Annotated in this window: 53 protein-coding genes, 2 tRNA genes, 1 pseudogene and 1 riboswitch (2 of these 57 running past the window's edge); of the genes and pseudogenes, 31 read left to right on the top strand and 25 right to left on the bottom strand. The window is 71.3% G+C overall.

Annotated elements, in window-relative coordinates:
- A protein-coding gene (locus tag HHX40_RS20620) for a hypothetical protein (RefSeq protein WP_182881896.1) crosses the window boundary here: on the top strand, positions 1–918 show its 3' portion. 252 nt of this gene lie to the left of the window's left edge; only the last 918 of its 1170 coding nucleotides appear in the window; its start codon lies beyond the left edge, outside the window; its stop codon occupies positions 916–918.
- A 66-nt stretch (positions 919–984) separates the two neighbouring features.
- On the opposite strand, the gene cphA is transcribed toward HHX40_RS20620, so the two are convergent.
- Positions 985–3750: a cyanophycin synthetase gene (cphA, locus tag HHX40_RS20615; protein WP_182881895.1), complete on the bottom strand. Its 2766-nt coding sequence runs from the start codon at positions 3748–3750 to the stop codon at positions 985–987.
- Between the two features lie 44 nt (positions 3751–3794).
- Positions 3795–4622 (bottom strand): cyanophycinase, encoded by an 828-nt coding sequence (locus HHX40_RS20610; RefSeq protein WP_182881894.1) that lies wholly within the window; start codon positions 4620–4622, stop codon positions 3795–3797.
- An 810-nt stretch (positions 4623–5432) separates the two neighbouring features.
- Between HHX40_RS20610 and HHX40_RS20605 the strand changes: the two genes are divergently transcribed.
- Both HHX40_RS20605 and HHX40_RS20600 read left to right on the top strand, forming a co-directional pair.
- Positions 5433–6158, top strand: a complete 726-nt coding sequence (locus HHX40_RS20605) for an SDR family NAD(P)-dependent oxidoreductase (RefSeq protein ID WP_220499357.1) — start codon at positions 5433–5435, stop codon at positions 6156–6158.
- A 153-nt stretch (positions 6159–6311) separates the two neighbouring features.
- On the top strand, positions 6312–7190 hold the full coding sequence (locus HHX40_RS20600) for an ABC transporter substrate-binding protein (RefSeq protein ID WP_182881892.1): 879 nt from the start codon (positions 6312–6314) through the stop codon (positions 7188–7190).
- A gap of 398 nt (positions 7191–7588) precedes the next feature.
- Here the strand turns inward: HHX40_RS20600 and HHX40_RS20595 are convergent.
- Positions 7589–7677 (bottom strand) — tRNA-Ser (locus HHX40_RS20595).
- 93 nt (positions 7678–7770) lie between these two features.
- The gene (locus tag HHX40_RS35825) at positions 7771–10281 is read right to left on the bottom strand and encodes an AAA family ATPase (protein WP_396788113.1); all 2511 of its coding nucleotides are present in this window, start codon (positions 10279–10281) and stop codon (positions 7771–7773) included.
- A gap of 115 nt (positions 10282–10396) precedes the next feature.
- On the opposite strand from HHX40_RS35825, the gene HHX40_RS20585 reads away from it, so the two are divergent.
- The gene (locus HHX40_RS20585) at positions 10397–11359 is read left to right on the top strand and encodes an NAD(P)H-quinone oxidoreductase (protein WP_182881891.1); all 963 of its coding nucleotides are present in this window, start codon (positions 10397–10399) and stop codon (positions 11357–11359) included.
- A gap of 65 nt (positions 11360–11424) precedes the next feature.
- Positions 11425–11949, top strand: a complete 525-nt coding sequence (locus tag HHX40_RS20580; protein WP_117409853.1) for a bacterial proteasome activator family protein — start codon at positions 11425–11427, stop codon at positions 11947–11949.
- Here HHX40_RS20580 and HHX40_RS20575 read toward each other — a convergent pair.
- Positions 11940–12758 (bottom strand): HAD family hydrolase, encoded by an 819-nt coding sequence (locus HHX40_RS20575; RefSeq protein ID WP_182881890.1) that lies wholly within the window; start codon positions 12756–12758, stop codon positions 11940–11942. The two genes, HHX40_RS20580 and HHX40_RS20575, sit on opposite strands and share 10 nt — an antisense overlap.
- 239 nt (positions 12759–12997) lie before the next feature.
- Here HHX40_RS20575 and HHX40_RS20570 point away from each other — a divergent pair, with 239 nt between their 5' ends.
- Positions 12998–13201 (top strand): cold-shock protein, encoded by a 204-nt coding sequence (locus HHX40_RS20570; RefSeq protein WP_041952879.1) that lies wholly within the window; start codon positions 12998–13000, stop codon positions 13199–13201.
- A 260-nt stretch (positions 13202–13461) separates the two neighbouring features.
- Here HHX40_RS20570 and serS read toward each other — a convergent pair whose 3' ends face one another.
- The 3 genes from serS to HHX40_RS20555 form a co-directional block, all read right to left on the bottom strand.
- Entirely contained in the window at positions 13462–14727 is a 1266-nt protein-coding gene (gene serS / locus HHX40_RS20565) for a serine--tRNA ligase (protein ID WP_182881889.1), read from the bottom strand.
- Positions 14728–14765: 38 nt separating this feature from the next.
- Positions 14766–15686 (bottom strand): prephenate dehydratase, encoded by a 921-nt coding sequence (pheA, locus tag HHX40_RS20560; RefSeq protein ID WP_117409856.1) that lies wholly within the window; start codon positions 15684–15686, stop codon positions 14766–14768.
- 135 nt (positions 15687–15821) lie between these two features.
- Entirely contained in the window at positions 15822–17180 is a 1359-nt protein-coding gene (locus tag HHX40_RS20555; RefSeq protein WP_310738208.1) for a glycosyltransferase 87 family protein, read from the bottom strand.
- Positions 17181–17341: 161 nt separating this feature from the next.
- Between HHX40_RS20555 and HHX40_RS36885 the strand changes: the two genes are divergently transcribed.
- Positions 17342–19705: a hypothetical protein gene (locus HHX40_RS36885; protein ID WP_259403759.1), complete on the top strand. Its 2364-nt coding sequence runs from the start codon at positions 17342–17344 to the stop codon at positions 19703–19705.
- A gap of 562 nt (positions 19706–20267) precedes the next feature.
- Here the strand turns inward: HHX40_RS36885 and mptB are convergent.
- From mptB to HHX40_RS20540, 3 genes and pseudogenes are all read right to left on the bottom strand, one after another.
- Positions 20268–20861 (bottom strand): annotated as a pseudogene (gene mptB / locus HHX40_RS36880) (polyprenol phosphomannose-dependent alpha 1,6 mannosyltransferase MptB); the annotation flags it as partial.
- A 242-nt stretch (positions 20862–21103) separates the two neighbouring features.
- Positions 21104–21841 carry a glycosyltransferase family 2 protein gene (locus tag HHX40_RS20545; RefSeq protein ID WP_182881887.1) on the bottom strand — a complete coding sequence of 246 codons (738 nt, stop codon included), beginning with the start codon at positions 21839–21841 and terminating at the stop codon, positions 21104–21106.
- 13 nt (positions 21842–21854) lie between these two features.
- On the bottom strand, positions 21855–22205 hold the full coding sequence (locus HHX40_RS20540; RefSeq protein ID WP_117409882.1) for an STAS domain-containing protein: 351 nt from the start codon (positions 22203–22205) through the stop codon (positions 21855–21857).
- A 277-nt stretch (positions 22206–22482) separates the two neighbouring features.
- Here HHX40_RS20540 and HHX40_RS20535 point away from each other — a divergent pair, with 277 nt between their 5' ends.
- The 4 genes from HHX40_RS20535 (at position 22483) to HHX40_RS20520 (ending at position 24205) form a co-directional block, all read left to right on the top strand.
- The gene (locus HHX40_RS20535) at positions 22483–22929 is read left to right on the top strand and encodes a hypothetical protein (protein ID WP_259403758.1); all 447 of its coding nucleotides are present in this window, start codon (positions 22483–22485) and stop codon (positions 22927–22929) included.
- A 129-nt stretch (positions 22930–23058) separates the two neighbouring features.
- The gene (locus HHX40_RS20530) at positions 23059–23550 is read left to right on the top strand and encodes a DUF2975 domain-containing protein (protein ID WP_182881886.1); all 492 of its coding nucleotides are present in this window, start codon (positions 23059–23061) and stop codon (positions 23548–23550) included.
- Positions 23550–23774 carry a helix-turn-helix domain-containing protein gene (locus HHX40_RS20525; protein WP_138459643.1) on the top strand — a complete coding sequence of 75 codons (225 nt, stop codon included), beginning with the start codon at positions 23550–23552 and terminating at the stop codon, positions 23772–23774. Before HHX40_RS20530 ends, HHX40_RS20525 begins: the two co-directional genes overlap by 1 nt.
- Positions 23775–24046: 272 nt before the next feature.
- On the top strand, positions 24047–24205 hold the full coding sequence (locus HHX40_RS20520) for a hypothetical protein (protein WP_165900884.1): 159 nt from the start codon (positions 24047–24049) through the stop codon (positions 24203–24205).
- Positions 24206–24334: 129 nt separating this feature from the next.
- Here HHX40_RS20520 and HHX40_RS20515 read toward each other — a convergent pair whose 3' ends face one another.
- On the bottom strand, positions 24335–25456 hold the full coding sequence (locus HHX40_RS20515; RefSeq protein ID WP_208758804.1) for a sensor histidine kinase: 1122 nt from the start codon (positions 25454–25456) through the stop codon (positions 24335–24337).
- Positions 25453–26154 (bottom strand): response regulator transcription factor, encoded by a 702-nt coding sequence (locus tag HHX40_RS20510; RefSeq protein WP_138459644.1) that lies wholly within the window; start codon positions 26152–26154, stop codon positions 25453–25455. The genes HHX40_RS20515 and HHX40_RS20510 overlap by 4 nt, the downstream gene beginning before the upstream one ends.
- Positions 26155–26402: 248 nt before the next feature.
- On the opposite strand from HHX40_RS20510, the gene HHX40_RS20505 reads away from it, so the two are divergent.
- From HHX40_RS20505 to HHX40_RS20490, 4 genes are read left to right on the top strand one after another with little or no spacing between them, the layout of a single operon-like run.
- Positions 26403–26570 (top strand): hypothetical protein, encoded by a 168-nt coding sequence (locus HHX40_RS20505; RefSeq protein WP_182873082.1) that lies wholly within the window; start codon positions 26403–26405, stop codon positions 26568–26570.
- Position 26571: 1 nt separating this feature from the next.
- Positions 26572–26865, top strand: coding sequence for a DUF6412 domain-containing protein (locus tag HHX40_RS20500; protein WP_182881885.1), 294 nt, complete (start codon positions 26572–26574; stop codon positions 26863–26865).
- 59 nt (positions 26866–26924) lie between these two features.
- On the top strand, positions 26925–27587 hold the full coding sequence (locus tag HHX40_RS20495; protein WP_182881884.1) for a YidC/Oxa1 family membrane protein insertase: 663 nt from the start codon (positions 26925–26927) through the stop codon (positions 27585–27587).
- Positions 27588–27641: 54 nt separating this feature from the next.
- Positions 27642–28139: a GNAT family N-acetyltransferase gene (locus HHX40_RS20490; protein WP_310738207.1), complete on the top strand. Its 498-nt coding sequence runs from the start codon at positions 27642–27644 to the stop codon at positions 28137–28139.
- 8 nt (positions 28140–28147) lie between these two features.
- Here HHX40_RS20490 and HHX40_RS20485 read toward each other — a convergent pair whose 3' ends face one another.
- The gene (locus tag HHX40_RS20485; RefSeq protein WP_310738206.1) at positions 28148–28600 is read right to left on the bottom strand and encodes an ATP-binding protein; all 453 of its coding nucleotides are present in this window, start codon (positions 28598–28600) and stop codon (positions 28148–28150) included.
- A gap of 300 nt (positions 28601–28900) precedes the next feature.
- On the opposite strand from HHX40_RS20485, the gene HHX40_RS20480 reads away from it, so the two are divergent.
- Positions 28901–29464 carry a methylated-DNA--[protein]-cysteine S-methyltransferase gene (locus tag HHX40_RS20480; protein ID WP_117409866.1) on the top strand — a complete coding sequence of 188 codons (564 nt, stop codon included), beginning with the start codon at positions 28901–28903 and terminating at the stop codon, positions 29462–29464.
- 45 nt (positions 29465–29509) lie between these two features.
- On the opposite strand, the gene HHX40_RS20475 is transcribed toward HHX40_RS20480, so the two are convergent.
- Positions 29510–30847 (bottom strand): purine-cytosine permease family protein, encoded by a 1338-nt coding sequence (locus HHX40_RS20475; RefSeq protein ID WP_182881883.1) that lies wholly within the window; start codon positions 30845–30847, stop codon positions 29510–29512.
- A riboswitch (TPP riboswitch) is annotated at positions 30838–30948 on the bottom strand. It overlaps the preceding gene by 10 nt.
- Before the next feature lie 701 nt (positions 30949–31649).
- On the opposite strand from HHX40_RS20475, the gene HHX40_RS20470 reads away from it, so the two are divergent.
- Both HHX40_RS20470 and HHX40_RS20465 read left to right on the top strand, forming a co-directional pair.
- Positions 31650–32276, top strand: coding sequence for a DUF6461 domain-containing protein (locus HHX40_RS20470; protein WP_182881882.1), 627 nt, complete (start codon positions 31650–31652; stop codon positions 32274–32276).
- A 200-nt stretch (positions 32277–32476) separates the two neighbouring features.
- Positions 32477–32665, top strand: a complete 189-nt coding sequence (locus HHX40_RS20465) for a hypothetical protein (protein ID WP_182881881.1) — start codon at positions 32477–32479, stop codon at positions 32663–32665.
- A 937-nt stretch (positions 32666–33602) separates the two neighbouring features.
- On the opposite strand, the gene HHX40_RS35820 is transcribed toward HHX40_RS20465, so the two are convergent.
- On the bottom strand, positions 33603–33971 hold the full coding sequence (locus tag HHX40_RS35820) for a hypothetical protein (protein ID WP_220499356.1): 369 nt from the start codon (positions 33969–33971) through the stop codon (positions 33603–33605).
- A gap of 992 nt (positions 33972–34963) precedes the next feature.
- Entirely contained in the window at positions 34964–35287 is a 324-nt protein-coding gene (locus HHX40_RS20460) for a rhodanese-like domain-containing protein (RefSeq protein ID WP_117409868.1), read from the bottom strand.
- A 144-nt stretch (positions 35288–35431) separates the two neighbouring features.
- On the opposite strand from HHX40_RS20460, the gene HHX40_RS20455 reads away from it, so the two are divergent.
- Positions 35432–36265: an alpha/beta fold hydrolase gene (locus HHX40_RS20455; protein ID WP_182881880.1), complete on the top strand. Its 834-nt coding sequence runs from the start codon at positions 35432–35434 to the stop codon at positions 36263–36265.
- 49 nt (positions 36266–36314) lie between these two features.
- On the opposite strand, the gene HHX40_RS20450 is transcribed toward HHX40_RS20455, so the two are convergent.
- Together HHX40_RS20450 and HHX40_RS20445 are read right to left on the bottom strand one after the other, a co-directional pair.
- Complete coding sequence (locus HHX40_RS20450; protein ID WP_182881879.1) at positions 36315–37193, bottom strand: Fpg/Nei family DNA glycosylase; 879 nt, start codon at positions 37191–37193, stop codon at positions 36315–36317.
- A 22-nt stretch (positions 37194–37215) separates the two neighbouring features.
- Positions 37216–37821 carry a TenA family protein gene (locus HHX40_RS20445; protein WP_182881878.1) on the bottom strand — a complete coding sequence of 202 codons (606 nt, stop codon included), beginning with the start codon at positions 37819–37821 and terminating at the stop codon, positions 37216–37218.
- Positions 37822–37864: 43 nt separating this feature from the next.
- On the opposite strand from HHX40_RS20445, the gene HHX40_RS20440 reads away from it, so the two are divergent.
- A complete protein-coding gene (locus tag HHX40_RS20440) occupies positions 37865–38521 on the top strand; it encodes a GOLPH3/VPS74 family protein (RefSeq protein WP_182873092.1) in 657 nt (218 codons plus the stop codon).
- Positions 38522–38591: 70 nt separating this feature from the next.
- On the opposite strand, the gene HHX40_RS37775 is transcribed toward HHX40_RS20440, so the two are convergent.
- On the bottom strand, positions 38592–39875 hold the full coding sequence (locus HHX40_RS37775; RefSeq protein ID WP_310738205.1) for an LCP family protein: 1284 nt from the start codon (positions 39873–39875) through the stop codon (positions 38592–38594).
- A 257-nt stretch (positions 39876–40132) separates the two neighbouring features.
- Between HHX40_RS37775 and HHX40_RS20430 the strand changes: the two genes are divergently transcribed.
- Together HHX40_RS20430 and HHX40_RS20425 are read left to right on the top strand one after the other, a co-directional pair.
- Positions 40133–41578, top strand: coding sequence for a hemolysin family protein (locus HHX40_RS20430; RefSeq protein WP_182881877.1), 1446 nt, complete (start codon positions 40133–40135; stop codon positions 41576–41578).
- Positions 41575–42579: a hemolysin family protein gene (locus tag HHX40_RS20425; protein ID WP_182881876.1), complete on the top strand. Its 1005-nt coding sequence runs from the start codon at positions 41575–41577 to the stop codon at positions 42577–42579. Before HHX40_RS20430 ends, HHX40_RS20425 begins: the two co-directional genes overlap by 4 nt.
- Positions 42580–43031: 452 nt before the next feature.
- Here the strand turns inward: HHX40_RS20425 and HHX40_RS20420 are convergent.
- A tRNA-Leu gene (locus tag HHX40_RS20420) sits at positions 43032–43114 on the bottom strand.
- Between the two features lie 158 nt (positions 43115–43272).
- On the opposite strand from HHX40_RS20420, the gene HHX40_RS20415 reads away from it, so the two are divergent.
- The 7 genes from HHX40_RS20415 to pknB all read left to right on the top strand — a co-directional run bounded on the left by HHX40_RS20415 (position 43273) and on the right by pknB (position 52057).
- A complete protein-coding gene (locus tag HHX40_RS20415; protein ID WP_117409875.1) occupies positions 43273–44013 on the top strand; it encodes an FhaA domain-containing protein in 741 nt (246 codons plus the stop codon).
- Positions 44014–44029: 16 nt separating this feature from the next.
- Positions 44030–44494, top strand: a complete 465-nt coding sequence (locus HHX40_RS20410; RefSeq protein WP_150933738.1) for an FHA domain-containing protein FhaB — start codon at positions 44030–44032, stop codon at positions 44492–44494.
- Positions 44491–45768 carry a Stp1/IreP family PP2C-type Ser/Thr phosphatase gene (locus tag HHX40_RS20405; protein WP_182881875.1) on the top strand — a complete coding sequence of 426 codons (1278 nt, stop codon included), beginning with the start codon at positions 44491–44493 and terminating at the stop codon, positions 45766–45768. The genes HHX40_RS20410 and HHX40_RS20405 overlap by 4 nt, the downstream gene beginning before the upstream one ends.
- 26 nt (positions 45769–45794) lie before the next feature.
- Positions 45795–47138 (top strand): FtsW/RodA/SpoVE family cell cycle protein, encoded by a 1344-nt coding sequence (locus HHX40_RS20400; protein ID WP_182882026.1) that lies wholly within the window; start codon positions 45795–45797, stop codon positions 47136–47138.
- Positions 47135–48592 (top strand): peptidoglycan D,D-transpeptidase FtsI family protein, encoded by a 1458-nt coding sequence (locus HHX40_RS20395; RefSeq protein ID WP_182881874.1) that lies wholly within the window; start codon positions 47135–47137, stop codon positions 48590–48592. The genes HHX40_RS20400 and HHX40_RS20395 overlap by 4 nt, the downstream gene beginning before the upstream one ends.
- Positions 48589–50136, top strand: a complete 1548-nt coding sequence (locus HHX40_RS20390; RefSeq protein WP_310738204.1) for a serine/threonine-protein kinase — start codon at positions 48589–48591, stop codon at positions 50134–50136. Before HHX40_RS20395 ends, HHX40_RS20390 begins: the two co-directional genes overlap by 4 nt.
- Positions 50137–50203: 67 nt before the next feature.
- Positions 50204–52057 (top strand): Stk1 family PASTA domain-containing Ser/Thr kinase, encoded by a 1854-nt coding sequence (gene pknB / locus HHX40_RS20385; RefSeq protein ID WP_182881873.1) that lies wholly within the window; start codon positions 50204–50206, stop codon positions 52055–52057.
- Positions 52058–52319: 262 nt separating this feature from the next.
- Here the strand turns inward: pknB and HHX40_RS20380 are convergent, their stop codons facing one another.
- Entirely contained in the window at positions 52320–52946 is a 627-nt protein-coding gene (locus tag HHX40_RS20380) for an anthranilate synthase component II (protein ID WP_182881872.1), read from the bottom strand.
- A gap of 180 nt (positions 52947–53126) precedes the next feature.
- On the opposite strand from HHX40_RS20380, the gene HHX40_RS20375 reads away from it, so the two are divergent.
- Positions 53127–53372, top strand: a complete 246-nt coding sequence (locus HHX40_RS20375; protein ID WP_111697511.1) for a cell division protein CrgA — start codon at positions 53127–53129, stop codon at positions 53370–53372.
- Positions 53373–53496: 124 nt separating this feature from the next.
- Here the strand turns inward: HHX40_RS20375 and HHX40_RS20370 are convergent, their stop codons facing one another.
- Together HHX40_RS20370 and HHX40_RS20365 are read right to left on the bottom strand one after the other, a co-directional pair.
- Positions 53497–54363, bottom strand: coding sequence for a rhomboid family intramembrane serine protease (locus HHX40_RS20370; RefSeq protein WP_182873098.1), 867 nt, complete (start codon positions 54361–54363; stop codon positions 53497–53499).
- Between the two features lie 140 nt (positions 54364–54503).
- On the bottom strand, positions 54504–55034 hold the full coding sequence (locus tag HHX40_RS20365; protein ID WP_111697509.1) for a peptidylprolyl isomerase: 531 nt from the start codon (positions 55032–55034) through the stop codon (positions 54504–54506).
- 153 nt (positions 55035–55187) lie between these two features.
- Here HHX40_RS20365 and HHX40_RS20360 point away from each other — a divergent pair, with 153 nt between their 5' ends.
- Entirely contained in the window at positions 55188–55679 is a 492-nt protein-coding gene (locus HHX40_RS20360; RefSeq protein ID WP_182881871.1) for a hypothetical protein, read from the top strand.
- A gap of 110 nt (positions 55680–55789) precedes the next feature.
- Here HHX40_RS20360 and HHX40_RS20355 read toward each other — a convergent pair whose 3' ends face one another.
- Positions 55790–55926, bottom strand: partial view of a HelD family protein gene (locus HHX40_RS20355; protein WP_182881870.1) — the 3' portion only. The gene runs 2191 nt beyond the window's last position; 137 of the gene's 2328 nt are visible here — the last part of the coding sequence; the start codon falls outside the window, past its right edge; its stop codon occupies positions 55790–55792.

The raw sequence follows: 55926 nt of genomic DNA, 5'->3' as shown, positions 1-55926 counted from the left end.
TATCCCGCCGCCCGGCTCGAGCTGACCGGCTTGTTGTCGGTCGTGGTGCTGCTGGCCTGGCGGGGAGCCAGGCCCGGGCTGCTGGGTCCGGTGCGGCCTTCGAGGACCGCCCGGGTGGTGCGGACGACGGGGTTCGCGGTCGCGTGCGCGTACCTGCTGATCGCCTTTCTGGACCATCGCGGTCCCCAACCGCTGGGACCCGGCGACGGCCTCCTGCCGGCCATGATCACGCTCGTCCTGTACCTCGTGGTCACGCTGGCGCTGACCGCGCGTGCATCCACGGCGAGTTCCGTGACCCTTGTCTCCGGCATCGTCGCCGGTCTGGTCGCGGGACCGGCGTGCTTCACGCTCCTGCCCTTCGAGCGTGCTCTGCCGCCGCTCGCGGAGCACCTGCCGGGCCACGGGATGTGGCTGTTCGCGGCGGTCGTGGCGGCGCCTGCGGCCGCGATGATCGTGGTCGCCCGGTGCACCCGGGACACCCTCCAGAGCGTCGTCGCCCTGATGTGTGCGGGAGCCGTCTGCGCCGGAGTGGTCGCCGTACTGGGTTATGGCGCCTTCCTGCTCTTCCCCGACCAGATGCCGAACCTGGTTCCGCTCAACGCGGGGCCCCCCGACGTCCGCAGGGCGTTGTCCAGGCTGGAAGCAGGGGACGAGTACGTGGCCGCCCTGATCTGGGGCTGCCTGCTCGTGGGCGTGCTCAGCTCGTTGATCCGCCCGGCCGTCCGGCGGTGGACCCGCGTCCTGCGCATCGTGACGCTCACCGGCGCGTGCCTGGTCCTCGTGGCCGCGCCGACCGGACACGTGGACGCGGCCGTCGCCGCCGTCCTCGCCGCCACGACGACAGGGATGCTCACCCTGATCAGTACGAGGCATGATCTCCGTCGCAGCGGTACCACGGCCCGCATCACATTCAGGTGACCGATTCCTGAGTTCCCGGCACACAGAGAAGCCGGCATCTCTACACGGACGGATTGACGAGGCAGCTCACCCCTTCGCCTTCATCCACCGGAGGGGGCTTCCAGTCATCCGGGATTGCGGCGGCTCGACAGAAGGAGCAGGCGGGACCAGGTCGGCGGGTGCGGGCGGGACCGCGGCGGCGGGCCAGGGCCGGGCGTTCAGGGCCTCAAGGGCCTGGCGGGCCATGGCCAGCTTCTCGTAGACGAACAGGACTGGTTGGCCGGCGGCCATCGTGACCGCGATGCGCAGGGCGGCCTGCGGTCCTTCGGCGGTGGCGAGGCCGATGCCGGGCCGGGCCCGGCGCATGGCCGCGGTGATCAGGCCGGTCATCTCACCGGGCCGGCGGCCGCGCTTGTCGGCGTCCTCGTAGACGACGACCCGGCCGAACCACGCGGCGACGGCCTCGGCCGAGCGGGCCACCAGGTCGTCGCGGCGGTCGCCGGGCAGCGTGATCGCGGCCACGGGCTCGCCGCCCCAGACGTCGTTGATCATGCGGCCGGTCGCGTCGAGCGCGGCGGCGTTGTGGCCGTAGTCCACGATCACCGGGCCGCCGCCGGCCAGGTAGACGTGGCCGCGCCCCGGGTTCGACTCGCCCGGCGTGAACGTGCCCAACGCGCGCCGGATGTCCTTGGCGCTGACCCCGAGCCCGCGGCAGGCCGCCACCGCGGCCAGCGCGTTCGCGATCACGTGCGGGGCGAGCCCGCCGAACGCGCCGGGCAGCTCGGCCACGCTGAGCAGCGCCAGCTCCCGGTCCTCATCGAACTCGACCAGCTCGCCGTCGCGAAGCTCGTAGGCCAGGCCGCCCGCCTGCCGGTGCCGTTCGGTGACCGGGTTGCCGTTCACCAGGCTGAAATACCTGATCACGGACGCGTGCCTGCGCACCCGCGGCCGGTCGGCGAGCGCGGCGACCAGCGGGTCGTCGGCGTTCAGCACCACGGTCCCGCCATCGCGAACCTCCTCGGCGACCAGCGCCTTCACCTCGACCAGCTCGTCGAGATCTTCCACGCCGTCCGCACCCAGATGGTCGGCGGTGATGTTGGTGACCACGGCCACGTCGGCCTGGTCGTAGCCGAGCCCACTGCGGATGATCCCGCCACGCGCCGTCTCCAGCACCGCGGCATCGATGCTGGTGTCGTCGAGCACCATGTCCGCGGACCGCGGGCCCGAGCCGTCGGCGTCGTAGACCAGCCGGCCGCCGGAGTAGACCCCGTCCGTGGTGGACATCCCCACCCGCATCCCGGCCTTGCTCAGGATGTGGCCGATCATGCGGACCGTCGTGGTCTTCCCGTTGGTCCCGGTGACCGCGACGATCGGGACCCGAGATGGGGCGCCGGGCGGGTACAGGCTGTCGATCACCGCGCCGGCCACGTCCCGCGGCGCCCCCTCGGCCGGGGACAGGTGCATCCGCAGCCCCGGGCACGCGTTGATCTCGATCACGGCCCCGGGCTCGGCCCCGCCGTGACCGGCCGCGCCGCACCGCATCGGTGCCGCGATGTCGGCCAGCCGCACGTCGATGCCGCAGACGTCCAGGCCGACCACGGCCGCGGCCCGGCGGCACATGTCGGCCACATCCTCGTGCACCAGGTCGGTCACGTCGCGGCTGGTTCCGCCGGTGGACAGGTTCGCGTTCCGGCGCAGGGTCACGAGCCGGCCGCGGGCCGGGACCGACGCCGGGCCCAGGCCCTGGGCCTCCAGGTTCGCGAGCGCGCAATCGTCCAGTTCGATCTTGGTCAACTCTCGGGAGTGGCCCTCGCCCCGGCGCGGATCGGCATTCACCACATCGACGAGTCGGGTGATGTCGGAGGCACCATCGCCGGTCACCGAGGCCGGCCGCAGCTCGGCCGCCGCCACCACCTGGCCGTCGACCACCAGCACCCGGTAGTCGGTGCCGGGCACGAACTTCTCCACGATCGCTCCCTCACCATCGGCCGCCGCCTGGGCGTAGGCCACCGCCGCGGCCGCGGCGGTGGTCACGCCGACGGTCACGTTGGCACCGTGGCTGCCGTGGAGCGGCTTGATCACGACCGGCCCGCCGAGCCGGCCCACCGCCCCGGCGGCGTCGGCCGCGCTCCAGGCCACCACCCCATCGGGCACCGGGATGCCCGCCTCTGTCAGCAGCTGCTTGGCCAGCATCTTGTCGGCCGCGATGTCCACACCGATCACCGACGTCTGCTCGGTCAGCGCGGCGTACACCAGTCGGCGATAGCGCCCGTAGCCGAGCCGCAGCATGCTCAGCCGGCCGACCCGGCGGACCGGTATCCCCCGGCGGCGGGCCGCGCCCGCGAGCGCGGCCGTGCTCACGCCGAGGCGCTCCCGCTCCACGACCCGAGCGATCCTGGCCAGTTCGAGCGACAGGTCGGGGATGTGCTCAAGAAGAATGTGCTTGACCGTGGTGATGGCCAGTTCCAGCAGCTCGGCCGGCACCGAGGACTGCGCGGGCTCGTCCTGCGGGCACTCGGTCATCACGTCGTAGCGGCCGTCGGCGCCGGCCCACATGGTCCGGCCCAGGTACACGTCGCGGCCCACCAGGCTGGACAGCTCCAGCGTCACGTGCTCGGTGACGTGGCCGAAGTAGGTGCCCCGGGCCATCGCCTCCAGGAACCCGCCCGGACGCCCGGCCGCGCAGTGGTGCTCGGCCAGCCCGGGCAGGGCCGCGGTCAGCCGTCCGGCGAAGCCCGGGTACTCGGTGGTGTTCCGGCCGGTCAGCTCCTCGAGCTCGAGCCGCGCGACGGTGACCGGCCGGGTGCTGAATGCGTTGGGTCCGCTCAGGTGACGCAGGTCTTCGAGACGCACGTGACGCTCCCCAAGGGTTGGGCAGATGGGCGGGCTGGCGGTGATCAGTACCGGTCGTGCGCGGGCCCGATGGTGGCCTCGCGGGTCGCGATGTCGAAGACGCACCCGGCGGGCAGCAGGTGCAGCCGGACGCCGAACAGGGTGATCGGGTCTTCGTCCCCGGCGGCGTGGATGACCGTGGCGTTCCGTCCGTCAGCCACCGTGGCCACGCCGGCGCCGAGCACCTCGAAGCGGGTGCCGTCGACCAGGATCCCGGTGTTCTCGCCGATGCCGACGCCCAGGTACTCCAGGTCCAGCGCCAGAGCGCTGAGCAGCCGGGGGAGCCGGCCGCGCTCGCTGAAGTGCATGTCGATGATGAGCGCCTTCGGGAGCAGGCCGAGCCCCGGGCCGGTGCGGACCGTGGCGGCGGACACGCCGGGGCCCTCGCCGCCGAGGATCATCGTGCGGCCCATGGCGGTAGCGCCGGCGCTGGTCCCGGCGATGACCGCGCCACCTGCGCGCAGCCGGTCGCGCAGGATCTCGTTGGCCCGCGAGCCGACCAAGGCGCGCAGCCGCGACTGGTCGCCGCCGGAGAAGAACACGCCCGTGGCGTCGTCGAGGAGCTTGGCCGCGTTGTCGCCGTCCGCGTCGGAGCGCCCGCGCAGCCGCAGTTCACTAGTGTGGTCCACGCCGAGCTTGCGGAACACCCGCTCGTAGTCGGCGTGCACCTCCTCGGGCGCCCCGGTGGCCGTAGTGACCAGCACGATCCGGGCCGCCTCGCCGCCAGACAGCTCCACGAACCGCTCGAGCAGCCCGGAACCGCGGCACTCGGCGCCTCCGATGACAAGCAGGCGGCCCGGATCGCCAGGTTCATCCCCTTCGTCCGTGTCCATGCTGCCTCCTCGACCAGTTGTTACCCTTAGGCGTCGGATATCATCCGAGAGCAACCAGTTCGGCCCGCATGGACCGATTTGGGAGCGCAGGCGCTCGCGTTACTCGGACGCAGGGCGCCGCAGACGTGCCGGCCGTACCCCGGGCCCGGAGCGCTGCCTGGACAGCTCATCGGGCAGCTACAGCGCACCCCGTCCGCACCATCACCGGCCCCAGCCTCCATACGCGCTTGCCGGTAGCGGACGAAGGCGGCCCCGCCGAGGTTCAGCGACAGAGCGGAGCGCTGCAGCACGGCGGGTTCGGCGACGTCGCCCCAGCGGCCGGTCGTGACCCGCCTGTCGATCGCCCGCACACCCGCGACGATCTCCGCGGTGGTGAAGGCGCAGTGGCCCTGGCGCGCGACGTACGCCTGCCGGAGCAGCCGATCATGGCAGCTCTTTTACCCCGTCAAGACCATGCCGAATGTTCGCCACCTCTCAGGAGCGGACCGGACGAGCGTCGATCAGGAGTCGGGACCATGGACGGCGACGGCATGCGACGACGTCCCGCGCACGCTACGCGAACTCGCGCAGGCCGTCGTCATCGGATCCGGTGTTCGACAAGCAGGTCAAGCCCGGGGGCCGGTCGTCGCGGAGGGTGGGCGAACACCGTCCGGGTAAGCAACCGAGCTACGGCGATTCGACGCGCCCCGAGTGCGCCGGGCCGGGTCGCCCCGGCATCGACGATGAACAACTCCGGGCGGTCATACCGACGGCCCACGAGGATGAGCAGGAGGTGAACCCGTGAGTGGGGCAACCGGCAGGGTGGCATTGGTGACAGGGGCCAGCAGCGGAATCGGTGCGGCCACCGCGCGTCTTCTGGCCGCGCGAGGAATGCGGGTGGTGGTCAACTACCTCCGCAGCAGCATGGCAGCCGAGGAGGTCCTGGTCGGCATCGAGGCCGCAGGAGGCCAGGCCATGACCGTGCAGGCCGACGTGCGGGAGGCGGCGGCGGTCCAGAGCATGATCGAGCAGGTCCAGGCGGCATGGGGCGGCATCGACGTGCTCGTGCACAACGCGCTCACCCCGTACGTGATCAAACCGTTCCAGGACATGACGTGGGAAGAACTCGGCGGCAAGCTCGACGGCGAGATGCGTGCGGCGTTCGCGGTCACCAAAGCCGTCCTGCCCGCCATGACCGAACAGGGCTGGGGACGCATCATCTATCTCGGTACTGGCCTCAGCCACCGGCCCCGGGAGGGCATGCTCGCACTGGGTACGGCCAAGGCCGCACTGGCGCAGTTTGCCCGGTACCTCGCCCAGGAACTGGGCCCGCGGGGCATCACGGTCAACATCGTCGAGCCCGGCCCGGTGGAAGGCACCCGCATGGCGGATGCGTTGGACGAGGACGACAAGCAGCGGCAGGTGGCCGCTACCCCCCTGGGCCGCCTGGCACACCCTGGCGACGTCGCCCAAGCGGTCGCCTTCTACGCCAGCGAGGACAACGCCTTCATGACCGGCACCACGGCTGCGGTCAACGGCGGGATGTCCATGTACTGACGCCCCGCTGTCCTGCGCACACGGGGCCGTACCGTCCCGGTCCGGCCGACGGCCGGACCCCATCCGCACACCGTCACCTCGGCACCATGGGCCGCACGGCCGGCCCGCGGCACGTGCGGGCGCATGGCGGTGACACGATCAAGGACAACGGTCATGTACACGATCGATCTCGCCTACGTCGGGCGGGGCCTGCACGAGGAACTGGTCGCCTACATCGCCGACCAGCAGGGCTACTACGTCGACGAGGGCGTCCACGTCGCGCTGCACGACGGATGCTCCTGGGACGAGGAGCGACTCCGCCACGGCGCCACCATCGGGCTCGGCCGGGCTCTGCTGTCCCGACTGGCCGCCGGCATCCCGTGGGTCGCACTCAATGTCAACACCCACCGCCCGCTGTTCTGGTTCCTCGCCCGGCCCGGCCTGACCTCCCTGGCCGACCTGGCTGGCCGGAGGCTGGCGGTACACGCCCCCCACACCGCACCCGGGTGCTTCTCCCGGATCGTGCTGCGCCAGGCCGGCCTCGACCCGGACCGCGACATCCACACCATTGTTCGACCGCCCGGCGACTACGGTATGGACCTGCGCTGGCTGCACGACGGCAGGATCGACGCCGCCCTGGTCGGCAGCACCATGGCACCGGAGGCGATAGCCGCCGAGCACGGCTGGCAGGTGCCGGCCTGGGTCGGCGACCACTTCCAGATCCCCACCGTGGGCGTGGCCGTCGACCCCACCTACATCCACCCGGACGACCCTGCGGTCCAGGCCGTCGTACGAGCCCACCGGCGCGCCCTGCAGGTGATCCACAACGACCCCGACACCACGGTGCGGCACATCCAGACGTTCCTTGGCCGACACACCGCAGACGAAGCCCGAGCCCACCACGAGACGTTCATCGCACCGTATTTCGCCACCGACGGCCAAGCCGATCTCACTGTCGGCGCCACCGCGATCACCGCGGTCGCCGCCGAACTCGGCGTTCCCGCCACCGTCACCGCAGCCGACTTCTACCGCACCGCGACCATCACACCCTGAGCCCGGCGACGCCGGCGCTGCCGAAGCGCAGGCAGTACCTCAAGACCGCCCACGCGGAGACGCCGTGCCCTGCAAGCACTCACCGACCAAGCGTTCGACCACCTCGCCGCGTCCTCTCCGTCCGCTCTGGGTGCCGACAAGCTACTTGTGTGACCTGCAGTGATGCGGATCTGTTCACCGAGGATGGGCGTCTGCCCACAGTGCCGCATGTGCCTGCGCGCGGTTTCCTCTGCTGGCAGTCGCACGTCCGGGCCTACCAGGGGACATACCTCGAGATCCATTCCGCGGACAGCGGCCGAGGGCTGCTCAGGGTGGCGTACGGCTGCGCATGGCTGAAACGATCAACGGCGTCTGAACCGAGCGAAACCGCTGGTCAGACGCCGTTTTGGCTGGTTGTGCGGAGAGCGTGGGATTCGAACCCACGAGACCGGTCACCCGGCCTAGCGGTTTTCAAGACCGCCGCCATCGTCCACTAGGCGAGCTCTCCCTGGCGGCGCCTCGTTCGAGGCGCCACGCCGCAGACTAGTCTCTCACCGCCCCGGACGTGACCGCGACCGGTGAAAAAGATCAGTCGATGCCCCTACAGGTGGTCCGGGATCTCGGAGAACTTGCGCTCGACCAGTGCCTGCGGGCCGGCGAAGCCGTCGCCGACGGAGGCGGCCAGGCGGAGGTAGGCGTCCCGGGTGGCCTGCTGCAGCCGGTCCAGGTCGATCTCCGCTCCCTCCTCCAGGTGCGGGTCGTACGGCACGCGGACGACCGTACGGCAGCGGGCGGCGAAGTGGGCCTCCAGCTTGTCGAGGTCGACCGTCGACTTCGACCGTGGCCGTACGCTGCAGAGCACCACGGTGGCGGACCGGACGAGGTCGCCGTAGTGGTGCGCCTCCAGCCAGTCCAGCGTGGCCGAGGCCGCGCGGGCGCCGTCCACCGAGGGCGAGCTGACCAGCACGATCTGGTCGGCCATACCCAGCACGCCCGACATGGCCGAGTGCAGGAGCCCCGTACCGCAGTCGGTGATGCAGATGGAGTAGAAGTTCTCCAGCACCTGCGCCACCGAGTGGTAGTCCTTGGCGCTGAACGCCTCCGACACCGACGGGTCGCGGTCGGACGCCAGGATCTCCAGCCGCGAGGGCGTCTGCGAGGTGAAGGCCCGGATGTCCACGTACCGCTTGATCTGGGCGCGTTCGTTCAGCAGGTCGCGTACGGTCGCCGACGTCTCCAGCTCCACCTTGTCGGAGAGCGTTCCACGGTCCGGGTTGGCGTCGACGGCGATGACGCGGTCACCGCGCACCTGCGCGAGCGTGGCGCCCAGGCCGACGGTCGTCGTGGTCTTGCCCACCCCGCCCTTGAGGCTGAGCACCGCGACCCGGTGATGCCCCGTGGCCACCGGCGTACGGGCGCGCTGGACGAGTTCGCGGCGGCGCCGCACCTCCGGGGCCTCACCCGGCTTGATCAGCCCGGCGGAGGCCTTGTAGACCAGGCGCCGCCAGCCTGTCGCGGGAGCGTTCCTGCGGCCGCGCAGGAGGACGACCGGGTCGAGACTGTCGGCGTTCGGCTTGGACCCCGCCGTCTTGGGACCTGTGGCGCGCGCCGGTGAGTTGAACGCGGAGACGGGCGGAGCGGGCCGCCGCGGCGACTGGTACGCCTCCCGCTCCGCGAACGCGTCCCGCTCCGGGACAGCCGGAGCATCCGGGATGACCGGAGCGGCCTCGGCGGTGGAGCGAGGCGGGACGGCGGAACGAGCGGGAGCGGTGGGGTACGCGGAGGCGGCAGGGCGTTCCGGAGCCGGTTCGGGAGCCACAACGGGCTCCGGCGCCACGGCCTGTTCGGGCGCGGGGGTCGCCGCCGGGCCCGGCTCGTACGGCTTGCGCTCCTCGGCCGCCAGGTCGTCCCGCAGCGAGCCGGTGAAGCGGTCATCCGCACGCTCGTGCCGCAGCGAGCCGGTGAAGCGATCGTCGGTGCGCTCGGACCGCAGGGAGCCGGTGAAGCGATCGTCGGTGTGCTCAGACCGCAGCGAGCCGGTGAAGCGATCGTCCGTACGCTCGGGCCGCGGGGGCGCGAACGACGACGAGGCCTCCGAGGGGGCCGGAGGCTCCTCCGGCTCGGCGTCGGTGGCGTCCTCCTGCCTGACGGCCTCGACCGGCACCGCCGGCTCCAGCCAGCCTCGCAGCGGCTCCTTCGACTCGGACGGAGGGTCCGGCGTGTGACGCTTACGCGTCTCGGTGTCCGAGAACGCCCCGATGTTGTAGGAGTCGGTGTCCACGGGCGACGAGAACGCGCCACGCCCGAAGGCCCCTCCAGGCGACGGGGTGGAGTGGTCGTCGCCGTCCTCCTCCTCGTCCCGGCTCGCGGCCGGAGACTCCGGCGCCGGCGCGTCCGCCGCATCGCCGAGCTGCGGAGCGCTGACGGGCCCGGTCGACGTCCCCAGAGGCGTGCCGAAGGACGCGGTCGGCGTCCCGAAGGAACTGTACGATTCCCCGCTCTCCGACTCTGTCTCCGTACTTCTGAACGAGGGGAACCGCACGGGACCGGTGGAGGACTCCACCGACCGGCCCTCTTCCCGCTCCTCACTTACGGCCGAGGATTCGTCGGAGCGTTCCGGCCTGACGGGTTCCGGCGGGGTGACGAAGGCCGTTTCGCCATATCCCGTGTCGTTCCCGTATCCCGAGTCGGTTCCATATCCCGAATCGGTGCCGTATCCGTAGTCGTACGCCGAGGTCGCGGCGCTGTCGCCGCTCTGATCACCCGAGCCGTACGCGGCGGAACCGCCGAAACCGGACTCGCGGATCGGGCCGGTGGACGACGCCTCCCGGGCCTCGGCGTCCTCCTGGACCGGTGCGCCGTACGCGGACTCGGTCGTGGCGCGGAACAGCCCGCCGGACGCGGGCTCGGCCGGGACGAGGCTCCAGGGGTCGGCGGGGTACGGCGAGGCGGCCTCGGGCTCGGCGGCGGGCGAGGGCGGTGGAGAGGCGAGGGTCGCGGACGTGACCGCGCTCACCGCTATCTCGACCTCGTCGGGCATCTCCTTGATCGCGTCCAGCCACGCGAGCTGGTCCTCCAGAGAATGGGGATCCTCACGATCATGTCTCGCCACCGAGTACCCCCTCGGGATGGGCTTATGGGGTAGCAATCACATTGAAGATTAGCGCCACGTAATCCGGTGAATGCGGGCAACCGCCCTAGTTCTCCGTCACGCTACTTTAGGTCACATGCGCGCGATGGTGATTTCCGAACCCGGCGGACCCGAGGTTCTGGACTGGCGGGAAGTGCCCGATCCACGTCCCGCCCCAGGTGAGGTGGTCATCGACGTCGCCGCCTCGGCCGTCAACCGGGCCGACCTCCTCCAGCGGCGCGGCCTCTACCCGCCGCCGCCCGGCGCCTCGGAGATCCCCGGTCTCGAGTGCTCCGGAGTGGTCGCCGAAGTCGGGGGGAACGTTCCCGGTATCGCCCCCGGCGACCGGGTCTGCGCCCTGCTCGCGGGCGGCGGGTACGCCGAGCGGGTGGCCGTCCCGTGGCAGCAGGTCATGCCGGTGCCCGAGGGGCTCGCGCTCGACGAGTCGGCCGCGCTGCCCGAGGTCGCCTGCACGGTCTGGTCGAACGTCTTCATGACCGCCCGCCTGCGGAAGGGCGAGACGCTGCTCGTCCACGGCGGCGCGAGCGGCATCGGCACGATGGCGATCCAGCTCGCCAAGGCGTACGGCTCCCGGGTGCTGGTGACGGCGGGCTCGGCCGAGAAGATCGAACGCTGCCGGGCCCTCGGCGCGGACGAGGCGGTGAACTACCACGAGGAGGACTTCGCCGAGCGGTTCGAGAGCCGGGCCGACGTCATCCTCGACATCATCGGCGCGAAGTACCTGGCCGGGAACCTCCGGGCCCTCGCCACCGGCGGCAGGCTGGTGGTCATCGGCATGCAGGGCGGCGCCAAGGGCGAGCTCGACCTCGGGGCGCTGCTCGCCAAGCGGGCGGCGATCCACGCGACCGGCCTGCGCCACCGCCCGGTGGACGACAAGGGCGTGATCTGCCGGGGCGTCGTGGAGAGCGTCTGGCCGCTGGTCACCGCCGGGGCCGTACGGCCCGTGGTGCACGAGCGGATTCCGCTCGACCAGGCCGGACGGGCGCACCGCATGCTCGAGGAGGGGGCCCACGTCGGAAAGCTGCTGCTGGTCAGGTGAGCTAGGTTGGGTCGGGTGAGCACCGGTGTGCCCCAGCGGAGTGAGTCAGGAGTTGTAAGCGATCGATGAACGCAGACGAGAGCACGCCGCAGATCGTGGTCGTGGGCCCGCAGGGCCTGTCGGTCTCCGGCGACGGTAAGGGCGGCGAGCACGAGGAGCGATCCGTCGCCGACCTGGTGGAGCAGCCCGCCAAGGTGATGCGGATCGGCAGCATGATCCGCCAGCTTCTGGAGGAGGTGCGCGCCGCTCCCCTCGACGACGCCAGCCGCAAGCGGCTCAAGGACATCCACCAGAGCTCGATCAAGGAGCTGGAGGAGGGTCTGGCCCCCGAGCTCGTGGAGGAGCTGGAACGGCTGTCGCTGCCGTTCAGCGACGAGAGCCCCACCCCGCCCAGCGACGCCGAGCTGAGGGTCGCGCACGCCCAGCTCGTCGGCTGGCTGGAGGGCCTGTTCCACGGCATCCAGACCACGTTGTTCGCCCAGCAGATGGCCGCGCGGGCCCAGCTCGAACAGATGCGCCGCGCCCTCCCCGGCGGCCTGAGCCAGGCCGCGGACGAGCAGGGCCACCGCGCCGGCGGCCCCTACCTGTAAGGGCCGCGAGGCCGGAAGAGGTTCTCCAGCACCACCGCGACACCGTCGTCGTTGTTGGCCGCCGTCACGTGGTCGACGGCGGCCAGCACGTCCGGGTGGGCGTTCGCCACCGCGTACGACGTGCCGGCCCAGGTCAGCATCGGCAGGTCGTTCGGCATGTCGCCGAAGGCGACCACCTCCGCCGGCTTGATCCCCCGCTCCTCCGCCAGCGTGGCCAGCGCCGTCGCCTTCGTCACCCCGTACGCGCTCATCTCCAGCAGCGCCCGGCCGCTGGAGTGCGTCGGGGTCACGATGTCGCCCACGATCTCCAGGGCCACGCGGACCAGTTCGTCGGGGTCCATCGCGGGATGCTGGGCGAGCAGCTTGGCGCATGGCAGGGAGGTCAGCGCGGCGGCCCCCACCTCACGTCCGCACGACACCTCCCGGGAGTCCCAGCCGCCGAGGGCGTACGCCGCCTCGTGGGCGAAGTCACCCTCGTACTCGACCGAGAACGTCAGGCCCGGCACGTCCCGCCGGAGGCGGGCGACGCACTCCTCCAGGATGTCCGGGGCGATCAGATGCGACTCGACGATCCGCTCGGTGTGCAGGTCGTACACGAGTGCGCCGTTCGCGCAGATCGCGAGCCCGCAGTGCCCCACGGTTCCGGCGACGCTGTGCATCCACCGGGGTGGACGCCCGGTGACGAAGACGAGGGTGCCGCCGGACTTCTCCACCCGGGCGAAGGCGGCGGCCGTACGCGATGAGATCGTTCCGTCGGTACGCAGCGCGGTGCCGTCGAGATCCGTGGCGATGAGGCGGGGGCAGGTCATAGCAGGTTCCAGTCTGCACCGTGACCCGGCACGGCCACCCCTCGACCACCCCTGGTGCGAGAAATCTGCCCCAGACGTGGAACACCAACGGGCTACATAGTGTTAGATGTGAAGGCGTTGTATTAGCTGTTCCCGTAGCGAAAACCAGTTTGACTGTATGAGCCACCCGGGGAGCTGTGCGACACACCGGGGGCCACGAGGTGTGGTCCCCAAGATTCACTTCCTTAGGGAGAGCAGTAATGGCTCAGGGAACCGTCAAGTGGTTCAACGCTGAGAAGGGCTTCGGCTTCATCGCACCGGACGGCGGCGAGCCCGACGTGTTCGTGCACTTCTCCGCGATCACTGGCAGCGGCTACCGCAACCTCGAGGACGGCCAGCGGGTCGAGTTCGAGGTCATCGCCGGTCCGAAGGGTCCGCAGGCGTCGAACGTCCGTGGTCTCTGACCTGACGTGACGAAGGCGGGGCTCGCGCCTGCGAGCCCCGCCTTTCGTATATCCGGGCCCAATCGCCGGCCCGGCCGCCAGGTCTGGTACCGCTCACATGAGGAGGCCTCCGTGCGTGAAAGTTTCACGCACGGAGGCCTCTTCGGGTCCGATCGCCGATCCGGCGAAGAGATTTACATCACTCCTGACGCCCACCCTCACTCGGCCAATCACCCGGCCCCTTCACCAGGCGCCGAAGAGGGCCGCCCGGCGGCGCGTCCCTAACGCGACACCGGCTCCAGAACGTCGAGTCCGACGTACGGCCGCAGCGCCTTGGGCACCACGACGGAGCCGTCCGCCTGCTGGTGGTTCTCCAGGATCGCCACGATCCACCGGGTGGTGGCGAGCGTGCCGTTGAGCGTGGCCACGTGCTGCGGCTTGCCGTCCTCGTCGCGGTAGCGCACCTTGAGGCGGCGGGCCTGGAAGTCGGTGCAGTTCGAGGTCGAGGTCAGCTCGCGGTAGCGGCCCTGGGTGGGCACCCAGCCCTCGCAGTCGTACTTGCGGGCCGCCGACGAGCCGAGGTCGCCGCCCGCCACGTCGATCACCCGGTAGGGGATCTCGACCTTCTCCAGCATCTCCTTCTCCCACGCGAGGAGCCGCAGGTGCTCCTCGTGCGCGTCCTCGGGACGGCAGTAGGAGAACATCTCCACCTTGTCGAACTGGTGGACGCGGATGATCCCCCGGGTGTCCTTGCCGTACGACCCCGCCTCGCGCCGGAAGCAGGACGACCACCCGGCGTACCGCATCGGCAGCGCCGCCCGGTCGAGGATCTCGTCGGAGTGGTACGCCGCCAGCGGCACCTCACTGGTGCCGACCAGGTAGAGGTCGTCGGCCTCCAGCCGGTAGACCTCGCTGGCGTGGGCGCCGAGGAAGCCGGTGCCCTGCATCGACTCCGGCTTCACCAGCACAGGGGTGATCATCGGCGTGAAGCCCGCCTCGACCGCCTGCTGGATCGCCATGTTCAGCAGCCCGAGCTGGAGCCGCGCGCCGGCGCCCTTCAGGAAGAAGAACCGCGCGCCGGACACCTTGGCCCCGCGCTCGGTGTCGATCGCGCCGAGCAGCTCGCCCAGCTCGACGTGGTCGCGCGGCTCGAAGTCGAAGACCGGCTTCTCGCCGACCTCCTCGATGACCACGTAGTCGTCCTCGCCGCCGGGGGGCGCGCCCTCCTCGACGATGTTCGGGACGGTCATGAGCAGCTCGTCGAGCTCGCCCGCCAGCGCGGCGGCCTCGGCCTCGGCCGTCTTCACCTGCGCGGCCAGCTCCTTCGCGCGGTCGAGCAGCGCCTGGCGCTCGTCTCCGGACGCGCGGGACACCGACTTGCCGATGCTCTTCTGCTCGGCGCGCAGCGACTCGAAGTTGTTGAGCGCGGCACGGCGGCGCTCGTCGAGCGACAGCAGGGTCTCCACGACCGAGTCGTCCTCGCCGCGGACGCGCTGCGACGCCCGGAGCCGGTCTGGGTCCTCACGAAGGGTTCGCAGGTCAATCACGGCTCACAGGCTACCGGAGCCGGTGCGGCTCCCGTGTGTCAAGCGAGACCGGCGCGGATCTTTCCGAGCCACTGCGCGGCCTCGTCGAAGTCGCCGTCCGCCGTACCCGGCTTGACCTGCGTGGCGACCCGGTCGGCGCGGGGATAGCTGCCGAGGAAGCGCAGGTCGCCGCAGAGCCGGTGGAGCCCGGAGACGGCCTCGCCGACCCTGGCGTCCGCGATGTGACCCTCCAGGTCGAAGTGGAAGAAGTAACGCCCGATGCCGTCGCCGGTGGGGCGCGACTCGATCCGGGTCAGGTTCACCCCGCGCACGGCGAACTCGCTCAGCATCTCCAGCAGGGCGCCCGGGTGGTCGTCGCGCAGGAAGGCGACGAGCGAGGTGCGGTCGGCGCCGGTCGGCTCGGGCAGCGGCCCCGGCCGGCTCACCTGGATGAACCGCGTCACGGTGTCGGAGCGGTCGCCGATGTCCGAGGCGACGGCGTCGAGCCCGTAGTACTCCCCGGCGATGGCCGGGCTGATGGCCGCGTCGTACGGCGAGCCGGGGAGAGAGACCTCCTGCGCGGCGGCGGCCGTGGAGGATCCGGCGATCACCACGGCTCCGGGCAGCTCGCGCTCGATGAACCCCCGGCACTGCGTGTGCGCGGCGGGATGCGTGATGATCCGCTTGATCTGGGCCAGCTCGGTGCCGGGCCGGACCAGCAGGGCGAACTCGACCGGGAGCAGCACCTCGCCGGTGATGTGCAGCGACCTGCCCTTGGCCAGCTCGTCGAGGGTCTGGGTGATCGCCCCCTCCACCGAGTTCTCCAGCGGGACGACCGCGCCGTCGGCCGCGCCGTCGCGGGCGGCGTCGAGCGCGGCTCCGACGTTGGCGCAGGGCAGGCGCTCGGCGTCGGGCGCCAGGAGTCGCAGTGCCGCTTCACAGAAGGTGCCCTGCGGCCCCAGGTACGCGAGCTTCGACATGCCGTCCAGAGTATCCGCAGGTATCGGCCGTGAGCGCGCCGAATCACCTTCTGTGGAAAACCTGAGGCGATCGCGCTGCCCACCCGGCTGCCGCGCACACCCTCCACGCGGCCCGTCGGCCGCGCGTTCCCGGGGTCAGGCCTTCGCGGCGGGGACCGCGGCAGCGGTGGTGACGGCGGCCCGCCGTCGCGGCAGCCAGGACCCGAGCAGCCAGACCAGGCCGATCGCCCCGAGCCCGAAGGCGTTCTGCACGATCTTCCCGGCGACCGGGCTGAGGATCGGGATCTCCAGCGCCTTGATCGACACTCCCCACCAGGGGATGGGCAGCACGTAGTACAGCCACACGCCGGCCGCGACCAGCAGCCGGACCGGGTCGCGCCCGGACCCGGCCACGGCCGCGACCACCACCACGATCCAGGCGATGTGATGGATCCACGCCACCGGCGACAGCAGCACCGCCATCAGCCCGGTGAGCGCGACCGCCGTCATCGCGTCGCCGTCCAGGTGCGCCCGCCGGGCCTGACGGAAGCCGTACCAGCCGACGGCCGCGACGGCGGCCAGCCAGACGGCCGAGGTCAGCGCGTCGGGCAGGTAGAGCCTCAGCAGCATGCCCCGCAGCGACTGGTTGGTGGTGGCGGCGTTGGCGCCCAGCCGCTCGGAGTCGAGCAGCGCCCCGAACCAGAAGTCCCGCGCGTCGTCGGTGATCACTACGAACGGCAGCAGCGTGAGCACCGCCGCCGTGAACACCGCCATGAACAGAGCCCGCCGCTGCGCGGTGTCCCCATGGCGCTGCGCCGCGTCCCCATGGCGCTGCGCGGTGCTCCCGTGGCGCTGCCTCGGGCCGCTGGGGGCGGTGCCGCTGCGGCCTGGGCCTGCGTCGCGAGGGGCGAACGCGGTGACGGCGAGGTAGACGAGGAACACACCGGGGGTCAGCTTCACCGCCGTCGCCAGCCCGATGAGCATCCCGCGCGGCCACCACGGGCGGCGCACCACGCAGTCGAGCAGGCACAGCGCGAGGAGGAACAGGTCCACCTGGCCGAACCTGACCTGGTCCCTGATCGGCATGAGGTACATGCACGCGGCGCACAGCACGGCGAACAGCGCGGGCGCGGCCAGGGCGCCGCGCACGCCGTCCAGGAAGGCCCGGAACGCGTGCCGGACCGTCACCGCGAGAACGGCGACGACCGCGATCGTCCACACCCACTGCGCGACCGGCCAGGACATCGCGGCGAGCGGCACCGCCAGCATCGCGGCGACCGGCGGGTACGTGAACGGCAGCAACTGGGGCGCCGGCGTGATCACGTCGTAGACGGGCAGGCCCCGCAGGAGTGCCCAGCCGCCCGTACGGTAGACGTCGAGGTCGACGAGGCGCTGGTCGTCCGGATTGGTGAGCCAGTAGGCGATCAGCGGGGACGCGGCGGCGGCCACCGCCACCAGGGCCAGCGCCCATGCCCAGGCGGGCCGGCGGGCCCCGGCGATGCGGCCAGTCGTCACAACCAGGCAGGTTACCGTGGACCGTGGCCGCACCATCGTCGATCATGAGGGAGCCTGGAACAGTGCCATCCGCACCAGCACCGGCGCCGGGCCGGGGACGTTCCGCCGCCCCGCCGGGCCGCGGCGGCGTGCCCGTGAGCCCAGGCCCCCGCTCGGTGCCGATGCTCACCCCTGGCGGCCCCAGCCCTCGCACGGTGCGGGTGCTCCTCGCGGCTCTCCTCACGCTCCTCGTCGCGGCCCTCATCGTGCCCGCCTCTTCCGGCCCGGCCTCCGCCGGAACCACGCCGGCGGGGGGAACCCTGCCGGTGGCTGGAGCCGCGCCGACGGGGCGGGTGGTGGTGATCGGGGTGCCCGGGCTGCGCTGGGCGGACCTCGATCCGGAGCGGACACCCACCTTGTGGGCCCTGGCGGACCGGGGCTCCACCGCGTCGCTGTCCACGCGGGCGGTGCCCCCGGAAGGCCTGCCCGTCACCTGCCCGGCCGCCGGATGGCTGACCGTCTCGGCGGGCCAGCGGGCGGCCTCCCCCGGCCCGGGTTGCGGCGCGATCCCCGCACCCGTGGCCGCCGGCGACGGTACGGCGTCGGTGCCCGGCTGGCCCGCGCTGGTCGCCGCGCAGCAGTCGAGTCCGTTCAAGGCACGGCTCGGGCTCCTCTCCGACGCCGTCACCGCCGCCGGAGGGAAGGTCGCGGCGATCGGCCCGGGGGCCGCCCTCGCCGCCGCCGACGGATCCGGCCGGGTCGCGGCGTACGCCGCCACGCCCGCCGCGCTGCCCGACCTCGCGCCGTACGCACTGGTCGTCGCCGAGGCCGGGGAGATCACCCGAGCCTGGACCGGTGGCCGGGAGGCGAGCCCCCCGGCCACGCGATCCACACCGTCCACAACCCAGGCCACTCCGCCGGCCGCGCCGTCCACAACCCAGCCCGCGCGGTCCACAGCATCGGCCCCGGAATCCACCGCGTTCCCAACCCAGGCCGCGTCGTCCACAACTACGGCCGAGCGGGAGCCGGCCGACCTGGACGGGGAGGCGCGGCGGGAGGCCGTGAGCGCGGCCGACCGGACCGTGGGCGAGGTGCTGTCGAAGGTCCCCCAGGGCGCCACCGTCCTGGTGGCCGGGATCTCCGACTCCGGCTCCGTCGCTCATCTCCACGTGGCGATCGCCTCGGGCGGGCCGTACGGGCGTGGATGGCTGACCGCCGCCTCGACCCGGCAGCGGGCACTGGTCACGATCACCGACATCACGGCCACGGTCACCCACCTGCTCGGCATCCCCACGCCCGAGGGCGTGGTCGGCAGGGCGTGGTCGGGGGGCGGCGCGGCTCCGCCCGCGGCCGAGGCGGCCCGCGGGCTGGCCGACGCCGACCTGGCGAGCCAGGTGCTCAGAGAGGTCAGGGAGCCGTTCTTCATCGCGCTGGTCAGCGCGCAACTCCTGTTCTACGCCCTCGCCGCGATCGTGGTCAGGCGTCACCGGCGCATGCTCACCGCCACCCGCGTGGTCGCCACGGTCAGCGCCGCGCTCCCGGTGTCGATCTTCCTGGCCCAGCTCGTGCCGTGGTGGAGCCTCCGGCACCCGATGCCCGCCCTGCTCGGCACGATCGTGGCCTTCGCCGCCCTCGTGGCGGGGCTCGCGTACGCGGGGCCGTGGCGCGGCCGGGTGCTCGGGCCGCCCGCCGTGGTCGCCGGGGTCAGTTCGCTCGCGCTCCTCGCCGACGTGGTCACCGGCTCCCGGCTGCAGGTGAACGCCGTGGCCGGGTACGAGCCCGTGACCGGCGGCCGGTTCTACGGCTTCGGCAACATGGCCTTCGCCGTCTACTCGACCGGCACCATCCTGCTGCTGGCCGCCGTCGCCCACGCGCTGCGCCGCCGGCCGGGGCTCGCCGTGGCCGTGTGCGTGGCGTACGGCCTGCTCGCGATCGCCGGGGACGGCTGGCCGACCTGGGGCGCGGACTTCGGCGGCGTGCCGTCGTTCGTCCTCGGCGTGGCGGTGTGCGTGCTGATGACCGCGGGCAGGCGGGTGTCGGTCCTCCGGCTCGGCGTGATCGGGCTGGCGGGCGCGGCGCTCATCTCGCTGATCGCGGTGGCCGACTGGCTGCGCCCGGCCGATCAGCGCACCCATCTCGGGGCGTTCGTCCAGCAGATCATCGGCGGCGACGGCGGCTCGGTCGTCGGCCGCAAGCTGGGGGCGATGCTCCACACCCTGGGCAACCTGCCGCTGACGCTGCTGTCGGTGGTCGCGCTGGCGTTCCTGTTCCTCGTGCTGGCCAGGCCCTCGCGGTGGGGCGCGGCGGCGCTCAGCCTGGCCTACGCCCAGGCCCCCGAACTGCGGGCGGGGCTGATCGGCGCGCTGACCGCGGCCTTCGCCGGATTCCTGATCAACGACTCGGGGATCGCGATTCCGGCGATGGCCCTGACGGTCGCGGTGCCGCTGGCGCTGGCGGCGTCCGTACACGCCCTCCAGCTCGCGCCGCCCACCACAGCAGCACGATCGTCAGCGCCAGCAGAAGCGACGGCGCCACCCACTGCCTGACCACGTCGACGCGCCACGACAGGTCGTCCGGCTGGTGCGCCTGGCGCGCGGGGAGATAGGCCAGCGAGAGCACGGTGAGCCGGGCGACCAGGAACGCTTCCAGGCCCGGCCAGGCGACCAGGGCGAGCAGCGCGAAGCCCAGCCCGTCGTACCACGGCAGCGCGTACGGCGTGGCGAACAGCCAGGCCACCGCGACGGCGAGGGCGACGACCGGCCCCTCGCGCTCCGCCACCGGGCGGCCGCGCAGCATCAGGACGGCGAGCGCGGCCAGCAGGAGCAGCGACCCCGTCTGGATCCACGCGTGGTACGCCCCGGACCCGAACACCGCCTGCAGGGCCTTCTTCCCGAGCGCCCACGGGGTGGCGAGCGAGACCGACCTGCTGGCGTTCAGCAGCTGGTCGAGCGAGTGGGGCCCGGCGAGCAGGTACGCCACGACGACGGTGAGCGTGGCGAGCCCGGCCACCAGGGCGAGCCGCCGCGGGTTGCCGCGCAGCTCCCACGCCGTGCCCAGCGCGACCACGCCCACGGTGGCCTTTACGGCGACGCTCAGGCCGAGCGGCACGCCCCGGCGGGCGACGAGCCCGGCCACGACGAGCGCGACCGCGAGGGTGTCGAGGTGCATCCCGGCCACGAGCTGGTAGACGACCAGCGGGTTCGCCGTCCAGAGCAGGGCCGCGCGGCGCTGCCGTACGGAGTCGCCGGCCGTGACACCCCCGGTGCCACGAGCAGCAGCACGAGCAGCAACACGGTGCAGCAGCAGGCCGGTGGCGGCGAACGCGGCGGCGTTGACCAGGGCCATCACGAAGACCGTCAGGCGGACCGAGTCGCCGCCCACGTGGCTCGCCAGAGCCTGTACGGCCGTCGCGACCGGGCCGTACACGCTGGGGGTCCTCGTCCACTCCTCCACGTGGCCGATCACCGGATCGCCGGGCAGGTCGGCGGGCACGGTCAGATAGGGGTCGTACCCGAGGGCCGCCATCCGGCCGTACGCCGCGTAGTTGAGATGGTCGGCCGACCCAGAGGGCGGCAGGAACGCGAGCACCCCGGCGGCGGCGCATCCCGTGAGGACGAGCGTGCGCGCCGTCGGCAGCCGGTCGACACACGACAGCCCGGCGGCCAGGCCGATCGCCCCGAGCACGACCGCCGCGGCGGCCATGGCGACGACGAGACGCCCGTCGGGGGCGAGGCCCAGGGACCAGGGGGGCTGCCACGACTCGGCCTGCCCGGGTGACCCGGGCAGCGCGGGCACCATCGCGGACGGCCCGAGGACGCCGATCGCGATCGTGAGGAGGATCGACAGGCCGCCCGCCGCCACGGCCACGGCCGGCCCGGCGACGGTCCGCGCTTCCACCCGAGAATTCCACCACACGGCCGGGCCGGTCACGCCCGTACGGGCGGCTACCCGCGCGGCGACCTGATCGTGGACAGGGTCTGCCGCACCACGGGCTCGCGGGCGGCGAGGGCCAGGCCGACGTCGCGAAGCTGCCGCGCCCGGTGCACCTGGGAACGCCAGTCGGTGCCGGTGGCCCGGTGCGACATCTCGACCTCGACCTCGACCACCCGGAAGCCCTTCCTGAGGAGGTCGACGGTCATCCCGGTCTCGACGCCGAAGCCGTGCGCGAGCGGGCGGGCCGCCTCGAAGGCGTCCCGGGTGAGGCACCGCTGCCCGTTGAGCGGCTGGGTCGCCTCCCAGCCGGTCAGCCGTTTGATCCCGTCGCGCGCCACCCGTACGACGATGCCGTGGCCGCCGAGCTTGACCCTGGTCGCGAACGTCGCGATGGTCATGTCGGCCTCGCCCGCCCGCACGGGCGCGATCAGCGGGAGGGCCGCCGCCGCCGTCTCACCCAGATCGGCGTCGAGGAACAGCAGGTGACGTGCGTGGTCCGCGTCCAGGAGGCCCGCGGCCTCCGCCCCGCTCTCCATCGCCGCGGCCTTGCCCCTGTTGCGGCTGTGCCGTACGACCCGGGCGCCGGCCGCCCTGGCCACCCGGCCGGTCTCGTCGGACGAGCCGTCGTCGACCACGACCACGAGATCCACGCCGGGCAGCTTCAGGGCGGCGCTCACGGTGGCGCCGATCCGTTCGGCCTCGTCCTTCGCCGGGATCACCACCGCGGTGTCCGGCTCGGGCACTGCCATGTCCCTCATACGCCTAGCCCTGGTGCTCGGCGGTGAGCAGATCGGCGGGCACCGCGTCGTACACGGTGAACACCGAGTCCAGGCCGGTGACCTGGAGAATCTTCCGTACCGCCGGTCTCGGCGCGGCCACCTCCAGCGTGCCGCCGCGCTCCCGCAGCCGCTTGAGCGCGGAGAGCAGCACGTTCATGCCCGTGGAGTCGCAGAACTCCACTCCGGACATGTCGATGACCACCCGGTCCGGCCCGGTGTCCAGCAGGCGGGTGAACTCCGTCTGCAACCGAGGCGCGGTATAGAGGTCGATTTCGCCGAATACGGCCATGACGGCCTGACCGGCGTGGGATTGCGTCGCGACTTTCAGCTCCACGACGCGCACACTAGCGTCGTCCCGGCCCCGGGTCACGTTCCACGGGTTTCGTCGAAGAGTCGTCCGCCCTTTGTCCCCGATTCCGGCCGCATGTAAACGCGGAGTGCGCGAAGCTTGACGCTGAGCGACACCGGCGTCGCCGGATGGAGGGCCCCGGAACCTCCGCGTCCTGGTCGTCACTTCGCGGAAGGAGGGCGGGCGCCTGGGAATGCCACCTGGATCTTCACCACTTGGGAGATCCACGGCCAGAACCCGGAACAGTGGGCCCGACAGCATTATGAACAGTGACATTCCCGAAGATTTCCAGCGTCGCGTGCTGCGGGAGCATCTGGAGACGATCCAGGCGCACACCGAGAAGGCCTCGTCGTGGCGCGCCTCCGCCGAGCCGCTGCGCGGCCTGCTGAACCGCGAGGGGTACGTCCGGGTCAGCGCCCGCCTGGTCGGCGAGGACCTCGACTTCCTCGCCGAGGCCCGCGAGGAGCTGCTGTGCTTCTCCGAGCTCGGCATCCGGCTGCTCGACCTGCACCAGCCCAGGGACGCGGGCGGCATCTCCAGCGACCCGGCGAACCCGATCCTGCGGTGCAGGAGCTGCATGTGGCGCTGGCCCTGCCCCACGTTCCGCGCGATGGCGGAGGCGTTCACGCCGCGCCGCCGGGAGGCCGCACCGGGCCTGCCCTCCTGGCGGGGACAGCTCGAACCGCAGAGAGCCCCCGACCCCGGCTAGCGCATCGCCGCAGAAGGGGGCGGCAGTGTCCCGCGATGATGCGGAACCGCCGCCCATTCTCCGTCCCAGCCTTGATTCATCTATCGATTTTCGATAGATTTCCATCGTATCTCGATGGAAGGGTGAGCCATGGGAAAGCTGACGGTGCTTGCGCTGCGTGCCGTGCTCGTGGTGGTGCTCGCCGGCACCGCGTTCGTACAGGCATTGATGGTGTGGGCATTGGTCAGCGGGAGCGACCCGGAGGACGGGTCGCTCCCGCTGACCCCGCTGCGCGTGATCACGATCCCGGGCATGGTGTCGGTCCAGGTCGCCCTGGTCTGCGTATGGCGGCTGGTGACGATGGTGCGACGCGGAACCGTGTTCTCCCACGCCGCCTTCCGGTACGTGGACGGCGTGATCGGCGCGATCGTGGCGGCTGCCCTCGTGTGGTTCGCGGTCACGGTTCTCAACGCGCCGGGCCAGCGGGACGACCCGGGCGTCACCGTCATCATGGGCGGGGTCGGCGTGGCCATCCTGGGGGTCGCGCTCATCGTGCTCGTGCTGCGGATGCTGCTCGCCCAGGCCGTCGCGCGCGACGTCGAAGCGGCGCAGATGCAGGCCGAGTTGGACGAGGTGATCTGATGCCGATCGCCGTCGACATCGACGTGATGCTGGCCAGGCGGAAGATGTCCGTGGGCGAACTCGCGGACCGCGTCGGGATCACGCCCGCCAACCTGGCGGTACTCAAGAACGGCCGCGCCAAGGCGGTGCGCTTCACGACGCTCGCCGCCCTCTGCGAGGTGCTCCAGTGCCAGCCGGGCGACCTCCTGCGCTGGGAGGCCGACGAGGACGCCGCGGGCGCATGACGCCCCGGGCCGGGCGTGGAAACGCCCGACCCACCGGCCCCCAAGACACGCCGCCGTTCGGGCGCGCCCGCTCAGGGCGTGAACTTTTCACCGCGGCCGCAGTCACGCGCGCCGGATCCCCGGTCGTGGCCGGGGGTGGTCCGCAGGTCACCACCGTGGTTTCCGGGCAGCGGGGCGACGGGGCGACATCGCCGCGTCCCACCGGTTGACCTGCGCCGTCGCGATGAGAACGTGAGGGTGATCGCGCGCAATCAACCGAGGGAAGGAGCCCGATGTTCCACACGATCCAGTCCCTGGGCGACCGCCTGCTCGCCCGCCTGGTACCGCGGGTCGAGGCGTCGGCCACCGTGCCGTGCTGGTGCATGCAGCAGCGGTGGTGCTGCTACGGCGGGAACTACGGCTACTACTGCGGCGAGGTCGGGACCTGCTGAGACCCGCCGTGGCGGGCCGCGTGCGGACGACACCCGCACGCGGCGCCGCTCCTCCGGCGGCCGGGAACGGCCGGCCTGGATCGCCCGTCGCGAGCACCGCCCGGGTCACGCGAAGCCGGGCCTGATCCGTCAGGCACGGCCCAGCGGCAGCGTGATCGTGAAGCGGCAGCCGGGGCCCTCGTTGACCACGCCGATCTCCCCGTCGTGGGCCTCTACGATGCCGCGGGCGATCGCGAGGCCGAGCCCGGCGCCGCCGTCGGGGCCGGGCGTGCGCGCCGCCTCGCCGCGGAACGCGACGTCGAAGACCCGGGGGAGATCCTCCTCCGGGATGCCTCCGCAGCCGTCGAGCACCGACAGCCGGGCGGCCGTTCCGTCCGCCGCCGCGCGCACGAGGACCGTCCCCCCGGCGGGCGTGTGCCGGATCGCGTTCACGACCAGGTTGCGTACGGCCCGGCCGAGATGCCCGGCGTCGGCGTAGACGGGGACGTGCGGGTCGGCCTCGCCGGACAGGCGTACCCGTTCGGCGCGGGCCAGCGGCTCGACGGCGGCCAGAGTGTCGGCCACGAGGTCGCCGAGCCCGGTGCGGGCGAGCGACAGCCGCAGCGAACCCGCGTGGATCCGCGACAGCTCGAACAGGTCCTCCACCATCCCGGTGAGCCGGTCGACCTCCACCCTGATCTGGACGTGGTAGCGCTTGACCGTCTCGGGGTCGTCGGCCACCCCGTCCTCCAGCGCCTCGACCATCGCCCGCATCCCGGCGAGGGGCGTACGCAGGTCGTGGCTGACCCAGGCGACGAGTTCGCGCCGCGCGCTCTCCAGCGCCCGCTCCCGCTCGCGGCCCAGCCGGAGCCGCTCGTACGCCTGCTCCAGGGCGGCGCCGATGGTCCGCAGCTCGGCCGGAAGCGGGGTGGGCGGCGGGGTGAAACGGCCCGAAGGCGGCACGTTCTCCACCGCGGTCACCAGGCTCCTGCTCGCGCGCACCACCGTACGCGCGTTCACCAGCGCCACACCGAGTCCGACGAGGCCGCCGATGGCCACGACGGTGAGCACGATGTTCTTCGGCCGTCCTTCGATGATCATGGCGAGCGTGATGGCGACCACCCCGGCCAATGTCGCGGAGACCGTGACGGCCGCCACCACCGCGAGCATCACGCCGATCGACCGCCGGCGCAGCACCCGCAGCAACGCCAGGCCCAGGGCCGCGATGACGAGGCCGAGCCCGGCGGCGACCGCGACGATCTGGACGATCACGACAGCGGCTCGTAGCGGTAGCCGACACCCCAGACGGTGACGATCCGCCGCGGGTCGGTCGGGTCCGGCTCGATCTTCTCCCGGAGCCTGCGCACGTGGACCGTCACAGTCGAGGAGTCGCCGAAGGACCAGCCCCACACCTGGTCGAGCAGCGCCGCCCGGCTGAACGCCTGACGCGGGTTGCGCAGCAGGTAGACGAGCAGGTCGAACTCGCGGGCGGTCAGGGTGATCTCCTGCCCGCCGAGGCGCACCTCGTGGGCGCCGACGTCCACCACCAGGTCGCCGTCCCGCAGGACGCCGGTTCCCGTCGGCACCAGGGCGCCCCGGGCCCGCCGCAGCACGGACTGGACGCGCAGGGCGAGTTCGCGCGGGCTGAACGGCTTGGTCACGTAGTCGTCCGCGCCGGTCTCCAGGCCGACCACCCGGTCCATCTCCTCGCCCAGGGCGGTCAGCATGATCACGGGAACCGGCCAGCGCTCCCGCAGCTTCCGGCAGACCTGGAGACCGTCGAGCTTGGGCAGCATGAGGTCGAGCACGAGCAGGTCGGGCGGGTCGGCCAGGGCCCGCCGCAACGCCTCGGCGCCGTCGCCCACGCACTCGACCTCGTGGCCGTCCCGCTCCAGGTAGCGGGCGACCACCTCGGCGACGGTCGGGTCGTCGTCGACCACCAGGACACGGGCGGCGGGGTTCGCGGACATCGGACTCCTCGGGGAGGGCACGCCTCAACGGTAAAGCCGCGGGACGACCGCGCCGAGCCCCGTCACCGCCCCGTAAGAACAACCCGCGGGACCAGCGCCACCACGGGGCCCGGGATCTTCCAGCGCACGCGAGTCGGTGGAAAACGGCGCCGATCACGATGATTCACGTGAAACCTCGGCGGCAGCGGGTAGTAGGACTCGCTTGGATCAAGCTCGCGCTTGTCGGACCTACCGCGTAGCGTGTGCCTATGGCCCGTACCGTACTGACCGTTCTGGGGATCCTGCTGGCCCTGTGGCTGGTGTTCGCATTCGTCATCCCCGCACTGTTCGCGACGCTGAAGTTCCTGCTGATCATCGGGATCGTCGCCGCCGTCGCCGTGCTCGCGGTCACCGTCGTGGGGAAGATGTCCCGCTGACGTGAACGCTCTCCAGGCCGCCGTCACGTCACTCGTCCGGCTGCTCGCCGAACTGGTCACCGGATTGGCCGGCGGCTCCGCCGTGCCCTCCGTGGTGGCCTTCGCCGGCGTGGCCGGGGTGGCCGTGCTGGTGTTCGCCTGGATGCTCTCCCGGCTGACCGGGGTCCCCGCCGTCGTGCGGGGCCCGGGCAGACGTTCGTACGACGGTGAGACGGCGATGGTGAGGCTGCGCGATCCCGGCGCGCCCGGCCGCCCCCGTCCCCGCGCACCATCAGGAAGCCTCGCGCTCGCCTGACCACCGATCCGGTCGCGAGCGCCTTCGTCATGCCCTGAATTCAGACGAAAGGCTTCCCCATGTTCGACTTCGTGCTCGACCCCGCCTACCGGCTCATCGACGCGCTCAGCCACGCCACCGGCGCCGGGCTCGCGATCGTCCTCGTCACCCTCGCCGTACGGCTGGCGCTCCTGCCGCTGAGCATCCGTGTCGCCCGTGCTCAGCGCGTCCGGGTCCGGCTCGCTCCCCAGGTGGAGAAGCTCCGCAAGCGGTGGCAGAAGGACCCGGAGCGGCTCATGCGGGAGGTGAACGCGCTGTACGCGGCGGAGGGCACCAGCCAGTTCGCCGGATTCCTCCCGGGCTTCGCGCAGATGCCGTTCTTCATGGTCACCTACCGGCTGTTCACCACCGTGACGATCGCGGGGCATCCGAACCTGCTGCTCGCGCAGGGCGTGCTGGGAGTGCCGCTGGGGGAGCACCTGGGGGCGGCGGTCGCCGGCGCGGGCCTGTTCAGCCCGCCCGTGGTGGTCTTCGCCGTGCTGCTGGCGCTGCTCACCGTCGTGGCCGTGTTCGCCGCCCGCCGGGTGGAGCCCGCGGCTCCGATGCGGCGCCTGCAGGTCCTGCTCCCGTTCTGGACCGTGCTCGCGGCGGCCTTCCTGCCCCTCGCGGCGGGCGTCTACCTGCTCGTGAGCACCGCCTGGGCGACCGCCGAGCGCGCGGTGCTCTACCCCCGGGCCGCCTAGGCCTGCGGGGGCCGGCGCCCGGGCGATCAGGGGTGAGATGGAATTCTGCTCCCTGTGACCGATGCGTACTCGATCAGCACGTGGGCGGGCGGAGACGGCCGGGAGGGGCTGCGCGCGCTCCTCGCGGCCTATCACCTGCGCACCGAGCAGGAGAAGGGCGTCCCGGTGCCCGGCGTGGCCGAGCTGCCCGAGCGATACCGGGCGGAGGTCGAGGACCCCGGAGCGGCCTTCGCGCGGGACGTCGTGCTGGTCGCGCGCCGCGCCGGGACCACGATCGGCTGCGTGGTGCTGACGGAGCCGGTCGGCGGGCGAGCGGAGATCAAGCGGCTCTGGGTGGACCCCGACGAACGCGGCAGAGGCGTGGCCGGGGCGCTCGTCCGGGCCGCGCTGACCCGGGCGCGGGAGGCCGGCCTGCGCTCCGTACGGCTGTCGGTCTGGAGGTGGCGGGCGACGGCGATCGCGCTCTACGAGCGGCTCGGCTTCGCGGTCGTCCCGTCGTGGGACGCGCGCGAGGACCTGCTCTGCCTGGAGCACCCTCTCGGCCGACCGTGACCGGGCGCTCAGCCGACCTCGCGCAGAATCCTGGTTTCGGACGGACCCTGATGTCCGTTACGGTCCGGGGTCGCGACCAGGACGACGGCCCACACGGTGGTGATCTCCGCCTCGTGCCGGACCCCCCAGCGCTCGGCGAGATACTCCACGATGCCCAGCCCCCGGCCGCCCAGTGACGACAGCGTCGGACGGCCCGCCCGCGGCTCGGTGTAGGCGCCGCCGTCGCTCACGGCCACCTCGACCTGGGCGTCCGAGCAGTACCAGGCCACCCTGAGCTGTCCGGACGGGAGAGGGTGGGCGTGCCGCAGCGCGTTGCTGAGCAGTTCACTCAAGATGAGCACCACGTCGTCGACGGCGGTCGCGAGCAGCCCCGCCCCCTGTAGTTCGGCGCTAAGGCGCTGACGTGCGACGGCGACGCTCGACGGTGCGTACGGCAGCATCACGACGCTCGACGCACTCACCTCCCCGATTCCCCCGACTCCCCTTGCACAACGTTTCCCCTTGCACAGCCCAGTACGACCGAAATGCCCCGTCGTATCAGCCGGGAAACCGTGCCCCGGATCACAGCTTGTGCACATTGGACAATAGATCAGTCGCCAAATCGCGACGCCACGCTCCGGACCGTCCCGCCGGAGTGAAGATCCTCCGCATCGCCCGCCCTGGTCAGCCCGGTGAACCCGGCCGGCCCGGCGGCGTTCTCCAGCGCCTCACGAACGCTCCGATACGCTGCCTCCACGCGATGAACAGAAAGTTGGGCGCCCATGTCCACCGAGGACCTCGAAGCCCTGCTCCGCGTGACCACGCCGGGCTACGTCGGCCTGGCCCCGCCCGAGGTGGCGTTCGGCACCACGGACACGCCGGTCGGCCGCCTGGTCCTCGCGGTGACCGCGCGCGGCGTGCTCGCCTGCACCTACGAGGACGAGCACGCGGTCTTCGCCCGGGTGACCCGCGCCGTCGGCTCGTTCATCGGGCCCGACCCGCGCCGCCTCGATCCCCTGCGCCGTGAGCTCGACGCGTACTTCACCGGCAGGCTGCGCACCTTCTCGCTCTCCGTGGACCCGCGCCTGGTCACCGGCTTCTCCCGCACCGTGATCCAGCTGATGCAGGGCGTGCCGTACGGGAGCGTGACCACCTACCAGGAGATGGCCGAGCGGATCGGGCGGCCCCAGGCGCCGCGCGCGGTGGCCGGCGCCCTGTCCGGCAACCCGCTCTGCCTCCTCATGCCCTGCCATCGCGCGGTGGAGGGCCCGGGCTCGCTCGGCGGGTACGCGGGCGGCAAGGCGGCCAAGGAGCATCTGCTCCGCCTGGAGGGCGCGCTGCCCTGATCGGCCGTACGGGCTCAGGCGCCCGTGCTGTCAGACCCCGTGCGATCAGGCCCGGCGCCGGGCGAGCCGGCCGGGCACGGACAGCGCCGCCGTCGCCAGCGCTGCGACCAGGAACGCGGCGAGCGCCGCGTTCATCCACGGCTGGTGGACGAACCCCACGGCGTCGCGAACGTCGGCCCAGAGACCGTCCCACCAGGCCACGGTCGGGGTGACCGTCACGATCCAGTACGCCGCGAACCCGAGGACCCACGGCACAACCATCGGCCACCGCGAAGGGGCGTCCTCGGCCGTGTTCCACCGGGCGGCCCCGCCGAGCAGGAAGTAGTCGACCACGAGGACCGCGAACATCGGCACGAAGACCGCCCCGATCACGGTGAGGAACGCGCCGTAGGAGTTCACGTCGGCGAGCAGCGCGATCAGCGTGGTGAGCACGCCGATCACGACCGAGATCACCCGGCGGTCCCAGCGCGGCGCGAGGTTCTGGATCGACACGGTCGTCGAGTAGACGTTCGCGAACGACTGGTCGGCCTCGCGCACCACCAGGACGCCGAAGAACAGGAGCCCGAGCGGGGCGGCCACGAACGGGTCCCACACCTTGTCGGGGTCGTTGCCCACCAGCGCCAGCGCGGCGATGCCGAGGGCCAGGCAGGCGACCTGCGCGATCGTGTAACCGGCCACCACCCCGGTGAACGCCGCGCCGCTCGACCGCGAGTGCCGCGCGTAGTCGGCGGCCATCGGCACCCACGACACCGACAGCGCGATCACGTAGTCGACGGCCGGGGCGAAGGCGTCCCAGGAGCCGCCGCCCACGGAGGGTCCGCGGGTGAAGAGGGCGACCGACAGCCAGATCATCGCGACCACGACGCCCGCGGTGACGTAGCGGCGCAGCAGGCGCAGCGCGCCGAGCGGCCGGATCGTCAGCGCGATCGTCAGCGCGCCCGCCGCGACCGCCCACACCGCGTACGGCACCGCCGTCCCCGACAGCGCCTGCGCGCCCTGCGCGATGACCCACAGCTCGAACGCGCCCCAGCCGAGCATCTGCACGATGTTCAGCACGGTCGGGACGTACGACAGGCGGGCCCCGAACAGGCCGCGCAGCAGCACCATGGCGGGCCGGCCGGTCCGGGCGCCGGGGATCGCCGCGAGGCCGACCATCGCCGTGCCCACGAGGCTGCCGACCACGGCGGCCAGCACCGCGGCGGTGAACGTCAGGGGCCTGCCGCCCAGGGGATCGAGCAGGAACAGCGCCCCCGAGAAGCCGAGGAGGCTGACGCCAAGGTTGGCCCAGAACGCCCCCTGGTCGAGCAGCCCGAGGGTCTTCGGGACCTCCTCGTCCAGGGTGAGCGGAACCTCCGCATGCGCGTCGTCGACGACGGCGGTCATCACACGCTCCCTACGCCGGCATTATCCGGACAGGTTCAGGCGGTCGGCAGCGGCTTAGCTGCCCTCTCAGCCCGGTGCCCCGAGCTCCCGCGACTTCCTATGCAGTTGGCGCCCTCATCCTGCCTCATCAGAGGAACTCTGACCACAGTGAGACACATCACGTCCGTCCCACTACTACCGTCCGTCGTCGTACTGCTTTGTGCGAGGGAACCGTGCGCCAGCCCCGTCGGCAGTCGAGGCAAAGCCCGGCTCCTCCAGGTCAAGCCCAGCCGTGCGGCCGGGACAACCAGCGGGCGAGGAAGCTCACCGGGAGCAGGTACACGCGAGGCAGGGCTTGACCCTCCGTCCCCGGCCCGCTGTCGCTTCGCGATGGGTCGACGGCAGACGAGAGATCAGGCCAGCGGATAATGTGCGGGTCCGCACGAACGTGGGAGAACCCGGTGGTTCGAATGCGAATGTCCGCGCAGGAGGCCGTCATAGGTCTGATGAGCTTGGCATTCATAGAGATCCGCACCATGAGTTACCGTCGCGATCCGACGCTCCTGGGGTGGATTGACGGCCCGGAGGATTACCACGAGCAGATACGAGTAATCGCGGATATATGCCACAACTTGCCCGGAAGTCTTCGCTCGCGCAGCAAGCGGCAACGGGAGCGAAGGGCTGGTGAGAGCCTGAGACTCCTTCTGCAGGGAGCAGACGACGCACATACTCAATGGGTCCGCACCCGTCTTGACGAGCTCGGATATGACTACCACTCGTTGCTCGGGAAGCCTGATCGAGAGGTCAGGGAAGAGCCAAAGGTATGAAGCTTATGCCACCCGCCACCTCTGACGATTACGCCTGGCAGAGCGATTGGGAGGAGATATACACGGTCACGTTCGTCTGCGGCCACGATGAGCGGGAGACGCTGCGCAGGTTCGGGGTCGCCCAGGCGGACATGCGGCCGTACAACTGGGAGGACATCTGGGAGCGTGTCGAGGAGACCGACGGAGAATCCGACCTGGTCGTCGTGACCCACCTGAACGGGTGGACGATCGCCTTTGAGGCTTGCGGTTGGGAAGGCAACCGGCCGGAGACGTTGCGTGAGCTGTCCCGGGGAGGCGAGGCGGTTTCTGTCATGCGGCATGACTACGCCGCATCCCACCACTTCGCGCATGCGGTCGACGGTGAACTGCGCACAGCCTTCCGGCTGGAGTCGCCCCAGGAACGCTGGGGAGCCCAGCCCGACGCCCTGAACGCAGAAATGCGCGAGCTCGGACTCACGCCTTCAGGACCGCAGGAGAAGTCCCGGTACCGGCACGAGATCGTGGCGCTCGCGCTCGCGCTGGCCAGCCGCCTCTCCGGGGTCCTGTTCCACCGGGACATGGTCGAGAGTGACGCTCTGCTCGGCGGGATTATCACCGCTCCCGTACCCGATGACCCGCAGTAAGCTCCCCGCCGATCCGCCCTGCGTGTCCAACTGCGTGGCAACGCCCACGGACACCAGCGGACGCTAGCGGACGACGATGGACTCTCCTCACAGGTGGAGAGCCAAAGAGGCCAGTTCTAACGACTGTCGCTGTTGCCTGATAACGAAGCGACCCTACGTTCAGGCGTGTGCCGTCCTCCTATAGGGCCTACTCTCTGCGCGTGAGCAGGAGGCGATACGTCGCCAGAGGCGTGCCCGGCGGCTACCGGATCTGGGACAACAAGGCCCGTCGCTGGTGGGGTGACCTCTACGAGCTATGCCCCGACGACCTTCTGAACGAGTTGAACGGCGAGAAGAACAGCGAGAAGATCACCGCGCTGCTGCAGCAGTACCGGATCCAGAAGCGGTAGCGAACTGCTGTGTGCAGCAGCGAAGTACAGCAACACCACCTCACACAGGCACCCACGGCCGGGCCGCAACCACCTAGCGAGCAGGGCGGGAAGCCCTCTACCTCGTGGCTGGCTCCCGTTTGCAAGCAGGCGGTCATGCCGATGCGCCAGCAGCGCGGGCAGGTACCGGGAGGCTTCAGGGCACAGTCAGGGCGCATGAACGCGAAAAGCAATGCGAAACGATGGGAACCGGCGAGCGCTGAAAGGGCAGCTCGACGCGCGTGGAGCAGCCGTCGCAGGTCAGTCGGCAGGACGGATCAGATCTCGATGATCTAAGGTAGCCGTCCGAGGTCGAGCCCGCCCATGGAATTAGTAGCGTCGATCCAGGGGTTCGACCAAGCTGCGGAGCTCGCGCGCCCGCCGGCAGGACATCGCCAACATTACCGCTTCCAGGTACTCACGGGCCTGCCACGGGTCTCCGCAGCAGGCCCATTCGGTGCAACCGCCGCTCTCGTAGTTCCAGAGGCGTCGATTCGGTTCGTGGACGAAGATCCGCCAACGCGTAAAGGCAGCCCCGACCGAGCCCGGCCATGGGTGCGTCTTCCGGCGCTCGATACGCCGCACTTCGGCGAGGGCTGCCGAGGACAGGCCAGGGATAATCGTGGCGTCGTCCTGCATCCGGGGCTGGCGCGGAAGCCCCGCGCGGACGCGGCCAGGCCGTCTACGCGGCATCGACCTTTCTGCTGATCGTAATGTCAGGCATCTTCCCACCAGCCGGTGGGCTTTGCCATGGGCGGGGGCACTTTGGGGGCACATGGTGCTGAAATCACTGGCAAGCAATGACAACGAACGGAAGCTTGATTGCAGGCCAGCCGCAGGCTAGGGCGATTCCGTGCAGGTAGGGGCCACGCCAAATTAGAACCTGGCCTACAGACCGACTGCTTCAACTGACGACAGGTTAGGAGCCGGGGCCGGCAGACCGCGCCTTATGTTCCTGACTGATGCCCAGACATGCGACCACGCGCAGAGTGTCAGCAGATAGGAAGATCTGGAAGTGGTATGCGGGGGTCACGCTCTTGACGTAGCCGACCAGAACAACTTCAAGACCGCAGGCATCGAGGCGAACGACAGCATCGGCAAAGCCGATAGACGAGACGCCACGCCGACGACTCAGGCGTTCGCGACGCCGGTAGATACCGACGAGGTCACGGGTGGAGACGGGTGTTGGCCAGACCTCATAATCTCCTCCGGAGACCAGTGCGCGACGACATGCGGCGCCAGCTTCCCCAGCATCACTCAGCAGATCGGCAAGAGCACTCCGGTCCACAGGAGCAGCATTGCACGGCTGACGGTCAGGGGCGCTGCGCCAGTAGGCGACGAGCGCCCGTAGCGGCCCGTAAGCAGGGCAGGTCTCGGAAGACTCCAGGGCACGACAGCCAGGGCACATGCACCCGAAAACCAGCGCGGAACGATGAGAAGCGATGAACGCCTACAGCCCAGCTCAGCGCGTGAGGTGGGAAGTCGCCGCAGGTCGGCCGCCAGGACGGATCAGATCTACGACGTGTGATCCCGTGGTGTGCGAGAGGATGAGCCTGTGCCCTCCGACTCCAGCTCTGCTTCGGCGAAGGCGCGAGACCGAGAAGCTGTCGAGCGTATCCTTGGTCGCCCTCTGAGTCAGACATGGCCTGTCGGCGCGTTGCCGCCTGGAAGCCGAATCACGGTCCTAGGCGACCCCGCCAGGGGCTGGCCATGACAGGAGGAGTTCCTGGGAACGATCGACGACATGGGCGCGCCCGAGCCGATTCAGCATCCGCACGCACACCCCGAAGAACTGGAGTACTGGGTTACGTTCGATGAGGCTCAGAAAGACAGCGATGGGTGTGGGCCTTATCGCAAAGCCCGGATTTGGGGCCGCCATCTGAGGCTTGAGCGACCCGCCGATTGTCTCTAGCGGGCCGGGGCGCTTTGGGGAAAAGCGTTGGCAGGCAATGGCAACGAACGGAAGTGTTCTCGCAGGTCGTATGTGGTGCGGGGCGATTCACCGCAGGTCGGGAGCGTGTGAATTTTGAACCCGACCTATAGGCTGACTACGCAGATCGACATGGCGAACCGAGCGCGATGAGGCTGCCGGCCAACACTCGCTCGTTCAACGTCCAACCAAGCGACTTACGAAGCCGGCAGCTACTAGCCGTTGGAAGGCCCCATCGACGCCATCCGGGTACGGCTGCTCGACGGCGAAGCCCTTCTTGGCGTACTCGGTGATCCGCTGGGTGCCGCCGACCAGCATGTTGATTACGCGGGGCCTACATCCCCGTTTTCCTACGCGACGTAGGGGTTCCCTCCGGTTTCGCTCACCATCGGACGTCCGGCGGCGGCCCAGGACATCATCCCGCCGTCCACGTTGACGGCCTCCCGGCCGATGTGGTTGAGCCACATGGCGGCGTGCGCCGACCGTCCGCCGACCCGGCAGACGACGTACACCGGCCGGTCCGGCGGCACCTCGTCCACCCGCGCCTGCAACTCGCCGAGCGGGATGTGCACGGCCTCCGGGGCGTGTCCCGCCCGCCACTCCTCGTCCTCGCGGACGTCCAGCAGGTACGCGCCCTCGGGCAGGGCGTCGGGGGCGATTTCCGGCAATGTCATGCGCCCATTCTGGCGGCACACCACGCATGCCCGGGCCCGCGCCGGGAGCTGTGACCCACGGTGGTCCACCCAAGGCCCGCACGAGGACCACAAGACTCCCCAAACTTCCCTATACATCCCTTTATGGCGTATGTTTGAGGAGTGATGGTCTACAAATCCGAAGCCGGCCGACACGAGATCCTCGACCACTACCGGCGGGTGCTGGACGCCTGGCCGGTTCCGGCCGAGCACGTACGGGTGCCGACTCGCGAGGGCGAGACGTTCGTCCTCGTCTCCGGCCCCCGCGACGCGCCGCCTCTCGTGCTGCTGCACGGCTCGGGCGCCAACGCGTCCATGTGGCGGGGCGACGTCTCCACCTGGTCCCGCCACTTCCGCACGTACGCCGTGGACCTCGTCGGCGAACCGGGCCTGAGCGCGCCCTCGCGCCCTGCCCTGGACTCCGACGCCGTGGCGCTCTGGCTCGACGACGTGCTGGACGGGCTCGGGATCGCCGGCGCCGCGTTCGTCGCCACCTCCCTCGGCGGCTGGATGGCCCTGGACTACGCCGTCCGCCGCCCGGAACGGGTGACCCGCCTGGCCCTGATCTGCCCCGGCGGCGTGGGACGGCAGAAGGTCGGCTGGATCCTCAAGGCCCTGCTGACCCGCCCGTTCGGGGGTGGCGGGGTGCGTGAGTCGGCGATGGCCGTCGCGGGCCTGGACGGGGAGCGGGACCGGCAGGCACTCGACGCCGTCGTCCTGACGTTCACGCACTTCAACCCGCGCAGGGAGAGGCTTCCGGTGTTCTCCGACGACGCGTTGCGCGGCCTCGCCATGCCGGTCCTCGTCATCGCGGGAGACCGCGACGCGATGATCGACTCCCGCCAGACGGCGCGACGGGTCCGTAAGTCCGTCCCGCACGCGACCGTCCGCCTGCTCCCCCAGGTCGGTCACGCCGTCTTCGGCCAGGCCGAGCCGATCGCCGAGTTCCTCCGGGCCTGACACCGGCCCTGGTGGAGCGGCTCCACCGGGGCCGGCCCTCCTCGCGGGCCTACTTCAGCAGGCGCGACAGCCGCCGGTCGGCCAGCGGCTTGCCGCCCGTCTGGCAGGTCGGGCAGTACTGCAGCGACGAGTCGGCGAACGCCACCTCCCTGATCGTGTCGCCGCACACCTCGCAGGGCTCGCCCGTGCGGCCGTGCACGCGCAGGCCCGACTTCTTCTCCGACTTGAGATCCTTGGCCGCCAGGCCGCGGGCCCGCTCGACCGCGTCCCGCAGCGTGCTCACGATCGCGTCGTGCAGGTCGGCGATCTGGCCGTCGGTCAGCGTCCCGGCGACCTTGAACGGGGACATCCGCGCGACGTGCAGCACCTCGTCGGAGTACGCGTTGCCGATGCCCGCGATCACCTTCTGGTCGCGCAGCAACCCCTTGATCTGGGCCCGGCTCCCACCGACGATCGTCTTGAGCAGGTCGGGCGTGAACTCCTCGGCGAGCGGGTCGGGCCCGAGCCCGGCCACCCCGGGGACGTCGCGGGGGTCCCGCACCACGTAGACGGCGAGGCGCTTCTGCGTGCCCGCCTCGGTCAGCTCGAACCCGGGGGCGCGGCCGTCCTCGCCGGGCGACAGCCGTACCCGGACCGCGAGCGGGCCCTTCCCCGGCCGCACCGGTCTCGCGCCCGTGAGGTCGTCGCGCCAGCGCAGCCAGCCGCCGCGGGCGAGGTGGGTGACGAGGTGCAGGCCGTCACAGCCGAGGTCCAGGAACTTGCCGTGCCTGGCCACGGCGGTGATCGGCAGTCCGCCGAGCGAGGTGACGGGCGGGTCGACGGTCTTGAGCGCCTGGAAGGCGGTCACGTCGACCCCGGTGATCGCGTGGCCGACGGCGTGCTCGCGGAGGAACCCGGCGAGCGCCTCGACCTCGGGCAGCTCCGGCATGTCCCCACACTAATCGCAGCCGTCAGGGCACGTCCCAGAACGCGAGCTCGTGCTCCATGCCGCGTACGAACAGTTCCCGGGCGCGCGCCGGGTCCGGGGCCGCCTCGTCGATCATCTCGCCGATCCGGGCGGCGAGCGCGGCGAAGCCGGGGTCGGCGTAGGTGTCCACCCACGCCCGGTAACGCGGCTCGGCGGGCGGGTCCTCGGCGAGGAGCCGCCCGAGCGTCGAGTAGCCCCACATGCAGGGGTAGAGCGCCGCCAGCCCCTCGCCGTAGCCGGCCGCCGCCTCCAGCAGGAACGACGTGTACGCCGCGCAGGCCGGGCCCTTCACCGCGCCGTCCAGGTCGGCGCCGAAGCCCGCGGCCAGCGACCGGTGCAGGTCGAGTTCCTCGTGCCATGTCGCGTGGGCCAGGTCGACCAGGTCGCCGAGGTGGCCGTCCGGCGCCTGCCAGGCCAGCCGGGAGAACACCCTGACGTAGTCGAACAGGAACAGGTAGTCCTGTTCCAGCCACGACCGGAAGACCGGCTCGGGCAGGTCTCCCGCCGCGATGCCGCGTACGGTCGGGTGGGCGAGCTGGGCGTCGAGCATCGGCCGTCCGATGGCGTGCAGGTCCGCTGATATCCCCATAAGTACTCATTTTCGCGGTAAGGGAAGAGTTAGGCTCGATGCCGTGACTCTGACGATCGCCGAGGAAGTGCTGCTGCTGGCTTACCGGGAGGACACCGGGAAGCCGGTCATCGGGTCCGTGGAGCTCGACGCCGCCCTGGCGGGAGCCGTGGTCGCCGAACTCGCCGTGACCGGGCGCGTCGATTTCGACGACAAGAAGCTGGTGGTCACGGACAACGCGTCGCTGGGGGACGAGGAGCTGGACCAGGCGCTGGCCCGGATCTCCGGTGAGTCCCGGCGGCACAAGGCGGACTGGTGGGTGGGCAAGCTCCGCATGGGCGGGCTGCGCAAGCGGCTGCTGACCCGGCTCGCCGTACGCGGCGTGCTGAGCGAGCAGAAAGGCAAGATCCTCGGGATCTTCCCCACCACCCGTTATCCGGAGCTCGATCCGAGCCATGAGCAGGCGGTGCGGGACCGCGTCCGGAACGTGCTGGCCGGGGCCCGGCCCGACGAGCGGACCGCGGCGCTGATCGCGGTCGTCCACGCGGCGAAGCTCGACCGCGAGGCGTTCCCGGACGCGCCGAAGGGCCGCGTCAAGGAGATCGCCCAGGGCGAGTGGGCCGGCGAGGCCGTACGCAGGACGATCGCGTCCGTGCACGCGGCCGTCCTGGCGGCCACGACCGCGGCGACCACCGCCGCGACCACCGCGTCCATCAACTGACGCCGCGCTCGGGCCTCCGCCGGAACCGGCGCCGGGGAACGGCGCCGGGGACGGCGCGGCGGCCGCGGCGTCACTTCGTGATGACGTCCTTCGGGACCTGCTTGTCGGCGGCGAGCGCCTCGAACAGGCGCAGCGCCTTCTGCGTGTCCCACTTCACGACGGCCTGACCGCCGATGGTCGGCAGCGAGCCGATCGGGACGGCCGTCGTGACGGGTCCGCCGCGCATGGCGAGGCCCACCGACAGCAGGTCGAACAGGCCGGTGCCGGGGTCGACGGCGACCGAGTCGGCCGCGTTCAGCGCCAGCGGCACCGAGGTGAAGGGGTTGAGCAGCGTGCCGGGGCTCGCCGCCTTCTGGACCACCGCGGAGAAGAACTCCCGCTGCCGCTGGGTGCGGTCGAAGTCGGGGATGGCGCCGGTCTTCCTGGTGCGCACGTAGCCGAGCGCGGTGCCGCCGTCCATGTCCTGGCAGCCCTTCTTGAGGTTGATCCCGGCCTTGTGGTCGTTGATGTCCTGCTTCACGCAGATGTTGACCCCGCCGATCGCGTCGACGATGCCCACGAACCCGCCGAAGCCGATCTCCATGTAGTGGTCGATCCGAATGCCGGTCACCCGCTCGACCGTCCTGGTCAGCAGCTTCGGCCCGCCGAAGGCGTAGGCCGCGTTCAGCTTGCCGCTGCCGTGCCCCTCGATGGGGACGTACGAGTCGCGGGGAAGGCTCACCAGCGTCGGCCGGCCGTCCTCCGGGATGTGGAGCAGCATCATCGTGTCGGTGCGCTTGCCGACCGCCTTGCCGGTGGCCAGCTTCCTGCGCTGCGCGGCCGTGAGGCCCGCCCGGCTGTCGGAGCCGACCAGCAGCCAGTCCTCGCCCGGCGTCTCGGCGGACCGCCCGTCGTAGTCGGTCATCGCCTCGACCGAGTGGAGCCTGGCACTGATCAGGAAATACCCGGCGACGGCGGCGACCAGCAGGAGCACCAGCAGCACCACGACGATCCGGACGACGGCCCTGCCGGTCACCCGGGGGCCACGCCTGCCGCCGGACCCACCGCCACGCCCGCCACCGGACCCGCCACCGAATCCGCCCCCGGACCCGCCGCCGTCCCTGTGCGGTGCGTCCTCCGGGCCTCTGGGCGTCCGCCCGCTCCCCCCGATCGGGCGGACCGGCGCGCTGCCCGAGCGCGGCTTGCCGTACACCTTGGAACGGGCGCGGGGGACCGTGTCGTCCCTGCCGGACCCCCTCCCGGACGCTCCGCCCGGCCCCTCGGCCCGGTTCCCGGACCCGGGCGCCCCGAGCGGGGCAGCCTGGGGCTCCGCCGGGCGGCGGATCGCCCGGGTCGCCTCGTTCTCGTCGGCCACGTGAAATCCCCAGCCCCTCAGCGTCCTGACCACCGCTTTGACCTCACCGGCGGAACTCTTTGCCGATGGGCCCCCTCCTTCACGGTACTCAGGCGGCTTCTAAGCAGCCAGTAAACGCCGCCGGGAAACACAGGAGAGATTCCAGCCGTTACGGTGGTATACGAACCACGCGAAAGGATCGACGTGTCCGTTCCGGACCCCTGGAGTACCGGCCCGTGCCTCGGCACGGGCTCTCATGATCATACGGCGGCCGCCCGATGAGCGCCGCCCTCGGTCTTCTTGCCGTTCTCGTCCTGACCCTCGCCACCGGATTCTTCGTCGCGCAGGAGTTCGCCTTCGTCGCCGCCGACCGCGGCGCGCTGCGCGAACAGGCGGCGGCCGGCGACGACGCCGCCCGCCGTGCCCTCGACGTCACCGGACGGCTGTCGTTCATGCTCTCCGGCGCGCAGCTGGGGATCACCGTCACCACCCTGCTGGTGGGCTTCATCGCCCAGCCCGCGACGTCGGGCGTGCTGCGCGGCCCCCTGGAGGCCGCCGGGCTGCCCGGCGCGGCCGTGCCCGGCGTCGCCGTGGCGCTCGGCGTCGTGATCGCCACCGTCGTCCAGATGATCATCGGCGAGCTCGCCCCCAAGAACCTCGGCATCGCCCGGCCTGAGGAGGTCGCCAAGGCCCTCGGCCGGCCGACCGAGATCTATCTCGCGGTCGCCGGGCCCGTCATCCGCCTGTTCGACACGGCGGCGACCAGACTGGTCCGCCTGTTCGGCATCGAGCCGGTGGAGGAGCTCGAACACGGCGCGACCCCCGAGGAGCTCTCGCGCATCGTGTCGGAGTCCGCCGCCTCCGGGGAGCTGCCGCCCCGGCTGGCCGAGACGCTGGAGCGGGCGCTGGAGTTCGGTGACCGCACCGCCGAGGACGTGATGGTCCCCCGCCCGCGCGTGGTCTCGCTGCGCGCCGAGTGGCCGGTGTCCGACCTTCTCGACGCCCTGCGCACCCAGGGTCACTCCCGCTACCCCGTCCTCGGCACCGACGCCGACGACGTCGTCGGTGTGACCGGGCTGACCGAGTATCTGAAGGCCGGATCCCCGGCCGACGGGCTCGTCGGCGGCATCACCCGCGCGCCGGTCCTCGTCCCCGCGACGCTGCCGCTGCCCGAGCTGCTGCGCCGGATCACCTCCGCCGGCGAGACGTTCGCCTGCGTGATCGACGAGTACGGCGGGCTCGCCGGCGTGGTCACGATGGAGGACCTCGCCGAGGAGCTGGTCGGCGAACTGGTGGACGAGAACGACCCCGAACCCCTCGGCGTCGTGCGGCGCGGCGACCACGTCTGGGACGTGCCGGGCACGCTCCGCCTCGACGAGGTCGAACGCGCCACCCATGTCCGGCTGCCCGAGAGCGAGGACTACGAGACCGTCGCCGGGCTCGTCCTCGCCGCCCTCGGCCGCATGGCGGAGCCGGGCGACGAGGTCGTCTCCCGCCTCGTGCCCGAACCGCACCTCTTCGAGGACGAGGAGGAGGACACGCGGCACGCCGTGCTCACGGTCCAGAGCGTGCGCCGCCGGGTTCCCGAGTGGATCCGGCTGTCGACGGAGGCGGGGGAGCGGCGGGAGGCCGAGGACGCCCGCGTGGCGGCCCGTGAGCCCTCCGGCGGCGCCTACTACGCCCCCGAGCTGTTCTCGGCGTTGTTCCAGGGCAGGCCGGCATGAGTTCGCTGACCGGAGTCCTGCTCGGCATCGTCCTGCTCGCCGCCAACGGCGTCTTCGTGGCGGCCGAGTTCGCCCTGGTGTCCGCCCGCAGGCACCGGTTGGAGGAGATCGCCGCCGGCGGCGGCCGGCTGGCCAAGATCACGGCTCGGGCGGCGGTGCGCGGCGGGCGCGAGCTGTCGCTCATGCTCGCCGGGGCGCAGCTCGGCATCACCCTGAGCTCGCTGGGCCTCGGCATGGTCGCGGAGCCCTCCATCGAGCACCTGCTGGAGCCGGTGCTCGCGCTGCTGCCGGAGTCGCTGCGCACGCCGGTCGCGTACGTCGTGGCGCTCGCCCTGGTGACGTTCCTGCACATGGTCGTGGGCGAGATGGCGCCCAAATCGCTGGCGCTCACCCACCCCGAGCGCGCCGCGATGGGGCTGGCGCTGCCGTTCCGCGGCTTCGCCTGGATCGTCCGCCCGGTCCTGGCCACGCTGAACGCGGTGACCAACGGCATCCTGCGGCTGCTCGGCGTGCACGCGCGCGACGAGCTCGCCACCACCCGGACGCCCGGGCAGCTCGCCATGCTGGTCGCCGAGTCGGGCCGGATGGGCATGCTCGACCGCGACGAGCACGACCTGCTCACCCGCGCGCTGCGGGTCCACTCCCAGCCGGTGGAGCGCCTCATGGTGCCCGTGAGCGAGGCGCCGTCGGTGCCCGCCGGGGCCGACGCCCAGCTCGTACGGCGGACGGCGGTGCGGGTCGGGAGCCTGCGCATGCTGGTGGTCACCCCCGACGACGTGGTCGGGGTGTGCCACGTCCGCGACGCCGTCGTGCGGCCCGATCACCGGGCCGGTGAGCTGGCGACCCCGGTCCCCCGCATGGCGAAGGGCACCACGATCTCCGACGCCGTGACCCTGCTGCAGGAAGCCCACGCTCAGCTCGGGCTGGTCACCGACGCGGGCGGCGCCCCCGTCGGTGTGATCGATCTCACTACCCTGCTGGGCGAGCTGCTGGTGGCCTGACCCGCCGGACTCGCAAGCGCGCGGAAAGTGGTTTGAAAGCCGGTCTCCGGAGAATGTGCAGTGCGCGATCGAGGGGCCCCGGCCATCGGGGCCCCCGGCGCGTCACGACCTGTGGACCGGGGCCCGACGCCGTACGGGCCGGAAGGAGATGCCCGACGTGTGTTCACTCCCGACCACGTGGGGCCAGGGCTCGTGTGGCGCAAAGAGAAAGCCTCGCCGGGAGGAAGCTCTGCTTCCGACCACGCGACGCGGCTTGTCCGGCCGGGGGTTCCAGGGGGTCGCCCCCCTGGGCGGCGCAAAGAGAAAGCCCCGCCGGGAGGAAGCTTTGCTTCCGACCACGCGACGCGGCTTGTCCGGCCGGGGGTTCCAGGGGGTCGCCCCCCTGGGTGGCACAAAGAGAAAGCCCCGCCGGGAGGAAGCTTTGCTTCCGACCGTGCGAGGCTGCTTTCTCGTGGGCAAGGGGGGAGTTGAACCCCCACGTCCTTTCGGACACACGGACCTGAACCGTGCGCGTCTGCCATTCCGCCACTTGCCCTTGCGGTTGGCCCCCATCTCTGGGTGCCTGGAAAGGTTAGCACGTATCCGCCCGTGCTACCGAACCCGGATACGATCCTCATCAACGACGATGCGATGGAGCTCAGCGAAGCACCGGAGCGGTCGCGACCATAGACGCGAGTGGAAGGGAGGTATCCGGTGGGAGTCCTTCAGCGCTTCGAGCGCAGGCTCGAAGGGATGGTTGAAGGGGCCTTCGCGCGGGCGTTCAAGTCCGACCTCCAGCCGGTCGAGGTTGCCAGCGCCGTGCAGAGGGAGATGGACGAGCGCGCCGCGATCGTCGCTCAGGGTCGCACGCTCGTGCCGAACGACTTCGTGGTGGAGCTGTCGACGACCGACAGCGAGCGCCTGGAGGTGTACGCCGACAGCATCAGCCACGAGCTCGCCACGCTCGCCCGGGAGTACGCCAAGGAGCAGGGGTACTCGTTCGTCGGGCCGGTGCGGGTGCGCTTCGAGACCGCCGACGACCTCGCGGTCGGGCTGTTCCGCATCCGGTCGGGCGTGATCCGTGGCGCCACGGTCGAGCAGGACGAGATCCGGCAGCCTCCGAGCGACCTGCCCGCCAGCCGGCCCAGCGCGTTCCAGGGCCGCCCCCGGCTGCTCGTCTCGACCCAGGACGACCCCCAGGGGCAGCGTTCGTACGAGCTGACCACACCGGTGACGTTGCTGGGACGCGGAACCGATTGTGATCTACGACTGGTGGATCCCGGCGTATCGCGGCATCATGCCGAGCTACGGGTAGAGGGGCCACAGGTCGTGCTCGTGGACCTGGGGTCGACCAACGGCACCTTCGTCAACGGCCAGCCGGTCCGCAGAGTCGAGATGCAGGATGGGACGAGGGTGACCCTCGGCCGCACGACACTGGTGTTCCGGCGCGATTAGAGGTAACAAACGGTCCATGTCCGAGCTAACGCTGCTGCTGATCCGGCTCGCCTTCCTGGCGGTGCTGTGGTTCTTCGTGATCGCCGCGGTCGGCGTCATCCGGACAGACCTGTTCGGTTCGCGCACGGCTCCCGCCCCCCCACGGAAACCGGCCAAGCAACCACGACCGGTGTCCAAGCCCAAAAAGGGCGAACCACGTCAGCTCATCGTCACCGGTGGCCCCCTGCAAGGGACCATCATCAACCTCACGGAGACGCCAATCACCATCGGCCGGGCGAACGACGCCACGCTGGTACTCAGCGACGACTACGCTTCGAGTCGGCACGCCCGGCTCTTTCCGCAGGACGGCCAGTGGATCGTGGAAGATCTCGGATCCACCAACGGCACGTACCTCGAACGTTCGAAAGTGACCCGCCCGACCCCGGTGCCCCTCGGAGTTCCGATCCGCATCGGCAAGACCGTCATCGAATTGCGCAAATGACCATCGCACTCCGCTACGCCGCTCGCTCGGACGTCGGGCTCCTCCGTGAAGGCAACGAGGACTCGGCGTACGCCAGCGGCCGCCTGCTGGCCGTCGCCGACGGCATGGGCGGGCATGCTCACGGCGAGGTGGCCAGCTCGGTCGCCATCGCCGCAATGTCGTCCCTCGACCGGGACGCCTCCGGCGGTGACCTGCTCGGCGCCATCGAGGCCGCGGTCCGGGACGCCAACCACCAGTTGCACGCGATGGTGGCCCGGGACCCGAGCCTCAAGGGCATGGGCACCACCCTCACCGCGATGCTCTGGAGCGGCCCGCGCTTCGCCCTGGTCCATGTGGGCGACTCCCGGGCCTATCTGCTCAGGAACGGCGAGCTGTACCAGATCACGCACGACCACACGCTGGTGCAGTCGCTGGTGGACGATGGGCGGATCACCCAGGAGGAGGCCGCCAACCATCCCCAGCGCTCGATCCTGCTGCGGGCGCTCGACGGCAGCGGCGAGGTCGATCCCGACCTGCAGGACCGGGAGGCCCAGGTGGGCGACCGGTACCTGCTGTGCTCGGACGGCCTGTCCACCGTGGTCAGCGCCGAGACCCTGCACCTCACCCTGACCACGATCGACGATCCCGAGGACGTCGTCCGGCAGCTCATCGACCTCGCCAACCGGGGCGGCGGGCCGGACAACATCACCTGCGTGGTCGCCGACGTGATCGAGGTGGACGACGTGCAGCCGCCGCCGCTGGCCGCGGCGGTCGTGGGCGCGGCCGGCTCCGGCCGGGGGCGTTCCACCGCGCCGCCCGACACGCCGGCGGGCCGGGCCGCCACGGTCACCGCGCCGCAGCCGGTGATCACCGACGACGACCTCGGCGACGAGCCCGTACGGGACCCTCAGTCGTCGGGGCGTCGCGCCCGGAAGCGCCGCTCGGGCCCGAAGGTCGCCGCCGGCGTGCTGGTCGTCGCCGTCGCGCTCGGGCTCGGCGGCTACTTCGGCTACGAGTGGACCCAGAGCCAGTTCTACATAGGCGCCAGCGGGGACAGGCTCGTCGTCTTCCAGGGCGTCGACGCGGAGGTCGGGCCGGTGTCCCTCAAGAAGGTCGCCTACACCGACGACATCCGCGTCTCGGCGCTGCCCGCGGTCCAGCAGGACCAGGTCCGCACCGGCATCCCGGTCGACGACCTCCAGACCGGGATAACCAGGATCAAGAACTTCGGCGCCTCGGCGACGTCCACGACGGACACCGGGGCGACACCGACCCCCACGAGGTCCGCTAAGTGACTGCTGTCGAAGCCACGCCCGTACCGATGACCGCGAAGCGGCGCGGCGCCCAGCTGGGCATGCTCGCCTTCGCCGTACTGATCGTGATGGGCGCGTACGCCAGCGTCGGGCTCGGGATCAACGGCAAGGTCCCGTCCGGCATGCTCGGCTACGGCCTCGGCCTCGGCGGTCTGATGCTCGCGGCCTACCTGGTGCTGGCCAAGTTCGCGCCGTGGGCCGATCCTCTGCTGCTTCCCCTCGTGACGCTGGTCAACGGCATCGGCCTGGTGATGATCTACCGGCTGGAGGAGGGCGGCATCAAGGACGCCTCGGCCTCCAACCAGCTCATGTGGACGGCGCTCGGTGTGGTGATGTTCTCCGCGACGCTGATCGTGTTGAGGGACCACCGCGCCTTGCAGCGCTTCACCTACACCGCCGGCTTCGCCGGGATCGTCCTGCTCATCCTGCCCGTGCTGCCGGTGGTCGGCTCCGAGCACTACGGGGCCCGGATCTGGATGAACCTCGGTCCGTTCTCCCTGCAGCCGGGCGAGTTCGCCAAGCTGGCCCTGGTCGTCTTCTTCGCCGGCTATCTCGTCGCCAAGCGCGACGTGCTGGCCCTGGCCGGTCGCAGGCTCCTGTTCATCGACCTGCCGCGCGCCCGCGACCTCGGCCCGGTGCTGATCACCTGGGGCGTCAGCATCGCGGTCCTCGTCGCCGAGAAGGACCTCGGCACCTCGCTGCTGCTGTTCGGCGCGTTCATCGCGATGCTCTACATCGCCACCCAGCGCACGTCCTGGGTGCTCATCGGCCTGCTGCTGTTCGTGGGCGGCGCCGTCCTCGCCGGGCAGGTCTTCAGCCACGTGCAGGCCCGCTTCGAGGGGTGGCTGCACGCCGACTCCGCGGCGGTCTACGACTCGGGCACGAGCTACCAGCTGATGCAGGGCCTGTTCTCGCTCGGCTCGGGCGGCATCCTCGGCACCGGGCTCGGCCAGGGCTACCCGGGCCTGACCCCGTTCTCGTTCTCCGACTTCATCTTCGACGCCGTGGGCGAGGAGCTGGGCCTCACCGGCCTGATGGCCATCCTCATGGTGTACGCGCTGATCGTCCAGCGGGGGCTGCGGACGGCGCTGGCGTCCCGCGACCCGTTCTCGAAGCTGCTCGGAGGCGGGCTGTCGTTCATCCTCGCCTGGCAGGTGTTCATCATCGTCGGCGGAGTGACCCGGCTGATCCCGCTGACCGGTCTCGTGACGCCGTTCATGTCCGCGGGAGGCTCGGCCCTGCTGGCCAACTGGATGCTCATCGCCCTGCTCGTACGCATGTCCGACGCGGCCCGCCGGCCGCCGCCACAGGCGATCCAGGACGAGGGAATGACCCAGGTGATGCAGCGATGAACAGCACGCTCAAGCGCGTCGCCGTGGCCTGCCTGCTCATGTTCGGCCTGCTCATGGCCAACGTGACCTATCTGGGCACGGTGCAGGCGGAGAGCCTGCGCAACGACTCTCGCAACGTCCGGATGCTCTACTCCAGGTACAAGGTCGACCGGGGCTGGATCACCGCCGACAACACCAAGACCACCCTGGCCAAGACCGTCGACACCGGCGACCCGAAGTTCCGGTTCGAGCGGGAGTATCCGCTGGGCAAGCCGTTCACGCACGTGGTCGGCTGGTTCGCGCCGGAGAGCGCCTCGGGCATCGAGAGCGCGATGAACCGCTACCTCGACGGCTCGCACCCCGACCTGGTGGTCCGCCGGGCCATCGACATGGTCAGCGGCAAGCCCGCCAAGGGCGCGAGCGTCGACCTCACGCTGAACACCAAGGCCCAGGAGATCGCGTACAAGGACCTGGCGAGCACGGGCAAGCGCGGCGCGGTCGTGGCGATCGAGCCCAAGACCGGCAAGATCCTGACGATGGTGTCGGTGCCGTCGTACGACCCGAACCCGCTGGCCACGGCCAGCAAGGACAAGGTCAACAAGGCGTACAACAAGCTCGACAAGGACGGCGACAAGCCGCTGCTGAACCGGGCGATCGACCTGACGTACGCCCCGGGGTCCACGTTCAAGACGGTGACCTCGGCGGCCTACCTCAGCGACGACTCCTCCCGGGACGAGAACACCCAGGTCGACGCGCCCGACTCGCTGCCGCTGCCGGGCACGAGCATCTCGCTGCCGAACTACCACGGGGAGTCCTGCGGCGGCCGGGCGACGCTGGTGGAGGCGCTCACCATCTCCTGCAACACGCCGTTCGCGAAGATGGGCATGGAGCTCGGCTACGACAAGCTCAAGGAGCAGGCCGAGAAGTTCGGCGTCGGCCAGCCGCTGGCGATCCCGCTGTCGGTCGCGGGCAGCAGCATCGGCAAGGAGGAGGGCAAGGCCGAGCTCGCCAAGACCGCGATCGGCCAGCAGAGCAACCAGATGACCCCGCTGCAGATGGCGATGGTCGCGGCCGGCATCGCCAACCAGGGCACGGTGATGAAGCCGTTCCTGGTCAACAAGGTCTTCGGGCCCGACGGCGCGGAGATCGACGGAACCGACCCCGAGCCGCTGAGCGAGGCCGTCACCCCGGAGGTCGCCGGAGAGCTGACCAAGATGATGATCAGCGTGGTCGAGAACGGCACGGGCGGCGCGGCCAAGCTCCCCGGCAAGACCGTGGCGGGCAAGACGGGCACGGCGGAGACCTCGCCGGGCAAGCCGTCGCACGCGTGGTTCATCTCCTTCGCCCCGGTCGACGACCCGCAGGTCGCCGTGGCGGTCTTCGTGGAGTCGGGCAGCGCGGGCAACGACGCCACCGGTGGCGCGGTGGCCGCGCCGATCGCGCACGACGTCATGCAGGCGGTGCTCGGACAGTGACCGAGACGGTGCTCGGCGGCCGGTACCGGCTGACCTCCCCCATCGCCGCGGGCGGGATGGGCGAGGTCTGGCGGGCAGACGACGAGTTGCTGGGCCGGGAGGTGGCGATCAAGCTGCTCGGCCGCCACGTGGCGGGCGACTCGACCTTCCGCGACCGGTTCCGCTCGGAGGCCCGGATCACCGCCGCCCTGACCGATCACGGCATCGCGCAGGTCTTCGACTACGGCGAGACCGACGACGTGGCCTACCTGGTGATGGAGCTGGTGAAGGGCGAGCCGCTGTCGGCGGTCCTCGCCCGCAACGGCGCGCTCGGGCCGGAGGTCACGCTCGACGTCGTCGAGCAGACGGCCCGGGGCCTGCACGCGGCCCACCGGGCCGGGGTGATCCACCGCGACGTCAAGCCCGGCAACCTGCTCGTCACCGAGGCCGGCCAGGTGAAGATCACCGACTTCGGCATCGCCCGCGCGCTGGAGGCCGCGCCGCTGACCGCGACCGGCCTCGTGCTCGGCACCGCCCAGTACGTGAGCCCGGAGCAGGCGTCCGGCGACACGCTCACCCCCGCGAGCGACATCTACTCCCTCGGAGTGGTGGCGTACGAGTGCCTGGCGGGCCGTCCGCCGTTCACGGCGGAGACCCCGGTGGCGCTCGCGCTGCGGCACCTCAACGACACGCCCCCGCCGCTGCCCGGCAACGTGCCCGCTCCGGTGGCGGCCCTGGTGATGTCCATGCTGGCCAAGGATCCCGCCGCGCGGCCGGAGACCGGGCAGCCGCTGATCGACCGGGTGCGCGGGCTGCGCGGGAACCTCGCGGGCACGGCCGCCTCGACGGCGGTGCTCGGCTCGCTCACCGACCCCCGCGGGTTCCCCGTCGCCGGAGGCCACACCATCGGAGGCGGCACCGCCGGAGACGCCGCCGGCGGGACTCGGCCCCTGGGAGCGGTGCCGGTCCCGCCCGCGCCCGGCCGGACGACGCCGCTGAACTCGCCGCTCAACCCGTCGCCGGGTCCCGCGACCCCGGTGTCCGCGCGGCCCACGAGCCCGGGCAGGGCGCCCGCCGCGGGCGTCCCCGGAGCCGGCGTCCGACAGCCGGCCGGAGCGGGCGGGCCCGCGGCGAGCGGGCGCAGGCGGCGCCCGGCGGCCCTGATCCTCGCCGCGGCCGGCTGCGCCGCCGCGGTCGGCATCGGGGTGCTGGCGTTCACCGCCGGACAGATCGGTGACGCGCCGCCGGACACGGGGGAGACCACCGTGCCCACGACCTCGTCGTCCACCTCGCCGACGCCGTCCGAGGCGCCGACGCGGGAGTCCAAACCGGCGGCGCCGCCGTCGCACCGGCCCACGGCCCGGAGGACGTCGGCTGAGCCGACCGCCGTTCCGTCGGCTACCGTAAGCAGGTCGGCACCATCCACCCGGACGCCCGAACCGGACCCGTCCCCGACCTCTTCCTCGACCTCGGAACCGACGTCCACCCCGGCCAAGGAAACCACCGAGACTCCGCGCCCCACGGAACCCCCGCCCGACACGAACCCTCCGGCTGAGGGGGAGTGATGAGGAAAAAGGTCGATGATGGACACCGGCGGCACCCCACGATGAACGGCAAGGGACTGTGCAGGAAATGACTCAGCCACGACTACTCGGCGGACGCTACGAGCTCGACGGCGTCGTGGGGCGTGGCGGCATGGCCGAGGTCTACCGCGCCCGGGACATCCGGCTGGACCGTGTCGTCGCCATCAAGACGCTCCGCTCCGACCTCGCAAGGGACCACACGTTCCAGGCGCGCTTCCGGCGTGAGGCGCAGTCGGCCGCCTCGCTCAACCACCCGTCCATCATCGCCGTGTACGACACCGGCGAGGACATGATGGACAACACGCCCGTGCCGTACATCGTCATGGAGTTCGTCGACGGGCGGACGCTGCGCGACGTGCTGCGCGCCGACCGGCGGCTGATGCCCGAGCGGGCCGCGGAGCTCGTCGACGGCATCCTGCGGGCGCTCGACTACAGCCACCGGGGCGGCATCGTCCACCGGGACATCAAACCGGCCAACATCATGTTGACGGTCAACGGCGAGGTCAAGGTCATGGACTTCGGCATCGCCCGGGCGATGGCCGACTCCGCGGCCACGATGACCCAGACCGCACAGGTGATCGGCACCGCGCAGTACCTCTCCCCCGAGCAGGCCCGCGGCGAGCGCGTCGACGCCCGCAGCGACATCTACTCGACCGGCTGCGTGCTGTACGAGCTGCTCACCGGCCAGCCGCCCTTCACCGGCGACTCCCCCGTCGCCATCGCCTACCAGCACGTGCGGGAGGACCCGATCCCGCCGTCGCGGATCGACCCCGAGATCCCCCAGTGGGCCGACGCGATCGTGCTGAAGGCCATGGCCAAGGACCCGGTCCACCGCTACCAGAGCGCCGCCGAGATGCGCGGCGACCTCCAGCGGGCCATGTCCGGCATGCCCGTCGACCCGCAGACGATGGCGATGGCCACCCAGCAGTACAACTCGTACGGCGCGCCGGACCGCACCCGGACGATGACCACGGCGGGCGGCGCCGCCACCCAGGGCACCCGCGCGATCCCCCAGTACGACTACGGCCCCGAGGAACGCGGCGGCCGCTACGACGGGCGGCGACGCGGGGGCGGCGGCAACACCGCGCTGAAGACGGCCGCGTGGATCCTGATCCCGCTCCTGGTGATCGGCGCGATGATCGGGGTCGGGTACGCCTTCCTCGGCGGCGGCGGCTCGTCCACGGCCGACAAGGTCGCCATCCCGCAGGTGACCAACCAAACGAAGGCCGCGGCCAAGCAGGCGCTGGAGGCGAAGGGCTTCAAGGTCGAGTTCGGGCCCGAGGAGTTCAACGCCGACGTGCCCAAGGGCTCCGTCATCAGCACCGAGCCCGCCGAGGGCGAGGAGGCCGACCCCGGCTCCACCGTCACCGTCATCGTGTCGAAGGGCGAGGAGAAGATCTCCATCCCCGACGTGACCGGTCTGGCGCCGGACGAGGCCCGGGCGAAGCTCGTGGAGATGGGTCTCAAGGCCAGCGTCGTGGCGAAGGCCTCCAGGCAGCCCCAGGGCAAGGTGTTCGACACCGACCCGAAGGCGGGCGAGGAGGTCGACAAGGGCTCCCTCGTCAAGCTCTACGTGCCCAAGGAGATGACGGAGGTGCCGAGCGTCGTCGGCCTCACGCTGGCGGACGCCAAGAAGGCGATCGAGGGCGCCGGCTTCAAGGTCAAGACGACGGAGCGGCCGAGCGACGTGGTGGCGCCGGGCAACGTGATCGACCAGTCGCCGCAGCCGGGGGCCAAGCTCAACCCCGGCACCACGATCACGCTGACGGTCTCCAGTGGGCCGGAGCAGACAGAGGAGCCGACCCAGCCGCCGGTCGACGACCTACCGACGGCCGAGCCGACCGACGACGGCGGCGGCGTCGACCTCGGGGACGGCGGCGACGACCCCTTCGGCAACGGCTGAGCAGCGCCACCGACCGAACCGACAACGCTGCGAGAGGACGGCGGCCACCGCACGGCGGTGGCCGCCGTCCGGCTTTCATGAACGGTTCACGTACGGCGCCGCACGCGGCGGGCATAGTGCGGCAGGCATGGCGCGGCGGGCAGACCGGGTGCGGCTGAGAGAGATAGGGCGGAAACGGCCCGCACACGCGAGAAGGGCTTCCGCCACTCGGGGGCAATGGCGGAAGCCCTCACTTTGGTCTTCGTAACAAGAGCGGAAAGCGTTACACGATCCGCGCGAGCCAGTTTCCGAGAAGCCGGTGGCCGTGTTCGGACACGACCGACTCGGGATGGAACTGGACGCCCTCGACGGGGGCAGCACGGTGACGCAGGCCCATGATGACGCCGTCAGGGGTGGTGGCGGTGACCTCCAGCGCGTCCGGCACGGTCCGCGGGACCACGGCGAGCGAGTGGTAACGCGTCATCGTGACCGGCGAGGGGATCTCCGCGAAGACCCCCCGCCCGTCGTGCCGGATCGGGCTGGTCCTGCCGTGCATCAACTCGGGGGCGCGACTCACCACCGCGCCGTACGCGACGGCGATGGCCTGGTGCCCGAGGCAGACCCCCAGCAGCGGCAGGCCGCGCCCGGCGCAGTGCCGTACGAGGGGGACGGACACGCCGGCCTCCTCGGGCGTGCCGGGGCCGGGCGAGACGAGCACGCCGTCGAATCCGTCGGCGTCGCCCACCGTGACCCGGTCGCGCGGCCGCACGTCGCAGTCCGCGCCGAGACCCCGCAGGTACTGCACGATCGTGTGGACGAAGCTGTCGTGGTTGTCCACGACCAGCACCCTCGGCGGCGCGCCGTGCGGTGCCGTCCGCTGTGTCTCCCGCTCTGTCTCCGGCTGCGTCATCGGCTCGTTCGGCGTTCTCGGGTGTGGAGAAATCGGACTTTCAGCCTAAGGCAATGCCGTACGGGGATCGCCCCGGCGGGCCCGCGCCGACTATCCTTGCTCGGGACTTCGCCGCCATGGCGACTACGCTATTGACACCAGCCCGCACGACCGCGCGGGTACCCACCAGGAGACGCTCCCGTGCCCAAGTCGAAGATTCGCAAGAAGCCCGTCTACACGCCGCCGCAGAAGACGCAGACGGTGAAGGTCAGCCCCCGCTGGCTCGCCCCTCTGATGGTGGCCTGCTGGATCGTCGGCATCGTCTGGATCGCGGTCTACTACATCGCGCCGAACGTTCCCGGTATCTCCGCGCTGGCCAACTGGAACCTGCTGATCGGGTTCGGGCTCATCATCGTGGGTGTCGTGCTGTCCACCAAGTGGCGTTAGCCGTTTGAGATTTTTTCCACAGTCTTTGTCCACAGGCTGTGGGTAAAGTGCGACGCGCGGTCGATCCGCCGGGCCCGCTCCCGTACGGCGAGGCCCGGCCGACCAGGTCAGACGCGCGACGCGCTCAGGTGCGGATGCCCACGGGAGGATATCCGTACGGCGGAAGCGCGGTGACGAGCAGGACCAGCGCCACCAGCACGACCGCCGCGACGCCGACCTGGACGAGCACGCGGTTGCCGCGGGGCGCGTAGGCGAAGCCCGCCGCGACCAGGGTGCCGGTCAGCAGCCCGCCGAGGTGCCCCTGCCAGCTGATGCCGGGCACGACGAACGTGAGCACCACGTTGATCCCGATCAGCCACAGGACGCCCCGGGCGTCGTACCCGAGTTTGCGGGAGACCACGAACAACGCGCCGAACAGGCCGTAGATGGCTCCGGACGCGCCGACCGCCACGGTGCCGAACAGGTAGATGGCGACCGAGCCGCCGAGCGCCGACAGCAGGTAGAGCGCCGCGAACCGGGCCGAGCCGAGCCTGCGCTCCAGTTCGGGCCCGATGACGTACAGCGCCCACATGTTGAACAGGATGTGCCAGAACGACGGCGGCGGCGAGTGCAGGAAGGCGCCGGTGATCAGGCGCCACCACTCGCCCAGGTGGACGCCCAGCGAGTACATGGCGAACCGCTGGATGACCTCGTTCTGGTTCACGACCTCGGCCGCGTACGCGAGCACGTTGAGGGCGAGCAGCGCCCAGGTGACGCGGGGCGCGGCGACGACCGCGCCGCCGAAGGTCGTGCGGGCCTGCCGGACCTCCCGGTTGCCCTCCTGGACGCATTCGGGGCACTGGTGGCCGACCGCCGCCTCACGCATGCAGTCGGGGCAGATCGGGCGCGCACAGCGCTGGCAGCGGACGTAGGTCTCGCGCTCGGGGTGCCGGTAGCAGGTGGGTACGGCGTGCGCCCCCGGCTGCGGGGGCGGCGGAGGCTGGGAGGTCATGGAATCCTTCCTGGGGCGGGTCCCGGTGCGGGCACATCCACGACAGCCAGCCTATAAGCCGGAAACGCCCCGGCCGCGCGCGTTCGCGCGGCCGGGGCGCCGTGATCGCCGGACGCTGTGCGCCGTGATCGCCGGAAGCGTCAGGACCGCTCGATGGTGACCTCTTCGAGGACCACGTCGTTGACGGGCCGGTCGCCCCGGGCGGTGGGGGTCTTGGCGATCGCGTCGACGACCTCGGTGCCCTCGATCACCTCGCCGAAGATCGTGTGGCCCTGGTTGAGGTGCGGCGTCGGCGAGACGGTGATGAAGAACTGGGACCCGTTGGTGCCCTTGCCGAACCGCTTGCCGGCGTTCGCCATGGCGAGCAGGTAGGGCCGGTTGAACTGGTTCTCCGGGTGGATCTCGTCGTCGAAGCTGTATCCCGGGCCGCCGACGCCCTGCCCGAGCGGGTCGCCGCCCTGGATCATGAAGCCATTGATCACCCGGTGGAAGATGGTGCCGTCGTACAGCTTGGCGGTCGTCTTCTCGCCGGTCTCGGGGTGGGTCCACTCACGGGTGCCCTCCGCGAGTTCGACGAAGTTGCGCACCGTCTTCGGCGCCTTGTTGGGGAAGAGCCGGACCCGGATCGTGCCGTGGTTCGTGCGCAGGTTCGCGATGAGGTTGTCAGCCACGAGGGCCGCCCCCTTAGGTTGCTCGTGTTAGTTGTCCGGATCACAGGGTATCGAGCATGCCTTCAAGCACCGCCCGTGATTGAGCCCCGACCATCCGGGAAGGGGACGGTCCGGGGCCCCTGTCGATTGGGGAGGTTGATCGTGTCCCTGACAATGAACAGAAAGCGCCGTGCCGAAGTGATCATCCCGCAGACGTGGCTGAGCAGGGTGAGAGATCAGGCGATGAAGGCCGGCGGGCGGGTGAGTCCGATGGCGGAGAACGCCAGAGACCTCGCCACGCACCGGATCGAGGACGCCAGAGTCTGGGCGGCGCCGAAGCTCGACCAGGCGGCGCAGTCGGTCGAGGAGCAGATCGCTCCGATCGTCAGCGCGTTCCTGAGCGAGTTGGCCCGCCGGATCGAGGTGTCGACCGTCACCCGGCGCACCCGGCGGCGCTGGCCCGTCGTCGCGCTGCTCAGCGGTGTCGCGATCGGCGCGGCCGGAGTGGCGATGTACCGCAACAACGCCCAGAAGTGGGCCGACACGATGCGGGACAGTGTGCGGCACACGGGTGCCGACGCCGGCAGGTGGGTGGGAGACAAGGCCGAGGAGGTCGGAGAGAAGGCCGACAAGGCCGCCGACGAGATCTCGGGGAAGATGTCCTGAAACCGGTGGCCGCGCTGTGCGCGGCACACCTGCGCTGATACGGCCGGCGTCCTCCACGCCGGCCGTTCGCGTGTCCGGAGCCCCGCGGGCTCCGCCCGGCCGCCGCTACGTCACCGGCGGCCCGGGTCCTCCAGCGGCGCGGCGTTCTCAGGCTGCTCGGCGGGTTCCAGGCGGTGCAGCATGGCGGGCAGCGCGTCCTCGTGGACCACGGTCAGCCGCCGCGTCGCCCGCGTGGTCGCGACGTACA

The sequence above is a fragment of the Microbispora sp. H10949 genome (assembly GCF_014161435.1).
Lineage (GTDB): Bacteria > Actinomycetota > Actinomycetes > Streptosporangiales > Streptosporangiaceae > Microbispora > Microbispora triticiradicis.
This window is presented reverse-complemented; position numbering and strand designations above follow the sequence as displayed.

Bases quoted from the DNA above. Each gene is read 5' to 3' on its own strand.
- HHX40_RS20610 (WP_182881894.1), bottom strand. From the start codon at position 4,622: ATGGACACGGACGAAGGGGATGAACCTGGCGATCCGGGCCGCCTGCTT.
- HHX40_RS20600 (WP_182881892.1), top strand. From the start codon at position 6,312: ATGTACACGATCGATCTCGCCTACGTCGGGCGGGGCCTGCACGAGGAA.
- HHX40_RS20585 (WP_182881891.1), top strand. From the start codon at position 10,397: ATGCGCGCGATGGTGATTTCCGAACCCGGCGGACCCGAGGTTCTGGAC.
- HHX40_RS20580 (WP_117409853.1), top strand. From the start codon at position 11,425: ATGAACGCAGACGAGAGCACGCCGCAGATCGTGGTCGTGGGCCCGCAG.
- HHX40_RS20575 (WP_182881890.1), bottom strand. From the start codon at position 12,758: ATGACCTGCCCCCGCCTCATCGCCACGGATCTCGACGGCACCGCGCTG.
- HHX40_RS20570 (WP_041952879.1), top strand. From the start codon at position 12,998: ATGGCTCAGGGAACCGTCAAGTGGTTCAACGCTGAGAAGGGCTTCGGC.
- pheA (WP_117409856.1), bottom strand. From the start codon at position 15,686: ATGTCGAAGCTCGCGTACCTGGGGCCGCAGGGCACCTTCTGTGAAGCG.
- HHX40_RS36885 (WP_259403759.1), top strand. From the start codon at position 17,342: ATGCTCACCCCTGGCGGCCCCAGCCCTCGCACGGTGCGGGTGCTCCTC.
- HHX40_RS20545 (WP_182881887.1), bottom strand. From the start codon at position 21,841: ATGGCAGTGCCCGAGCCGGACACCGCGGTGGTGATCCCGGCGAAGGAC.
- HHX40_RS20535 (WP_259403758.1), top strand. From the start codon at position 22,483: ATGAACAGTGACATTCCCGAAGATTTCCAGCGTCGCGTGCTGCGGGAG.
- HHX40_RS20530 (WP_182881886.1), top strand. From the start codon at position 23,059: ATGGGAAAGCTGACGGTGCTTGCGCTGCGTGCCGTGCTCGTGGTGGTG.
- HHX40_RS20525 (WP_138459643.1), top strand. From the start codon at position 23,550: ATGCCGATCGCCGTCGACATCGACGTGATGCTGGCCAGGCGGAAGATG.
- HHX40_RS20520 (WP_165900884.1), top strand. From the start codon at position 24,047: ATGTTCCACACGATCCAGTCCCTGGGCGACCGCCTGCTCGCCCGCCTG.
- HHX40_RS20510 (WP_138459644.1), bottom strand. From the start codon at position 26,154: ATGTCCGCGAACCCCGCCGCCCGTGTCCTGGTGGTCGACGACGACCCG.
- HHX40_RS20505 (WP_182873082.1), top strand. From the start codon at position 26,403: ATGGCCCGTACCGTACTGACCGTTCTGGGGATCCTGCTGGCCCTGTGG.
- HHX40_RS20495 (WP_182881884.1), top strand. From the start codon at position 26,925: ATGTTCGACTTCGTGCTCGACCCCGCCTACCGGCTCATCGACGCGCTC.
- HHX40_RS20480 (WP_117409866.1), top strand. From the start codon at position 28,901: ATGTCCACCGAGGACCTCGAAGCCCTGCTCCGCGTGACCACGCCGGGC.
- HHX40_RS20475 (WP_182881883.1), bottom strand. From the start codon at position 30,847: ATGACCGCCGTCGTCGACGACGCGCATGCGGAGGTTCCGCTCACCCTG.
- HHX40_RS20470 (WP_182881882.1), top strand. From the start codon at position 31,650: ATGAAGCTTATGCCACCCGCCACCTCTGACGATTACGCCTGGCAGAGC.
- HHX40_RS20460 (WP_117409868.1), bottom strand. From the start codon at position 35,287: ATGACATTGCCGGAAATCGCCCCCGACGCCCTGCCCGAGGGCGCGTAC.
- HHX40_RS20455 (WP_182881880.1), top strand. From the start codon at position 35,432: ATGGTCTACAAATCCGAAGCCGGCCGACACGAGATCCTCGACCACTAC.
- HHX40_RS20450 (WP_182881879.1), bottom strand. From the start codon at position 37,193: ATGCCGGAGCTGCCCGAGGTCGAGGCGCTCGCCGGGTTCCTCCGCGAG.
- HHX40_RS20445 (WP_182881878.1), bottom strand. From the start codon at position 37,821: ATGGGGATATCAGCGGACCTGCACGCCATCGGACGGCCGATGCTCGAC.
- HHX40_RS20430 (WP_182881877.1), top strand. From the start codon at position 40,133: ATGAGCGCCGCCCTCGGTCTTCTTGCCGTTCTCGTCCTGACCCTCGCC.
- HHX40_RS20425 (WP_182881876.1), top strand. From the start codon at position 41,575: ATGAGTTCGCTGACCGGAGTCCTGCTCGGCATCGTCCTGCTCGCCGCC.
- HHX40_RS20410 (WP_150933738.1), top strand. From the start codon at position 44,030: ATGTCCGAGCTAACGCTGCTGCTGATCCGGCTCGCCTTCCTGGCGGTG.
- HHX40_RS20405 (WP_182881875.1), top strand. From the start codon at position 44,491: ATGACCATCGCACTCCGCTACGCCGCTCGCTCGGACGTCGGGCTCCTC.
- HHX40_RS20400 (WP_182882026.1), top strand. From the start codon at position 45,795: ATGACCGCGAAGCGGCGCGGCGCCCAGCTGGGCATGCTCGCCTTCGCC.
- HHX40_RS20395 (WP_182881874.1), top strand. From the start codon at position 47,135: ATGAACAGCACGCTCAAGCGCGTCGCCGTGGCCTGCCTGCTCATGTTC.
- pknB (WP_182881873.1), top strand. From the start codon at position 50,204: ATGACTCAGCCACGACTACTCGGCGGACGCTACGAGCTCGACGGCGTC.
- HHX40_RS20380 (WP_182881872.1), bottom strand. From the start codon at position 52,946: ATGACGCAGCCGGAGACAGAGCGGGAGACACAGCGGACGGCACCGCAC.
- HHX40_RS20370 (WP_182873098.1), bottom strand. From the start codon at position 54,363: ATGACCTCCCAGCCTCCGCCGCCCCCGCAGCCGGGGGCGCACGCCGTA.
- HHX40_RS20360 (WP_182881871.1), top strand. From the start codon at position 55,188: ATGAACAGAAAGCGCCGTGCCGAAGTGATCATCCCGCAGACGTGGCTG.